The 57,671-nt window shown below is 35.5% G+C and carries 51 protein-coding genes and 1 tRNA gene (2 of these 52 cut by a window edge); 25 read left to right on the plus strand and 27 right to left on the minus strand.

Translation table 11 applies throughout. From position 1 onward, the window contains the following. The 3 genes from AABB81_RS15735 to AABB81_RS15745 all read left to right on the plus strand — a co-directional run. On the plus strand, positions 1-238 hold the 3' portion of the coding sequence (locus AABB81_RS15735; protein ID WP_342161521.1) for a heavy-metal-associated domain-containing protein. The gene continues 155 nt to the left of window position 1, outside the view; 238 of the gene's 393 nt are visible here — the last part of the coding sequence; its start codon lies off the left edge, out of view; it ends in the stop codon at positions 236-238. A gap of 281 nt (positions 239-519) precedes the next feature. Continuing rightward, positions 520-1,065 carry a hypothetical protein gene (locus tag AABB81_RS15740; protein WP_342161522.1) on the plus strand — a complete coding sequence of 182 codons (546 nt, stop codon included), beginning with the start codon at positions 520-522 and terminating at the stop codon, positions 1,063-1,065. Between the two features lie 132 nt (positions 1,066-1,197). Next, positions 1,198-1,524, plus strand: a complete 327-nt coding sequence (locus tag AABB81_RS15745; RefSeq protein ID WP_342161523.1) for a hypothetical protein — start codon at positions 1,198-1,200, stop codon at positions 1,522-1,524. 27 nt (positions 1,525-1,551) lie between these two features. Here the strand turns inward: AABB81_RS15745 and AABB81_RS15750 are convergent, their stop codons facing one another. The 5 genes from AABB81_RS15750 to mutY are packed head-to-tail and all read right to left on the minus strand — an operon-like array spanning position 1,552 to position 6,108. After that, positions 1,552-2,634 carry a COX15/CtaA family protein gene (locus tag AABB81_RS15750; protein ID WP_342161524.1) on the minus strand — a complete coding sequence of 361 codons (1,083 nt, stop codon included), beginning with the start codon at positions 2,632-2,634 and terminating at the stop codon, positions 1,552-1,554. A 23-nt stretch (positions 2,635-2,657) separates the two neighbouring features. Further along, complete coding sequence (gldD, locus tag AABB81_RS15755; RefSeq protein ID WP_342161525.1) at positions 2,658-3,227, minus strand: gliding motility lipoprotein GldD; 570 nt, start codon at positions 3,225-3,227, stop codon at positions 2,658-2,660. Positions 3,228-3,229: 2 nt separating this feature from the next. Beyond that, positions 3,230-4,531: a gliding motility-associated protein GldE gene (gldE, locus tag AABB81_RS15760; RefSeq protein WP_342161526.1), complete on the minus strand. Its 1,302-nt coding sequence runs from the start codon at positions 4,529-4,531 to the stop codon at positions 3,230-3,232. Positions 4,532-4,564: 33 nt separating this feature from the next. Then, entirely contained in the window at positions 4,565-5,002 is a 438-nt protein-coding gene (locus AABB81_RS15765) for a single-stranded DNA-binding protein (RefSeq protein WP_342161527.1), read from the minus strand. A 47-nt stretch (positions 5,003-5,049) separates the two neighbouring features. Continuing rightward, positions 5,050-6,108: an A/G-specific adenine glycosylase gene (gene mutY, locus AABB81_RS15770; protein WP_342161528.1), complete on the minus strand. Its 1,059-nt coding sequence runs from the start codon at positions 6,106-6,108 to the stop codon at positions 5,050-5,052. 121 nt (positions 6,109-6,229) lie between these two features. On the opposite strand from mutY, the gene AABB81_RS15775 reads away from it, so the two are divergent. Continuing rightward, on the plus strand, positions 6,230-6,520 hold the full coding sequence (locus AABB81_RS15775) for an HU family DNA-binding protein (protein ID WP_342161529.1): 291 nt from the start codon (positions 6,230-6,232) through the stop codon (positions 6,518-6,520). A gap of 293 nt (positions 6,521-6,813) precedes the next feature. Then, positions 6,814-8,352 carry an Rne/Rng family ribonuclease gene (locus AABB81_RS15780; RefSeq protein WP_342161530.1) on the plus strand — a complete coding sequence of 513 codons (1,539 nt, stop codon included), beginning with the start codon at positions 6,814-6,816 and terminating at the stop codon, positions 8,350-8,352. A 45-nt stretch (positions 8,353-8,397) separates the two neighbouring features. Here AABB81_RS15780 and AABB81_RS15785 read toward each other — a convergent pair whose 3' ends face one another. Further along, the gene (locus tag AABB81_RS15785; RefSeq protein ID WP_342161531.1) at positions 8,398-12,015 is read right to left on the minus strand and encodes a lamin tail domain-containing protein; all 3,618 of its coding nucleotides are present in this window, start codon (positions 12,013-12,015) and stop codon (positions 8,398-8,400) included. A gap of 69 nt (positions 12,016-12,084) precedes the next feature. Here AABB81_RS15785 and AABB81_RS15790 point away from each other — a divergent pair, with 69 nt between their 5' ends. The 8 genes from AABB81_RS15790 to AABB81_RS15825 all read left to right on the plus strand — a co-directional run bounded on the left by AABB81_RS15790 (position 12,085) and on the right by AABB81_RS15825 (position 17,494). Beyond that, positions 12,085-12,573 carry a regulatory protein RecX gene (locus AABB81_RS15790; protein WP_342161532.1) on the plus strand — a complete coding sequence of 163 codons (489 nt, stop codon included), beginning with the start codon at positions 12,085-12,087 and terminating at the stop codon, positions 12,571-12,573. A 58-nt stretch (positions 12,574-12,631) separates the two neighbouring features. Next, positions 12,632-13,078: a GatB/YqeY domain-containing protein gene (locus tag AABB81_RS15795; protein WP_342161533.1), complete on the plus strand. Its 447-nt coding sequence runs from the start codon at positions 12,632-12,634 to the stop codon at positions 13,076-13,078. Between the two features lie 11 nt (positions 13,079-13,089). Next, positions 13,090-13,163, plus strand: a tRNA-Arg gene (locus tag AABB81_RS15800). Positions 13,164-13,410: 247 nt separating this feature from the next. Then, positions 13,411-14,631, plus strand: a complete 1,221-nt coding sequence (locus AABB81_RS15805; RefSeq protein ID WP_342161534.1) for a site-specific integrase — start codon at positions 13,411-13,413, stop codon at positions 14,629-14,631. A gap of 214 nt (positions 14,632-14,845) precedes the next feature. Continuing rightward, the gene (locus AABB81_RS15810; RefSeq protein ID WP_342161535.1) at positions 14,846-15,109 is read left to right on the plus strand and encodes a helix-turn-helix domain-containing protein; all 264 of its coding nucleotides are present in this window, start codon (positions 14,846-14,848) and stop codon (positions 15,107-15,109) included. A 108-nt stretch (positions 15,110-15,217) separates the two neighbouring features. Continuing rightward, on the plus strand, positions 15,218-16,489 hold the full coding sequence (locus AABB81_RS15815; RefSeq protein ID WP_342161536.1) for a hypothetical protein: 1,272 nt from the start codon (positions 15,218-15,220) through the stop codon (positions 16,487-16,489). A gap of 50 nt (positions 16,490-16,539) precedes the next feature. Further along, complete coding sequence (locus tag AABB81_RS15820; protein WP_342161537.1) at positions 16,540-17,145, plus strand: DUF1643 domain-containing protein; 606 nt, start codon at positions 16,540-16,542, stop codon at positions 17,143-17,145. Then, positions 17,135-17,494, plus strand: a complete 360-nt coding sequence (locus AABB81_RS15825) for a hypothetical protein (RefSeq protein WP_342161538.1) — start codon at positions 17,135-17,137, stop codon at positions 17,492-17,494. The genes AABB81_RS15820 and AABB81_RS15825 overlap by 11 nt, the downstream gene beginning before the upstream one ends. A 110-nt stretch (positions 17,495-17,604) precedes the next feature. Here AABB81_RS15825 and AABB81_RS15830 read toward each other — a convergent pair whose 3' ends face one another. Both AABB81_RS15830 and AABB81_RS15835 read right to left on the minus strand, forming a co-directional pair. Further along, positions 17,605-20,130, minus strand: a complete 2,526-nt coding sequence (locus tag AABB81_RS15830) for a S8 family peptidase (RefSeq protein WP_342161539.1) — start codon at positions 20,128-20,130, stop codon at positions 17,605-17,607. 9 nt (positions 20,131-20,139) lie between these two features. Continuing rightward, positions 20,140-21,135, minus strand: a complete 996-nt coding sequence (locus AABB81_RS15835) for an AAA family ATPase (protein WP_342161540.1) — start codon at positions 21,133-21,135, stop codon at positions 20,140-20,142. A 195-nt stretch (positions 21,136-21,330) separates the two neighbouring features. Between AABB81_RS15835 and AABB81_RS15840 the strand changes: the two genes are divergently transcribed. The 4 genes from AABB81_RS15840 to AABB81_RS15855 all read left to right on the plus strand — a co-directional run bounded on the left by AABB81_RS15840 (position 21,331) and on the right by AABB81_RS15855 (position 26,062). Continuing rightward, complete coding sequence (locus tag AABB81_RS15840) at positions 21,331-22,326, plus strand: AlbA family DNA-binding domain-containing protein (protein WP_342161541.1); 996 nt, start codon at positions 21,331-21,333, stop codon at positions 22,324-22,326. A gap of 889 nt (positions 22,327-23,215) precedes the next feature. Next, positions 23,216-23,665 (plus strand): JAB domain-containing protein, encoded by a 450-nt coding sequence (locus AABB81_RS15845; RefSeq protein ID WP_342161542.1) that lies wholly within the window; start codon positions 23,216-23,218, stop codon positions 23,663-23,665. A 293-nt stretch (positions 23,666-23,958) separates the two neighbouring features. Then, positions 23,959-25,239 (plus strand): hypothetical protein, encoded by a 1,281-nt coding sequence (locus AABB81_RS15850; protein ID WP_342161543.1) that lies wholly within the window; start codon positions 23,959-23,961, stop codon positions 25,237-25,239. Positions 25,240-25,303: 64 nt separating this feature from the next. Continuing rightward, the gene (locus AABB81_RS15855; RefSeq protein ID WP_342161544.1) at positions 25,304-26,062 is read left to right on the plus strand and encodes a DUF6602 domain-containing protein; all 759 of its coding nucleotides are present in this window, start codon (positions 25,304-25,306) and stop codon (positions 26,060-26,062) included. Between the two features lie 194 nt (positions 26,063-26,256). On the opposite strand, the gene AABB81_RS15860 is transcribed toward AABB81_RS15855, so the two are convergent. Continuing rightward, positions 26,257-27,870: a toxin-antitoxin system YwqK family antitoxin gene (locus AABB81_RS15860; protein WP_342161545.1), complete on the minus strand. Its 1,614-nt coding sequence runs from the start codon at positions 27,868-27,870 to the stop codon at positions 26,257-26,259. 295 nt (positions 27,871-28,165) lie between these two features. On the opposite strand from AABB81_RS15860, the gene AABB81_RS15865 reads away from it, so the two are divergent. After that, a complete protein-coding gene (locus AABB81_RS15865) occupies positions 28,166-28,945 on the plus strand; it encodes a hypothetical protein (RefSeq protein ID WP_342161546.1) in 780 nt (259 codons plus the stop codon). 24 nt (positions 28,946-28,969) lie between these two features. Here the strand turns inward: AABB81_RS15865 and AABB81_RS15870 are convergent, their stop codons facing one another. The 4 genes from AABB81_RS15870 to AABB81_RS15885 are packed head-to-tail and all read right to left on the minus strand — an operon-like array spanning position 28,970 to position 34,831. Continuing rightward, positions 28,970-30,406 carry a DUF7017 domain-containing protein gene (locus AABB81_RS15870; RefSeq protein ID WP_342161547.1) on the minus strand — a complete coding sequence of 479 codons (1,437 nt, stop codon included), beginning with the start codon at positions 30,404-30,406 and terminating at the stop codon, positions 28,970-28,972. After that, a complete protein-coding gene (locus tag AABB81_RS15875; protein WP_342161548.1) occupies positions 30,406-33,270 on the minus strand; it encodes an NERD domain-containing protein in 2,865 nt (954 codons plus the stop codon). The genes AABB81_RS15870 and AABB81_RS15875 overlap by 1 nt, the downstream gene beginning before the upstream one ends. A 41-nt stretch (positions 33,271-33,311) precedes the next feature. Then, a complete protein-coding gene (locus AABB81_RS15880) occupies positions 33,312-33,875 on the minus strand; it encodes a hypothetical protein (protein WP_342161549.1) in 564 nt (187 codons plus the stop codon). Positions 33,876-33,931: 56 nt separating this feature from the next. Beyond that, positions 33,932-34,831, minus strand: coding sequence for a PGN_0703 family putative restriction endonuclease (locus tag AABB81_RS15885; RefSeq protein ID WP_342161550.1), 900 nt, complete (start codon positions 34,829-34,831; stop codon positions 33,932-33,934). A 979-nt stretch (positions 34,832-35,810) separates the two neighbouring features. Between AABB81_RS15885 and AABB81_RS15890 the strand changes: the two genes are divergently transcribed. From AABB81_RS15890 to AABB81_RS15915, 6 genes are all read left to right on the plus strand, one after another. Next, positions 35,811-36,965, plus strand: a complete 1,155-nt coding sequence (locus AABB81_RS15890; RefSeq protein ID WP_342161551.1) for a putative porin — start codon at positions 35,811-35,813, stop codon at positions 36,963-36,965. Between the two features lie 247 nt (positions 36,966-37,212). After that, entirely contained in the window at positions 37,213-38,886 is a 1,674-nt protein-coding gene (locus AABB81_RS15895) for an aryl-sulfate sulfotransferase (RefSeq protein WP_342161552.1), read from the plus strand. A 33-nt stretch (positions 38,887-38,919) separates the two neighbouring features. Next, positions 38,920-39,600, plus strand: coding sequence for a sulfotransferase family protein (locus tag AABB81_RS15900; RefSeq protein ID WP_342161553.1), 681 nt, complete (start codon positions 38,920-38,922; stop codon positions 39,598-39,600). A 133-nt stretch (positions 39,601-39,733) separates the two neighbouring features. After that, on the plus strand, positions 39,734-40,837 hold the full coding sequence (locus AABB81_RS15905; protein ID WP_425287351.1) for an MFS transporter: 1,104 nt from the start codon (positions 39,734-39,736) through the stop codon (positions 40,835-40,837). A gap of 196 nt (positions 40,838-41,033) precedes the next feature. Continuing rightward, entirely contained in the window at positions 41,034-42,314 is a 1,281-nt protein-coding gene (locus tag AABB81_RS15910; protein ID WP_342161555.1) for a DEAD/DEAH box helicase, read from the plus strand. A 100-nt stretch (positions 42,315-42,414) separates the two neighbouring features. Further along, entirely contained in the window at positions 42,415-42,831 is a 417-nt protein-coding gene (locus tag AABB81_RS15915) for a CBS domain-containing protein (RefSeq protein WP_342161556.1), read from the plus strand. Here AABB81_RS15915 and AABB81_RS15920 read toward each other — a convergent pair. After that, positions 42,810-43,769, minus strand: a complete 960-nt coding sequence (locus AABB81_RS15920; protein WP_342161586.1) for a 2-hydroxyacid dehydrogenase — start codon at positions 43,767-43,769, stop codon at positions 42,810-42,812. The genes AABB81_RS15915 and AABB81_RS15920 overlap by 22 nt on opposite strands. Before the next feature lie 71 nt (positions 43,770-43,840). Between AABB81_RS15920 and AABB81_RS15925 the strand changes: the two genes are divergently transcribed. Then, positions 43,841-46,411, plus strand: a complete 2,571-nt coding sequence (locus tag AABB81_RS15925; RefSeq protein WP_342161557.1) for a M14 family zinc carboxypeptidase — start codon at positions 43,841-43,843, stop codon at positions 46,409-46,411. A 66-nt stretch (positions 46,412-46,477) separates the two neighbouring features. Here AABB81_RS15925 and atpG read toward each other — a convergent pair whose 3' ends face one another. From atpG to pheS, 13 genes are all read right to left on the minus strand, one after another. Further along, a complete protein-coding gene (gene atpG / locus AABB81_RS15930; RefSeq protein WP_342161558.1) occupies positions 46,478-47,338 on the minus strand; it encodes an ATP synthase F1 subunit gamma in 861 nt (286 codons plus the stop codon). 56 nt (positions 47,339-47,394) lie between these two features. Continuing rightward, positions 47,395-48,972, minus strand: a complete 1,578-nt coding sequence (atpA, locus tag AABB81_RS15935; RefSeq protein ID WP_342161559.1) for a F0F1 ATP synthase subunit alpha — start codon at positions 48,970-48,972, stop codon at positions 47,395-47,397. 21 nt (positions 48,973-48,993) lie between these two features. Next, the gene (gene atpH / locus AABB81_RS15940) at positions 48,994-49,551 is read right to left on the minus strand and encodes an ATP synthase F1 subunit delta (protein ID WP_342161560.1); all 558 of its coding nucleotides are present in this window, start codon (positions 49,549-49,551) and stop codon (positions 48,994-48,996) included. A gap of 4 nt (positions 49,552-49,555) precedes the next feature. After that, the gene (locus AABB81_RS15945; protein ID WP_342161561.1) at positions 49,556-50,056 is read right to left on the minus strand and encodes a F0F1 ATP synthase subunit B; all 501 of its coding nucleotides are present in this window, start codon (positions 50,054-50,056) and stop codon (positions 49,556-49,558) included. A gap of 81 nt (positions 50,057-50,137) precedes the next feature. After that, a complete protein-coding gene (gene atpE, locus AABB81_RS15950; protein WP_142784445.1) occupies positions 50,138-50,329 on the minus strand; it encodes an ATP synthase F0 subunit C in 192 nt (63 codons plus the stop codon). A gap of 35 nt (positions 50,330-50,364) precedes the next feature. After that, positions 50,365-51,447: a F0F1 ATP synthase subunit A gene (gene atpB, locus AABB81_RS15955; protein WP_342161562.1), complete on the minus strand. Its 1,083-nt coding sequence runs from the start codon at positions 51,445-51,447 to the stop codon at positions 50,365-50,367. A 75-nt stretch (positions 51,448-51,522) separates the two neighbouring features. Next, complete coding sequence (locus AABB81_RS15960) at positions 51,523-51,900, minus strand: DUF6168 family protein (RefSeq protein ID WP_342161563.1); 378 nt, start codon at positions 51,898-51,900, stop codon at positions 51,523-51,525. Positions 51,901-51,906: 6 nt separating this feature from the next. Continuing rightward, positions 51,907-52,125: an AtpZ/AtpI family protein gene (locus tag AABB81_RS15965; RefSeq protein WP_342161564.1), complete on the minus strand. Its 219-nt coding sequence runs from the start codon at positions 52,123-52,125 to the stop codon at positions 51,907-51,909. Then, the gene (locus tag AABB81_RS15970) at positions 52,094-52,492 is read right to left on the minus strand and encodes a bactofilin family protein (protein ID WP_342161565.1); all 399 of its coding nucleotides are present in this window, start codon (positions 52,490-52,492) and stop codon (positions 52,094-52,096) included. Before AABB81_RS15970 ends, AABB81_RS15965 begins: the two co-directional genes overlap by 32 nt. A gap of 12 nt (positions 52,493-52,504) precedes the next feature. Further along, on the minus strand, positions 52,505-54,661 hold the full coding sequence (gene porW, locus AABB81_RS15975) for a type IX secretion system periplasmic lipoprotein PorW/SprE (protein WP_342161566.1): 2,157 nt from the start codon (positions 54,659-54,661) through the stop codon (positions 52,505-52,507). A 405-nt stretch (positions 54,662-55,066) separates the two neighbouring features. Further along, positions 55,067-56,242, minus strand: coding sequence for an AIR synthase related protein (locus AABB81_RS15980; protein ID WP_342161567.1), 1,176 nt, complete (start codon positions 56,240-56,242; stop codon positions 55,067-55,069). Beyond that, a complete protein-coding gene (locus AABB81_RS15985; protein ID WP_342161568.1) occupies positions 56,239-56,694 on the minus strand; it encodes a retropepsin-like aspartic protease family protein in 456 nt (151 codons plus the stop codon). Before AABB81_RS15985 ends, AABB81_RS15980 begins: the two co-directional genes overlap by 4 nt. Positions 56,695-56,697: 3 nt before the next feature. Then, positions 56,698-57,671 carry the 3' portion of a phenylalanine--tRNA ligase subunit alpha gene (gene pheS, locus AABB81_RS15990; RefSeq protein WP_342161569.1) on the minus strand. Its footprint extends 46 nt past the window's final position, so only the last 974 of its 1,020 coding nucleotides appear in the window; the start codon falls outside the window, past its right edge; its stop codon occupies positions 56,698-56,700.

Consider the following 57,671-nt stretch of genomic DNA (forward strand, 5'->3'; position numbering starts at 1 on the left):
CATGACCTGCGAAATTGGATGTGCCCGATTGATTCAGTCAAAATTATATAAAGCTGACGGTGTTACTTTTGCTAAAATTTCATTTGAAGATAGCTCGGGCATTATAAGTTTTGATCAGAACAGAATAAATGAAGATAGGATTAAGGCTGTTATTGAGAATACAGCCGGAGGAGATATTTACTCGGTAGCCTCTATTGAGGAAATCGATGTTGTTCCTCAGAGTGACGAAATACAATAACTTATGCATTTTGAGAATGAAATATTAGAAATTTGCGAATTATACTTAACCCTAAAGCTATTGGTGGATTAATGGTTGAAGCTTCTGTTGGAGGACAGAGTTTTAAATACAAGCCTGGAATTAATTGAGAATTTCCGGTTTAAGTATGAATCTTTTTTTGAAAGGGACTCTTCGAGCTCCTTTTTTTTATGGATGATATCCTTTATTAAGGGTTTCTAAAATTGTTTTTTAACCCAGAAAGTATTTATTTTGTTTATAACATTAACCAAATCTTATTTAAAATGAAAATTGTAAAATTATTTTTCGTATTTGCTGTAGTGAGTATGATTACTTTTTCTTGTAAGGAATCAAAAAAAGAAGAAGTTCAGGATGATGCATCGGTTGAAATGACCGAAGAAGGATCAGAAGCTGCTGGAAGTGTTGAAGCTGAATCAAAGGGTCTTGAACCTTTGGCTGTTCCTGAAGGTGTAATTGCTGAAGAGCTGGCCGATACTCCAGTTGTTTATCCTGGATGTGAAGGATCTTCTGAAGAAATCAGGGCTTGCAATAGGGAGAGTTTTATTAGTTTTTTGAAAAATGAATTTGATAAAGAGCTTGCAAAGGAAGCAAACCTAAAAACCGGGGATTATGAAATACGAAGTGTCGTTCATGTTGACAAGACCGGTAAGGTTTCTACATTGAGAATCACGGCCCCAAATAAGGCCTTAGAGACCGAAATGGAAAGAGTAATGGCAAAAGTTCCTCAGGTGGTGCCTGCCACTGAAGCCGGTGAAGCTATTGGAGTTACTTTTATGGTTCCGGTAAAATTTCAAGTTGAAAAATTGTAGAACGGATCTTATTCTTATCAAAAAAACCTGAATTCGTTCAGGTTTTTTGTGTTTTAAACTGGGATACTTCAGAATTTCTTCATATTTGTTTCTGTATATTGCGCGCTAAATATTAACTTAAAATTAACAACTATGAAATTGATCAAAGGAATTTTTGTAATTGCCTTAGTAAGTGCACTTACATTTTCATGTGACCAAACTAAAAAAGAAGCAACTGATGCTGTGGATGCAGTTGAAAATGCTGCTGACGCTACTGCTGATGCAGTAGAAGACGCTGCTGATGCTACAGCTGATGCAGTTGAAGGAGCTGCAGAAGATGTACAAAAAACTGTTGACTCTGTAGCAGCAGATGCAGAAAAAGTAATTGATTCTGCAAAAGCAATGGCTACTGCTGTAAAAAAGTGTGAAGGTAAATGTGCCAAAGACGGCAAATCATGTGACGGAAGCTGTAAAGCTTAATACGTCTTCTTCATAAAGTTTTAAAAGCTACCCCTGTGGTAGCTTTTTTTTGCTCCAGATTGAAATTTTCTTTCTTAAAGAATAATATAAAAATAAAAGGCTGATAACGTAAAGAATGCCTACTAACTGATGCAACGTCCCATATACAAGAGGGATTCCGGTTTTAATCTTCAAAAGGGTCATGATACCCAAAAAAACCTGAAATACCACCAGAAAGTAAGAAACAGTTAACCATTTGATGGCACTTGTATGAACCTTATTCCTTTTTTTATGATAGAAATAAACGGTCAGCAGTAATATGATATACGCTAATAACCTGTGAACAAACTGAACAAGAGCCGGTGCAAAAGCAAAACGATCATAATTTGTTAGATTATGTAATGTCCAGTTATTCTTGTCAAGCAATACCTCCGGAATAAACGCTCCATTCATTGAAGGCCAGCTTGCATAATATAATCCGGCCCTCATTCCGGCCATCAATCCGGCAAAGATCAATTGTAAAGTTGTGAAAGCCAGCAATATCATGACAAATCTCGTATGTCCCTTTTTAGGTTTGTTTTCCATGAGATACACATCGGCTATGCATTTGACCATGGCTCCGATGGTCAATACCGCCAACATAAAATGCAAGGTAAGTTTGTAGGCATTTACCCAGGGTCTGTCAACCAATCCGCTTAATACCATAATCCATCCTGCAGAAGCCGTCAGGGCAGTCAAAAACACAACCAAAGAAAGTCTTTTGATCAGAAAAATGTCTATTTGCCTACGAATGACAAAAATGATAAAAGGGATGAGAAAAATAATCCCAAGGGTTCTGACCCAAAGCCGGTGCATATATTCCCAGAAGTAGATGAATTTGAAATCCCTTAAAGTAAAGTCGGCATTGATCTTGTGGAACTGGGGTGTCTGCTTATAAAGTTCGAAAAGCTCCAGCCATTGTTGCTTGTTCATGGGAGGGATCACCCCTGTAATAATGTCCCAACTGGTAATTGATAAGCCTGAGCCTGTAAGCCTTGTTATTCCGCCAAGTATTACCTGTCCTATAAGCATGACAAGACCAGTAAGAAGCCAGAATCTAATCGTTTTGGTATAGAGATATTTTTTCCTCAATGTAAATTGTTAATGAATTAGTTTTAGTTTTTCCATTCCATTGATTCGATCATGCGTATGATGTCGTTCTGCAAATAATTTATGGCAGGCCTGATAGAATCATAATTGGGTTGTACATCAAAATAGACTGCACCTGTTATAAAATGATGCGTACTGTCAGTCACATGAAACTGAATGGGTGATGCGGCATTACCGGTGACTTCAAAAATTGAGCCATAGACTTTTCTCTCTTTGTTTGCGTATGGGGTAGAGCTAATACCATCTGCCTTTATCGTATGATTGAAAGTTAATTTTTCAGCTTCCAGAAAAAGCTCTTTTAAATTTTCTTCTACCGGCCGGTAAGTCATATTGATCGAAGCTTTTAAGTTGTAATAGTCTATGTTTACCCAGCATTTATTGTTGACTTTGACATCAGTAACAATTGATTTATCAAAGCTATATGGGCAATCAGTGACAATGGTTTCGTATTCCGGGGAAGGATATTCCAGTCTTAACTGGGCCTTTGGCTTGGGCAATGAGTCTTCTTTACATGAATTCATCACCGGGATGCAAAGGAAAATCATAAAAACAAGTTTAACTATAGGTATCTTCATGGTTATTTTTTCTTCATGGGCAGGGTAACTTTGACCTGCTTGATTCTTTTTTTATCTATGGCTTCAATTGTAAAAGTGTAATTTTTAAAATAAATTTTGTCATTCTTTTTAGGAAACTTACCCGTAATTTCCAAAATGAATCCAGCCAGAGTTTCAGCTTCGAGCTTATGCTCTTCAAAAATTACTTCCTGAACTTGAAGGACTTTGTAAAAATCTTTCAGGGTTATTTTGCCTTCAAAAACATAGTTGAATTCGTCCAGTTTTGAATAGGAGAGATCATTTTGGTCAAACTCATCGGAGATGTCACCTACGATTTCCTCAATAATGTCCTCAAGGGTAATCAGCCCTGAAGTTCCTCCGTATTCATCCACCACGATGGCCATGTGATTTTTCATTTCCTGGAATTCTTTCAGAAGGTCATCCAGTTTTTTGTTTTCAGGCACAAAAAATGCTTCTCGGATAATTTTTTTCCACTGAAAGTTTTTCTTGTTTAAATGTGGTATCAGGTCTTTCGTATACAGGATACCAATAATCGTGTCAATATTTTCTTTGTAAACAGGAATTCTGGAATGTCCCTTTTTTATGATTTTTTCAGTGATTACATTAAATTCCTCATCTGATGACAAGGCAAAAATATCCATTCGAGGGCACATGATCTGAGAGGTGTCTGTGTTTCCAAAATTCACAATGCCCTGTAAAATCTTTTTCTCCTCTTGTGTTGTGGCGCCTTTGGAAGTTAGTTCCAGGGCCTGGGATAATACTTCCACAGAAAAATCTGATTGCTTTTTACTCAATTTCCTCTCCACGATATTGGTAAGTGCCAATAGGGGTCTGCTCAAAAAGGATAGCATAGAGTTTAAAAACAACATGGGCTTCGCCATAAAAGCGGCAAAACCATATGGGTTTCTACTGGCATAAATTTTTGGCAAGACTTCACCAAACAAAAGGATCAGGAATGTAACAAGAACAATTTCCAAAAGAAATTTAAGGAGCTCAGATGACATGTTGCCGAAGTAATAATCACCTACATAGGTAAACAGGAGGATAAAAAGGATGTTGATGAAATTATTAGAAATCAGTATGGTCGCCAAAAGCTTTTTAGGGCCTTCAAGCAATTCCTTAACCTGATTGATATTTTTGTTGTTTTCTTTTTCCAGATCCGCCTTCGAAAGAGAAAAATAGGCTACTTCAGTACCTGATATAACGCCGGAAATTGCTAAAAGAATAACCAATGAGGCAATACCAATGGTCGCTTGCCATCCTAATTCAATAGCCATAAAAAAACTTGCGGGTTCGGGATCCAAATAATAATATTTTAATTTATACTAATTTAAAAATTAAAACGGAAGGTCATCCGCGGCGTCACTCAAAGGAGGTGCACTGGTTGTTTTGTTTTCAATTGGTTCAGTAGTGTTACTTGGAACCGGGTTATTCAGATCTTTTTTTGTTGTTAAAAAGGTCATATCCAGTGCATGGATTTCAGTAGAGTATCTTTTTACGCCCTCCTGCTCCCATTGACGCGTCTTGATTTTTCCTTCTATAAAAACCCGGTCGCCCTTGCTCAAATATTTCTCGCACAATTCAGCCAACTTATTTCTTACCACAACATTATGCCACTCAGTAGTAGTTACTTTTTCTCCGGTTTGTCTGTTGCTATATGATTCGTTCGTGGCAACGGGAAATCTTCCTATACAATTTCCCCCTTCAAAATAGTGCATTTTAACCTCGTCTCCCAAATGCCCGATAAGCATTACCTTATTTAATGAATTTGCCATATATAATTTAATTATAATCAAAGATAGAACAAATTGAAATGCAGGGCTTAATTCAGACTTTGATATTTATCAACAAAATTCTGAAGTAATACCGGTAAAGCCATCTGCTTCAAATCTTCCCATGCAACAGGGTTTTTAAATCGCCCTTTAGGTTTAATGATCCAAAAAGAAGCATAAAGTGTTTGATGCGTTAATTTATGCAAAATCGGGAATTCATTATACTTTTTGATTGAATAGGTTCCTTCAATCATCAGGTCCCTGTGAATAAAATGCTCGAGCTCAGTTTCATCTTCAAGAATTTGTTCTGTTTCATAAAGTGGAAATTCAAACAGGTTCATCCAAATATCTTTTTGATGCCGCTGTTTTAGAATTGTCGATTCACCATTGTCGTCAACCACCAGATAGTTGAAATATCGTTTTTTGACTGTTAGTTTTTTAAGCTTTACAGGGAGTTTGTCGATGGTTCTTTTTTGCAGTGCATAGCATGAATCATTAAAGATACATGAGTCGCATTTGGGGTTTTTTGGTGTACAGACCAGGGCTCCGAATTCCATAAGTGCCTGATTGTAGGTGCCCGGATCTTCGGTATGCAATAATTTTTGGGCCAAAAGTTTGAACTCTTTAATACCTTTTGACTCGTTGATTGGCGTGCTGATTCCAAAAACCCTTGACAACACCCGATAGACATTTCCATCTACTACTGCATGGGGCTGATCAAAAGCGATGGAGGCTATCGCCGAGGCAGTGTAATCTCCTACACCTTTTAATGAGATAAGTTCAGCATAAGTTTCAGGAAATTGACCCTGGTATTTATCGACAATAATTTTTGCGGTCGCGTGCAGGTTTCTGGCCCTGGAATAATAACCAAGTCCCTGCCATAATTTCAGAATATGCTTTTCATCGGCTTTGGCAAGGGCAAAAATATCAATAAATTCATTTACAAATTTCTCATAGTATGAGGTGCCTTGCGCTATTCGCGTCTGTTGTAAAATGATTTCAGACAACCAGATCAGATATGGATTCTTAGAGCTTCTCCAGGGTAAATCACGTTGATTGATTAAATACCACATTATTAATGCGTTAGAAAATTTAGAATTTACCGTCATTTTGCAATAGTACAATTTTTTTATCTAATTAAATTTTAATCATTTAGCTTTCCGAAATTGATTTATTGTATTATATTTGCCGACTCAAATAAGGAAATAAATAACGTATAAATAATTTAAAATGACAAAAGCAGAGATCGTAGCTAACATTTCAGAAAAATCTGGTATTGAAAAAGCTGATGTTTTAAGAGTGGTAGAGGATTTTATGGTAGAGGTGAAAGATTCGTTGAACCAAGGAAATAATGTTTATTTAAGAGGATTTGGCAGCTTCATCGTTAAGGAAAGAGCTGAGAAAACTGGTAGAAATATTTCAAAAAATACGACAATAAAAATACCTGCACACAACATTCCTGCGTTCAAACCTGCAAAAGTTTTTGTAGAGAGTGTTAAAAAAAGCGTTGCAGTAAAGTAATAAAAATCTTATAATTCAGTTTATTATGCCAAGTGGTAAAAAAAGAAAGCGCAGTAAAATTTCTACGCATAAGCGTAAGAAAAGAAGCAGACAAAATAGACACAAGAAGAAAAAATAACAAATAGGTGACCAATCACCTATTTGTTTTAATTTTTCAGTTTAGTAAGTTCATTGACATAAAATTTGCCTAGGCAAATACGGAGGTTATCTAGAATAACCAAAAACATTTATTAATCAATCTATTTGTAAATAGATCTGAAAGATCAATCAAATAGAACCAAAAATATAACAGAGTGAAAACAGAATTAATTATTAGATCGAATTCCTCTGATATAGATTTTGCCTTATTAAAAGATGGAAAACTTGTTGAGTTACACAATGAAACTTTGGATAATAATTTCTCAGTAGGAGACATTTTTTTATCGAAAGTCAAAAAAACTTTATCGGGACTAAATGCAGCATTTGTGAATGTTGGAAGTGATAAAGATGCTTTTTTGCACTATCACGATTTAGGACCTCAATTATCATCTTTAAAAAATTTCACACAACAAGTTAGTTCAGGAAAAAGAAAGGATTACACCTTGAAGAATTTCCGGATTGAAAAAGATATTGATAAACACGGAAAAATAGATGACGCAATAAAGTCGGGTCAGGATATGCTTGTGCAGGTTGTTAAAGAACCAATTTCCACAAAAGGCCCCCGAATAAGTTCTGAACTATCTATTGCAGGAAGATATTTGGTGTTGGTTCCTTTTTCTGATCGTGTGTCAGTGTCCCAAAAAATCACAAATAATAAAGAAAAGGAGCGATTAAAAAGACTGGCTCAGAGTATTAAACCCAAAGGGTTTGGTGTTATTTTAAGAACAGTTGCTCAAGGAATAAAAGTAGCAGAATTAGACAGAGATCTGCAGTATTCCGTTCAGCGTTGGGTGAATATGTGCAAACAGATTCCCAATGCAAAAGCTCCTCAAAAAGTATTATCCGAATTAAACAGAGCCTCTTCAATCTTAAGAGACGTTTTTGACGAATCATTTACGAGTATCATTACAAACGATTTATCATTACATCAGGAGATTGTCGACTATTTGGAAAGAATTGCACCTGAGAAAAAATCTATTGCCAAGCACTATACATCGAGAGTGCCAATTTTTGATTATTACGGAATTGAGAAGCAGATAAAATCGGCATTTGGCCGAACTGTATCAATGCGAAAGGGAGCATATCTGGTTATTGAACATACTGAAGCTTTGCACGTAATTGATGTAAATTCAGGAAACAGATCCAATAAAGCCAATTCACAGGCAGACACGGCCCTCGAAGTTAATATGATAGCAGCTTCTGAAATTGCGAGACAACTTCAGCTGCGCGACATGGGTGGGATTATTGTCATAGATTTCATTGATATGCATTTGGCAGATCACAGAAAGAAATTATATGATCATCTTAGAAAAGAGATGAGCAGTTCACGTACCAAACACAAGGTATTGCCCCCAAGTAAATTCGGACTGGTTCAGATTACACGTCAGCGTGTGAGGCCGGAGAGAAATATCAAAACTCAAGAGGATAATCCAAATAAAAATGGAGAAGTAGAGGCACCGATTATTTTGATTGAAAGGATTGAGACCCTATTGAAGAGAATCATGGAAGAAGACAGACCGGGAATTGCACTGCATGTGCATTCATTTGTCGCTTCCTATCTAACAAAAGGTTTGAATTCGATTCAAATGAAGTGGTTCCTTAAGTATAAAAAGTGGATCAAAATTGTTCCAAGAGATGCTTATCCTTACTTGAAGTATGAATTTGTCGATAAGAATGATAAAATAATAAGGTAATTATATATCATAAAGCCCCGCTTGAGCGGGGCTTTTTTTTTGGCTTTAGGGGAGTATTTTACTAATAATTGTTCGCGAGTTCTGCAGTTTGGCGCGCAATATATAAACAGACCTTTTGGGAAAGCCTGACCAACTGATCTCAATAAATCTCTTTTGAATGTTCAGGTCTTTTAATTTCCTGCCATTGAGATCAAAAATTTCCAGGCGCCTGATCAAGTCTTTATTGTTTGTGCTTACCGACAAGTTATTATCGTGAAGCTGCCATATGATCTTTGATTCTTGGGGTGTATGCCCCAAATCATCCAATCTTTGTTCGTCAAACCTCAATTCAAAGCGGTCACTGAAATTTTTTACTTCTTTTAGTTCAAATACATAGGGCGCAAGCTTTAAATTTTGACTTCGTTTTAACAACTTATCGTATAAAAAAATATCAGTATCCGGTGACCAGCTGGTCAAGGGGTCAAGGCTTATTTGTAAAGAAGTGTTTTCGGGAATTCTACTTTCAAACCCCAGCAGAATTTTTTCATTTCCCTGAAAAGGAGGTAAGCCCTGAATTGCCAGTTTATAACCTTTAATAACCGAATAAAAGCTAAGATAATTTTTAGAACCCAGGCGGGGTCCATCGTAACGTTGGTCAAATTCAAAGGTAGCACCGTCAACAAAGCCAATCAGCAACTGACTAAAAGCACCTTTGTCATTTGAAATATTTAACCAGATCTTGTTTTCCTGTTTCTTTTTTTTCGAATTTACCGGTTTGAAAAAGTTGTCATTTCCGGCCCTGGTTCGCATGGAATTATTAAATATAAGATGGCCTTCTTTCAGGACTTCTGCAAAAAAACCCTGGCAACTGCTGATAAACTGTGTAGGTTCCTTTCCGTTTTGACTTGCTTTAACGCCGCCCGTTCCAATTGTGTATATCGCATAATCATCTGCCGTATAGCTCTGGTCACCCAAAGAACCATCTGTGACAGCCGAGGTATGATGTGTCCAGAAATACAAAGTACCACCTGTCAAAGCTCTATTAGAAGGGTGGTTGAGGAGTAGTTCCCCGTCTATGGCAGATGGATAAGGATTGCCAATGAAATTCCAGTGATGTTGTTGAGGCATGGATTCAGCTTGCAACGATAAAGGTACTTCGATAGATCCATTATTTGGATCTCCGCTAAAAACAACCTCCTGAGTGCTTTTAAAAGGGGTGGCATTGGGCGCCATGGAAGTATAACCCCTCCCAACTTGCATGACCCCCGAAACGGCCACCCATGAATCATTGTTATCATCAAGACCATCGAGATCACGGTCTTCAAAGTTTGATGCAGAGAATATATAAAAGGAATTTTTTGGAGATTCATTGAATACGGTTTCCAAATATGCATTTTCAACCGGGCTCGACCAATATGTATAGTCAAATGGTTTGAGATCCATAGCTGTTTTATGTACCTGTATTAAACCGTTATTTTTAATATTTCCTTTATCACTCTTCATGATAAGCGACCCTTCGTGCTTGATTTCCAAAACACCTTCTACGGTTAAATCATTTTCGATATTGACATAGTCGGAAGGGTCAACAGATAAGGTAGCTGTCTTTAAGATTTGCAGGGAACAGGCCTCCAGGTCGCCATTTAGATCAGTGAAATAATCGCTGTCAATGATAGCATTTCTATACTGGTCCGGCTGGCCGTTTGTCCATGAGCCTTCTCTCCAAGTTGTTGGCCCCAGAGCATGAATTCCGATTCTTTTATTGACGCCGTCTGATGCCGTATCTACTTCTGGATATGGATAAACGAGCCATTCTAAAGTTTCAAAACCTGTATTTGGAGATGCCGCCTTACATCCGTATTGTCTAACCATACTGAGGTTGCTCCCCCAGTTACCTTCCCTGCCAATAATGTCGATCCTGTCGGCCCAGCAAGATTCCTCCCCTGAAGTTGAGATAACCAAGATGTCATCGCCCGTAAAGCTGCAGACTGAAGTTTTGATCTCGTTTCCGTCAAGGGCATATTGAGGGCTTGTGACATTCAGTGTTGGGCAAAATTTGATCGAAGCTCCGGCTTTTATAGACGGAATGAGTTTCTTTCTGCTCGGTTTTATTCCAATGGGATGAAAGCTGTCCTCGTTTCGAAATAAAGCAAGATAATAGGTGTTTTCGTCAATAGTCTGATCACTGATATTGGTTAGTTCTATCCATTTATTATTCCCTGCACCTTCATAGTATTGAGAGATCAATAAGGGATGTGTTACCGGTGCCGTACCCTCGGCTTGTATGACAAAGGCAAAAGGATTTTCTGAAGCGTCACTATTGTGGATTTCAACTTTGGCCGTATGAATTATTGATTGAACAGGCCTATAAGAAACATTGAATTCAAGGCTGTCGTTAGGCGGGATATTAACGGGGGCTAAATAATCAGTTGAGAAATGCAGGGCGTCTGTACCGGAGATTTTAATATTGTTCACATCGAGTCCCTTGTTCCCGGAGTTTTTAATGGTGAAATAACGATAGATAATCGTATCCTTTGCAATGGGAAAGGCCCCAAAATAGGTGTTGTTTTTTTTGGTAGAGGCCGTACTTCTGTCTAAAATAGGCTCCCCAAGCCCGTATAGCTCTATTTCCGGAAGGTCTTCTTTGCAATAACTTGAATGAAAGCCCAGGTCATTTGTCACTTCTGGTCCATAGCTATCCCATTCACTTAAGTCAAATTCATTATTGGGGCTTTTGACATAACTTTTTCGCCTGAGCGTCAGATCTTTTCCAAAATTGATGGAATCCCCGATAACTCCGATCAGATCAATGATTTTTTCATCTTTGTATAAAGCAATTTTGTCATCGCCATTGAAGTTCATCACCGAACTGTTGGTACTAAGATCAGCGGGTATGTTCAGCGTTTCCTGATCATCTTCAATAACAAATACAGACCAGGGTTCAAGCATTCCCGACAACCTGAGTGTTGCAGAATACTCGAGATTACTTCCGGTATATTTTACGAGTTGATAGGAATCAAGGTCAAGCATTGAATCACTTGGGTTGTAAATCTCAATATAGTTGTTCCTATGGGATCTGGAAGAACTCCCTTCCAAATATTCGGAAATCATCAGATCGGCACAATAATGAAGGGGTTCACCCGAAAGCTGAATATTGTCAAGCCCCGCTATATCGGATCCATTTTGCTTGACGCTGATTCGGAGTTTAACGGTAGAAATAGAGTTAGATATGCCTATCTGGATCTTTGTCCAGGCATCCGTTGAGAAATTATCTTCCCCTTCTATAAAAAAAACTTCAGGTTGCATCACCCCGTCGAGCCAAAGCTGATACTTCATATCATCGCCATTGTCATAGCCCTGGACCTGAACATCAAACGACAAAATAACCTTTCTGAAATCGGCGATATTGATTGTAGAGAATTCAATATGTTCAAAACCTGAAGAGCCGCAATTTCCATTGAGGTCTTGTATCCCCCAGAATAAATCTCCTTCACTGGGCATGATATCCCCAAGGGAAGCATGGTAATTCCATGTATCGTCCTCTATAGTGCACAGTGGAGTGGACAAATTTTCTATAGGCCAGTTATCACCCGATTTTTCAAATCCATGTTTAGAGATAAGGGCAGATTGGGCGAATGTCTGAATAAGATAGAGTAGGAGATAAAGGCATAAATAGTACTTCAGCATGATAAAGCAGATTAATCTTGGAAAAATTAAGTGATGAGAGTACATTTGGGATGCTATTTATTTTATTGCATGCAAGAAAAAAAGTTAACATATACTTTGGAGGAGGCAAAGAGATCACTTGAAAGATATTGTGTCTACCAGGATAGATGCCATCAGGAAATTGAAAGAAAATTAAAAGAGATGAGAATGATCCCCGAGGCGCGTGAACTGATATTACTGCATTTAATGGAACACGATTTTTTGAATGAAGAAAGATTTGCCAGAAGCTTTGCCCGTGGTAAGTTCAGGATAAAACAGTGGGGCAGAAGGCGCATTGAAAGAGAATTGAAGCAACGCGATATATCGGCGTATAATGTTAAGGCGGGCTTAAGTGAGATATCGCCTGAGGCATACGAGAAAACCTTTATGGAGGTCAGCAGAAAAAGGTTTAACGGCGTCCGTGAACCCGATCAGTACAAAAAAAGGAAAAAAGTGGCAGATTATCTTTTGAGAAAGGGATATGAGAGCCATAAAGTATATGAAGTACTAAAGTACCTGGAACGGGAAAATAATTCATGAATCGAACCAAAAAACCCTGAATGTTTTTAGTATATTTGTTCCCCTAAATTTTTCGATTATGAGTGTACAAAGTCAGGTAATGGAGCAGATGAAAGTAGCGATGAAGGCAAAAGATACAGTAGCCCTTGAATCATTGAGAGCATTGAAGTCAGCTTTTTTGTTGGCAAATACAAGCGGAGGTAATGTGGAACTCACTGAAGACGACGAGATAAAAATCGTGCAAAAACTGGTAAAGCAAAGAAAAGACAGTGCAGCCATTTTCGAGGAGCAGAACAGAATGGATCTTGCAGAACCTGAAATTGCACAAGCCAAAGTTTTGGAACAATTCCTTCCAGCCCAAATGGGGGAAGAAGAATTGAAATCAGCCATTGGAGCAATCATTGCCCAAACCGGTGCAAGTTCAATGAAAGACATGGGAAAAGTAATGGGTATGGCTTCAAAGCAACTAGCAGGTAAAGCCGATGGCAAAGCCATTTCAATGGTTGTGAAAGAATTGTTGAGTTAAAATATTTATCTGGCCCCGTGGCGCAACTGAATAGCGCATCAGATTTCGGCTCTGAGGGTTACAGGTTTGAATCCTGTCGGGGTCACTACTTTAGTAGTATTTTGATCAAAACACCGTAAATTAAATGTTTATGGTGTTTTTTTATGCATAAATGTATCAAAATTCACAATTTTTCTCATTCTAAAGGTGTCCAAATCGGGCGCATTATTTAAAACTTTTTATGGACACCAGAAATAATGTATCATTTGTGTGCAAATGTTTTACGCATCTTTTTATTGTCATTTATTTCGGGTAGTATAAGTATAGATTATTAATTTTTAAACAATTTTAGGATGGGTTCAATTACGATACTATTTTATCTAAAAAACAGAAAAAATAAGAAGGGAGAATGTCAAATTTATTTAAGGCTTACTGTGGATGGGAAGCGCAAAGAAACTAGCTTAAATCGCTCTATATTAAAAAGTAGATGGGATAAAGGTAAGCAGTGTGGGAAAGGACGAACTGAAGATATACTCAGTTTGAATAAGCTTTTAAACAGTGTAAAACAAAGTCTGTACCAGAAGCAACAAGAAATGATTTATAATGCTGAAGATATTACGGTTGAAAGTTTAATGAATAAATATTTAGGGATAGGTGAAAGAATCAAGCATCTAATGGTAGTTATTAAAGAAGACAACCAACGAACTAAAAACCTTGTTAAAGAAGGTACTTATAGAAAATATATTGCACTAACAAACCATGTGCAGGAGTTCTTAACTTTTCAATATAATGTACCCGATTTAAATATTAAAAAAATTGATTATCAGTTCGTGGATGATTTTGATTATTACTTAAGAACAGAAAAGTTGATAGGTAATAACACAACTGTAAGGTATGTCAAAACTTTAAAAAAAATTATCCAGTCAGCGCTAAACAAAGGGTGGATCAAAACGAATCCTTTTATAAACTATAAGGTGAAATTTGATAAAGTTACAATAGATCCACTTACGGAAGAGGAAGTTCAAATAATTAGAAATAAAGAAATTGACATTAAAAGATTGGATCAAGTACGTGACCTTTTTGTGTTTGTATGTTATACCGGTTTAAGTTATGCCGACCTTGCAAAATTGAGCAATAAATATATAGTTACTGGAATTGATGGGAATAAGTGGATAAAAATTTATCGTAGTAAAACAGGAGAACTTAGTTCTGTGCCAATTCTACCTCAAGCAGCTGTTATATTGAAAAAATATGAGAATAATCCTAGTTGTAAAAATAGAGGAATTCTTCTACCTGTATTAAGCAACGAAAGGTACAATGCTTACCTCAAAGAAATTGGAACTATATGCGGCATATCGAAGAATCTTACTACTCATTTAGCTCGTCATACTTGTGGAACCTTTCTTGCTAATAAACTTATAAGCAGAGAAACTATTGGTAAAATTCTTGGGCAATCTGATTGGAGATCAACAGCTCATTATGCTAAGACTACTGATATTAGGGTGTCACAAGAAATAACTGAATTAATGGATGTAGATGATATTTCCTCAGATCAATCTATAGAAGCTGTGTAATAATTTCTAAATAGATGAACCTAGCCTCAGGTTTTCATTCGAGGTTTTTTCATTTTTAGATTATTTTATAATATGGATATACCACATAATAATGAATCAATTTGAAATAAAAATCACTTTTTTTATCATCCAGAAACATTCTTAATTCTAGTTAGTGTATTATTTAAATAGCTCATAATAGATATGGGATTAATTAACACATAAAATAATTGAGATGAAAGTAGAATTTATAACAAAAGCAGACCTAATAGAGTTCAAGGAAGAGATATCAGAAAGTTTAACAACGTCAATCAAAGAATTTAAACCTAAGAAATGGTTGCGTTCTAAGGAGGTGCGTAAAATGCTTGGAATTAGTCCTGGCACACTGCAAAACTTTCGTATTAATGGTCTTATTCCACATACCAAGATTGGAGGGACACTCTTCTACGATTACGATGAAATTATTAAAGTGCTTAAAGAAAATAAGAGCGTCAATTGATTAATGAACTTGTATAAATAGATGAGGCTAGATTTGCAATCGAAGAGGAGAAGCTCTACTCCCTGCCTCATTAAAACTTCAAGAGCATTAATAAAAAAGAGTATTATTATGAAGGAATTAGAAATAGAATTCGAAGGTGGTTTTCGTAGAGCATCAAAGTTTTTAACTCGGAAGCACGGTGCGAATTTTGCCATCTTAATTGATGGTTTGATTTATATATATAATCAAAATTTAGATAAACTCGTCCAAACTAATGATGACCAATATTCCGTTAAAGTTTCAAATGGTTTCCTTTCTAGGGCGACAGGACTGGGACCTGATATCGTGAAGCGTCAAATGATTAAAATAGAAAAAATAGGGCTTGTTACCGCAACTAAAAAAGGTCAAGGAAATACAAAGCATTATACAATTCATGTTGAAGACATAAATATATATATAAAAGCTTTGGAATCTGAATTTAAGATCTGGTTTGAGCAGTCATTAAATTATGGTAAAAAAGAAATGTCAAGGTCAATAGAAGCAGATAAAATTAAAGAAGAAAAAAGAAGTAGAAACTTCAAAGCAACAATTGATAATCTACAGAAGAACAATGTAAAAGAACTAAACGGGTTGGTGCAAAACCAACCAACCAAACTGGTTAAAACCAACTTTCCTAAAAAGGCAACACCAACCGTAGAAGAAAGAACAGAAGAAAGAAAACAAGATAGAATTATTGAAACAACAACAGATCCAAAAAACAAAATAAAAAATATTGTTGTGAATAAAGTGTTTTCATCTGAAGACGATAAAGGAACCTATACTATTCTCAGAGACTTTAATGAGAAGAAAGTATATCAAGAAGAATATGAATATTTTGTAAAGAGATTTACCGATGAAGAACTGGAAACTAAGCTAGAAGAGCTCAGAAATCAAATAACCGAAATAGACCTAAATCATATTATTTTTGATTCTGATGAAATTGGTGGAATATGTGAAGATAGCTTTTTAGAAGATATTACTTCTGATGATATAATGATGCACATATATGATGAGATTTGTGGCTTAACAAGAACGTTTAAACGCAAACAAGAAAGAGAGAGAAAAAATACAAAAAAGCCTGCCTCTAAAGAAATTTCAATGTCAAACTGGAATAAGTTAAAGACGAAATATAATGATTTACCCTCATTGAAAAATCAGGGTAAATTTTTCACATCTCAAAAGGATCAGGAAGACTTTTATAATCTATCAGAGTATCGACAAGAATATGTAATAGAATCTGTATCAAAGATGAGGGATGCAGCAACTACGGCGTCAAGACCTGCTATTTATATTGAAGAAGCAATGAAGGATAAATTAGGCGAGGTTTATGACCCTCATGCGAGGCTAAGTGTTGCCCTATAAGTAAACAGTGAAACCATTTAATAACACGAATTTAAAATATAAAAACCAATATGAAATCTGAATTTGACATTTCTGGACTATTCTATATGATTGATGAATATAAGTTTAGAAAGTATCTCAATATTAAAAGAAAGAATTCCCTGATTAATAAGCCAGACATCATGGTTGTAATGATGAATCCTGGAGGCTCAAAACCGGTTGATGGAATTGATAATAATACAATAGAATCAGAAGCAATACCAGATCGGACCCAAAAACAAATCATGCAAGTTATGACTTCCTGTGGGCTTGAGTATGCACTGGTTTTGAACCTTTCTGATATACGAGAGCCCAAGTCAAATACGATGCTCTTAAAAGTCTTAGAAATGGATAAGAAAGGTGTAGTTCATTCCATATTCGATGATCGAAGAAAAGATGATTTTGATTCCATATTTGTTAAGGATATTCCTGTAATATTTGCCTGGGGCGTTGGTAAAGGTTTAAAAGAACTAGCTGAAAATGCCATCCATAGGGTTAACGATAAAAAGGCAAATGGAGTTGAAAAAGAAGGGGTTGAATGGGCCTATTACCATCCCTTACCTCAGGTTTATAAAAAGCAGATTGAATGGGTTGAGAAAATCACAAAATCTTTAAAGAGTAATTTGAATGAAAATTGAAGAAATCGTAGGTGAATACACAATTATTGGAAGTAACCAGGATGATAGCAAGAACACATATAAAGGAAGGTTAAGTTTATCACTCGATTCTAATAATAGAATTATAGCTGAATGGATAATAAACAATGATCAAAAACAACTTGGCTTAGGCTTTTATAAAGATAATATTCTAGTTATCAACTTCAGCTATATTGGTGGTGATGATCATGTTTTTAAAGGTGTTGCCGTTTACCGATGTATTTCTAAGGACATACTTGATGGGTTTTGGTCTGAAAAACATGGTGATCCGCTTTATTTAGGAGAAGAAAGATGTTTTAGGATTAAGGAGTTTATAGATATAATAAATTAGTGCTGAGTAACTATTTAGAGCTGATTTATAATGCTCTTATTAACCTAACACTTGTTCATAATCAGCTATTACAGGCTAACTTTAACATCGAGATTCTATTTTACATAATTTTAAACGTTGACTTGAATTTCAATTGCATTCTCAATTCTTATCTCATTATATAATTCAACATCTTTATTAATAGCTTCAAAACTAACAGCTATTGAATATGGTATTTTTCTTTTTAAATCTTTATCCCAACCAGTATGACCAACTACTCCAATGCAAAAACTTTCTGTTAATTTATTAGATTTTACAATTGCCCAATCTTTTTGTATTGCATTATTATTTAATTTGACATTCTGAATTCCTCTATTTGAACGTGAATGGATAGCCCAAGGTATTTTTTCTTGATTTATATCTTCTACTTCATCTTCATTGTTATAATCAACTGAAACTAATCTTTGTTCAAATGATTCTATACTTTCTCCTAATTTGGAAGAATGCCAATCAACCCAACCTGATAGATATGATCTAAATCCAACTCGTGTTCTTCTTGGAATAGCCTTAAAAGTTAAAGTAACTTCAACCAAAATATCAAAAGAATCACCTACTCTTCTAATACTTTCAGGTAGTTTAACTTCATAAATATCAGCTTCTTTTGGAGAAATGTTTATTGAATTAACTAAAGTAACCCTAAATTCGTTATTTGTAGAAGCACGCTCAAGGTTTGGAAAACCGTACCCAAAGAGTCTTAAAAAATTCAATCTTGGTTCTTGATTAAATATTTTATCTGGCCATCTTGCTGATTGAATAATCAGTGCTTTATAAAGTAAAGTCGATTCGTCAGGAAATAATCTTTGTAATTCTGCTAATAGACCAGATACTTTAGGAGCAGAAAAAGATGTACCAACACCATCAATACTTGTAGCAGGTCCACCAGTCAATGTACTTCGCACAAGATGTACAGAAGTGTCCTTATTTTGAGAAATTAATTTATTTGCTCCATTTTTCTCTATAACATAATCTCCTCCATACTCTACGAGTTCAGGTTTAATGGAATCCCAAATTCCCAAACCAGTCCTTGAAAATGAAGATGGAAAATCAATCTTGCCGAATGATTTAAGATCAACATCTTCATATTCTCCATGACAAATTGAACCCACTGTTAAAGAAAATAGACTTTGTGAAGGATCAGAGATTCTTGATTTTCGGAGTAGTAAATAATCAGCATAATTCGTTCCATTATTTACATAATTTGATATTTGAGTTTTTTTTAAATTTCCAGTTGGAATTACAAAAACTATGTCTCTTTCCCAAGTTTCTCTATCAATTGATTCAGCCCATTTAGACATTCTAGTGGTAATATGTCCATTATTTGAAGTTATCGACATATTAAAAATACGAGTTTTATAATTTTCATTATAATGCTCAATAATATCCCTTATTAAATCAGGAGGGTAAAGATTCGATTGCATTGTATTATTGTTATCTAATACTCTAACATTCTGAATCCACGCATTTAATTTAACAGAAATTGCAATTGGAAGATTTGGATAAAGTACAGCTCCAGCAACTCTGGTACCATGTCCTCCGCCACTAACCAGGTCGCTAACTATATTTTCTTCACCTTTTACATAGGAAATAGAATGAGTATTGTCAATAGCTTTCTCTAATAAAATATGATTCTCTTGTATTCCACTATCAATAACACAAACATTTGGATCTTCATATTCTGGTCCAATAATTTCTAGCTCAGCATGATCCTTTAATTCTTCATCAACACTTATGCTTTGTTTCAGATTATCATATTCTTCAACCTCAAATAAATAAGGGTAATTTAAGACAAGATCTTTAAGACCTAAACCCGAAACTTCTATTCTGCAAGAAAAACTATCTGCTGAATCAACATAGCTGCTAATCAGTTTACCCTGATGCTCATGAATAAATTTTTCTAGTTCGTCTTGTCTTTTAAAACAAACTTCATCCCAATCTATTTCAGCCTTTCTCTTTTTTTCTTCCCAACGAGAAACTTTTTCCTCAAATTGTTCCTCGGTTATTTCTTCCTCATTGCCTCTACTTGGATAAGCTGGAACATGAATATAGCATGCAACTGCAATATCAACTACTAAAATTTCCGCATCATTAATTTCATCCCATTTTTTTAGTAATGGTTTAGACAAAATGTGTTCAATTCTCCACTGCTTTCCAGTAACAATATCCCATAATTTAGACGCCGTATTCTTAAACTTCCCTTCTTCGTTCAAAAATTTATCAATTTTATCCTTTAAGGTGGATAAATTTAAATCTGCTGACGCGCCAATTAAAAAACCATCTTCCTCTTCCGATATTATTTCAATCCCAAAGGATCTTAAGCTATCGGGATTGAATATTTTAGGGTCAACTTGCAAAAATAGAGGAATTGATTCTGGAATATTGGGTAATCCCTGTTCTTTTCTTGAGTCAAAATCTACCTTCCACTCTTCAGTTATTATAGTAGTTTTCTCTTCAAGTGTTTCAGCGTGTTCTTTTCTGTTTTGAATATTATTTAATGTCTCCTGACTGGGGATAACAACTACTGTTTGTTTACCAGGTCCATAGGGCGAATTGTATAATCCAGTTATTCTGTGTGGAAGAGATAGGTGATCAAATGCCATAAATAGTTATTACTTATTTTCATTAAATCTTATAGTTTCATTGATAATCTTGTCAAAACTTTTTTTATCAATTTTCTCTATATTATTTATGACTGACAGTTTCTTTACATTTTGAGCTATTTTAACTATTTCAGCTGAGGAAAATCCTAAAAGTTGATTAACGTAATCTATTAAATTAACTTGATTAGAAATTTTAGTTGATGATAATGTCATTTCAAGTAACTTTAAAATTTCCTCTTCTTTGGGTTTTTTAACTTCTATGACTTCATCAAAACGTCTGAAAACAGCTTTATCTAGTGAAGTTTCTAGATTTGTAGTAGCAATAAGTAAACCAGGAGCATTATATTCTTCTAATAAAAATAACACCATATTAACTAATCTATGCATTTCTCCTACATCATGTCCATAATTTCTTGATTTTGCTATAATGTCAAATTCATCTAATAGTAAAACACAAGGAAAGGAATTTACTCCATCAAAAAGTTTTTTTAAATTAATTAAAGACTCTCCTAAATAAGAAGAAATTACAGCTTCAAATCTAACTTTATAAAAAGGTAAGCCAATATTCCAAGCTAATCTCTCTGCTCCCATGCTTTTACCACAACCAGGAGGTCCAAAAAAAAGAATTTTTTGTTTTGGTTTTAATCCATGATTGGCAAGTCTTTCTCGAGCGACAAACTCTTTTTCAATTCTAGAAAATTTATTTTCAATTTCTTCTGATAAAACCATGTGATGTCGTAATTCATCTCTCGGAATTTCAACAGCTAAGGGGAAATCTTTTTTATTATGTTTTCTACTAGTATTAGAAAAAATATCCTTTAATTCATTATTAAGTTTTTTGGAAGTAGACACATTCTGATCTAAAATAGCTTTTAGTTGTTTTGATAATAGATGATGCCCTTTGTCTTCTTCCTCTTTAACAATATCATATGCAACCTTGACAATATCATCATCAGGTTTTCCATCTATACTTCTAAATAATCTTTTTAAAATATCCTTATTCACTTCTAAATCTTTCTATATTCACAAAACTACAAATTAATACTAACGAAACATATATTAATTTCCCATTTCACAAACATTACGTTTCCCTTCTATTCCTTTTTATAAAAAGTGATCAATTAACAATATGCTAATTAGTAATCGTTGAATCCTTAATTCAATAATTTGTACTTTTATGCTGCAAAAAAACATTAAATTATGAAATATTCTCAAGTAACATTTGGAAAAGATCTATACGATTTAGTCTACAATGATATTGTTCAATTTTTTGATGTTGAAAAAGAAGAAACACTAAATTTAGAATTTAAATCTTATCCAGTTGCAGGGAATCATAATGATAAGGAAAAAGCTGTCTTAAAAGCAATTTGCGGCTTACTTAATTCAGAAGGTGGTATTGTGATTTGGGGTGCTCCGACTGAAGTAACAAATGCTCATGGTAACACTACAGCTGAAGGTGCATTGACACCATTTACTGCTGTTTTAGATCGTGACAGGTTAATAAATAAAATATCAAATTTAATAATTCCTTTACCCATAGATATAAGGGTTCAAAAATTAAATGCACCCAATGGAAATTCTATTTTTGTCATAGAAGTTGAGAAAAGCAATCAAAAACCGCATCAATATGGAAACAACTATTATATACGATTAGATGGTCAAACGAGAATAGCTCCTCACTATTTAATTGAAGCTATGATGAAAAGTATAGATTATCCAATTATAAAGGGCCACTTAAGGTTAAAAAATGTTGAGTTTATAGCTGAAGGTTTAAACTTAAGTTTTAGAAAAATAATCTTAAATACTTCAAAATTTAATAATGAGGTAAATGCTTTTTTTAAAATAGTTACTCCCAATACTATTCTTTTTGGTGAAGATTCTTTTGATGGAGAATTTTCTAATGATTTTGACATTTTTAACCATGGAAGACCAATTGCAGGTGATTTCAATGTTTTAGTTTCTTCTAATTATTTAGTTACAAACAATAATAATTTTGATATTGCGCTAAGTTTCGGGGGACAAAAATCACCTTCTAAAATATCTATTTATCAATATACTTTTGCAGGTGATATAGCTATTGGACCTGTTGCTGACGAATCAATGTTTTTGAATAACAAAGAAGAAAACACATTACCTACAATTAGTTTAAGTGATGATGAATTTATTGACAACTTCTTGAATGATAATGAACATTAATTTTTAAAATGTAGAAATATTCTTAGGAATTGAAAAAAGAGAATATTATTCATCAAAATTATTTGATCACTTGTAGAAGCAACTTTTTGAGAATCAATTTTATTGTAATTACTAAACCTTCCCAAAGCTATATTAACATAATGCGCAGTTATAATTCTAAAGAAGTTATAACGCCACTATGTCAAATAGCCGCTTCCAACCGCTTCAGCCAACACCTTCCCTCCCTTGCCGCTCAAGCTGTTAATTAACCTTTTACATGCATGTTTTACATTAGTTCTCACAAGATTGCCAACTGTATGGCATCATTCGCTTCTGATGCTTAAAGTGGATAATCAGAGCCCTCTACCTTCCATTTTAAATTCAATTTTATTTCACGGGCAGAGTTCCATACTTTAAGACTCCTTTTCCTAGTAATATTATCCAGTTATTAGATAGACCCCTAATCACTATAGAGTGAACTCCTCAAAAAAAAATCATTCGGCCAAAACCATAAAAAAAAATTGAGAATTGCATATGAAAAGTTAAAATTATATACCCCACCCGAATTTTTTTATGCTTAGCGATCCCATATACCCATATCCCCCCTTCCAATCTATAAGGGAAATTTTTTTCTGTTGTAAAGCGAAGGTAGTCAAGCTTATTAATTCTTTTTTTTAACTCATTGGTGTAGGTGTAAACCGCAATTTGGCTCTGTTTACAATCATTGAATCCAACGTGTCATGCATACAGTTCCCTATAATTGCAGATGGTAATAGTGGTTAGGGAGGGCAGCTTGCCTTTTTCTCTTTGTTATCCTGCAAGATTTGGTTCGGGATCAAACCCAATTGAATTAATTTATTAACCCAAAGGAGGTCCTGAATAAGTATCTCCTTTTTTAATTCCAATTATTATGAAAATATTAAAAAGTAGGCTAAGGGAGATTCAAGCAAAATACAAAACAGTTAAGGACGTTAACAATGCTTGTATCCATAGTTCTAAAGATGTTGCTAATTATTTTAGGCGCATATTTCCAGTGGAGTTGGACGACAGAGAATCAATGGTTGTCTTGTATTTAAATAACTCCAACACCACCGTTGGGTACTCAATAGCGGGAATTGGGGGAATCACGAGTACAGTAGTTGATGTAAGGCTAATTTTAAGAGACGGATTGCTTACGGGAAGCACATCCATGATAATTTGCCACAATCATCCATCAGGTAGTCTTAAACCAAGCCAGGCGGACCTTAATCTTACTAAGAAAGTAAAGACGGCTGCAAAGGTTATGGATATCACACTGTTGGATAGTTTGATCCTTACTGAGGATTCTTATTATAGCTTTGCTGATGAAGGCAAACTTTAACAACAGGTTCGAATCCCAAGGGTCCACAACTCCAAAACATAGAGAAGCTTTCCAAGAAATTGGGGAGTTTTTTTTGTTTGGACCTGTTTGTGGATTAGTTCCAGCCTATACCCTTAGGAGGCATATTAGTCTTAATCGGGTAATTTATTTGATATTTATGAAATGCTGTTCAAATTTATTCAGTAGCTTTAACAAAGAAAAATTGGTAATTATTCTCTCTAATTTTCGCTTTGATATGAGGCATTAATTTTCTTCAATTTCCAACATTAATCTCAAAATTTAAAAACCTTTGAATGACAAAGAATAAGAACTCAAATAAAAAGGAAAAAGATAATGATTACAATATAGCAAAAGATAATAAAAATTCAGTTGAGAAAATTCTTAAAACCTTTAAAGAAAACCTGCATGGAGTTCGTTTTTATTTTAACAAATTTGGTGTTTTAGCAGAAGGAGAGGATGATGATGCGCAAAAAAGTGCTGAAGAATTCAGTAGGGATTTTTTTGAAATTTTAGATAATATTGAAGAACCTATAAAAAATACCAAATCTGATCAATCTGATGAGAAACCCATAAAAATATCAGATGATAAAATCAAGAAGTTAGTGGAAATGATGAGAAAGAGGCCAAAATTATCTGTGCAAAATTTTGAAATTTTATCCTCAAGCTCCTTTTTAATGCTTAATAACTATTTTGAATATTTAATTGCGGATCTTTTAACTTATCACTATACAAAATTTAAAAATACTTTAAATTCTAAAGAGTTTAAAATTTCGCTTAAGGAAATAGATGAGTATGATAGCATTGCCGATTTGGAAAAGCATTTGATTTTCAGAGAGGTAGAGACCATGTTGATCGAAATGCCTTTTGATTCTTTACTTAAACATTTTGAGAAAAAATTAAATATTAGTTTAAGTAATGAAATTGTTGACTGGAAAATCATTAATGAATGTAGAGAGAGAAGACATATTATAGTTCATAATGCTTCAAAAGTTAACAAAAAATACATTTTAAGAACTAACAACCCTGATGGAAAGAAGATTGGTGATAAAATTATAGTAGATAGAAAATACTTTGAAAGCGTGTTTAGTGAAATACGTTTAGCGGGATTACTTCTTTCTTATGAATGTTGGGGGAATTGGGATAATAACAAAACCTTAAAAGCCATCAAAAGTATGTTGGATGAGTCATTTGACAGTTTATCTCAAAATGAAATTATGTTCTGTTACAAATTATCACAATACATTGGAAAAATTGAACCGAGAAACGATGAACAAGAAGATGCTTTGTTGAGAGCTAAATTTAATATGTGTATTTCACTTAAGATGCAAAATAAAACAACAGAATTAAATAAGGTTTTAAAAACAATAAAAGTAGGAACTTGTACACCATTATTTAAGCTTGCACATGCGATATTATCCAACAAAAATGATTCGATTATTATTGAGTTTGCAGAAGATTCTCTCAAACTAGAAGAAATTGACTTTGAGGATTATAAAAGTTGGCCATTGTTTCAATTTACTCGGAGTGAGAAGGTTCTTAATGAACAAATGGAACAAATATTTAATCCCGAATAGATTTTAAACTCGATCCTTAAAAATGTATGACAAAATATCCAAATTATTATAAATTCTTTAATTAATGAATACTATAGATTTTCATAAAACTACTACAAAAGAATTGTTAGCAATAAAAGATAGAGTGCGACTGCTTATAAACCATTGGGGTGAAGATGGTCGTTATCAAGAGGCTGTTCTTAAAAGTGTAATTAGTAGATTTCTTCCAGAAAAGTTTAAAATAGTTACGGGTTTTGTCATTAATCAAACACAAGAACGCGGAGTACATGAGGCTAGTAAGCAAATTGACATAATAATCTATAATTCCGAATTCCCTGTGTTATTTAAGGAAGGTGATTTTTATATAGTTACTGCTGATTCTGTTGAAGGTATAATTGAAGTCAAAGCTAACTTAAAAAATCAAGGAGTAGAAAATGTTGTTCGAAAAGCTAATGAAATAGGTCAATTTATATATAACTCTAAATCTAAAACGTATAAAAAAAAGTTATTTAATGGAATATTTTCGTTCGCTGGACACGAAAGGCTCAAAATAAACAATAGCGTTACAGTCCAAAACTCAATAAGAAATTCTGAAAATACTGTTAGAAATGATCCTAATATGAATGCTTTTAAAGTAAATCATATCAGTTTTAATAAGGATAAATTCTATAAGTACTGGAATCAGAGTGAACCAGATGATGGAGGTATTTTATATGAAATAAATGATTTATCTTTTTCGTTTTTAATATCGAATTTGATAGCACATCTGAAATCTGATTCGGTATTTTCAAATAATAAACTATGGTTTCCAGTTGAGAAAAGCCTCAAGGCTCAAAGAATATGAAAAAACTAATGAGAATTCCTTAAACTGTGCATAATTAATACATCTCAGGGGGGGTACTTGCGGATATAACTTCACTTATTTATAAACCACCGCCCACGAGATATTTTTGAGAGTTGAAACATATGATAGATTAAGTTTACAGACAATAAGATAACTACTTCAAAAGTTACAACCGAATTGATGCTAGAATGATATTATTTTATAACACCTTGAATATTGCCATTAATATAATTTTGCTTGATATGAAGCTTTCCAGACCAAAATTGTTCAGATATTCCTTCACGCAGGCCATTCTTATAAAAGCATCGTCGATGTAATTGTCCATATCCGTCATACTCTTCGTAAACTCCTTCCAGCAGCCCATTCTTATAAAAGCATCGTCGATCTAATCCCCCATACGCGTTATATTCTTCGAAAACTCCTTCGAGAAGACCATTCTTGTAAAAACACTTCTTAGATAATTTTCCATCCTGAAAATAGCTTTCAAAAGGTCCGTCGCACATTTCATCACAATCAAAAGAGCCTTTTTCAATTAACTCACCTGACCTGTCATAAATCTCATAAGGACCATGTTTCCTTCTACTTTCGTCCAAAGTAATTCGATAATGCAATTTTTCATTATCATGATATTTATAAAATGTATCATTACTATACTGTTCGGTAATTTGACCATTTTTGGAAAACCTATCAAATGAGCTGTCGTAAAGATCCCCTCTCTCTTTTAATTGTGCATTGTTGTAGTATACTTGATAGTCTCCTCTGAATCCATAAATCTCATCATTTTCATATCTAAATCTAAACTTTGGTTGACAATTCCTATAAAAGAGTTCGAAGGTTTTGATTCTCTTATCTATTTTATAGCCTTCATCGATATTGAGTGTATAATCAAACTTCAACCGACCGTTATCAAAGTATGATTTACAATTTACATGGTTGCCATCACTTGAAATTTCCAATATTAATCCATCATCATTGAGTAGTTCTTTAAAACCTAATTTAGATAATAATTTTTTCTGTCTTTTGAAGTGGTCATTTAATTTCAACAGTAAATCCGGCTCCCATTTATGATCACAAATTATAAAATAGAAATTGTCATAAGTAGAGTCTGGTTTTTCTAATTCAGGTTTTACTTTATTACCATCTTTAAAAGATAACTGTCCATTTTTATAATAGGATATATAAGGCCCATGGATAAATCCATTTATATAACTACATTTTTCTCTTAGCTGGCCATTTTCATGATAAGCTATATAAGGCCCATCTATTAGATCCTGTTTATAAGTACATTTTTTTCTTAGCTGGCCATTTTCATGATAAGCTATATAAGGCCCATCTAATAGGTATTGTTTATAAAAACACTTTACTTCAAGTTGACCGTTTTCATAATAAGTTACATAAGGCCCGTTTAAATCTCCATTAACATAACTGCATTTTTCCTTTTGTTGACCACTTTGAAAATAAGATTCATTGGGTCCGTTTATATCTCCATTAGCATAAACACATTGTTTACTTAGCTGACCGTTTTCATGATAACATTTATAAGGCCCGTTTATATTTCCATTAGCATAACTGCATTTTTTCTTTAGTTGACCGTTTTTATAATAAGATTCATAAAGACCCTCAAATTCATACGGCCCATCTATTAGTAGACTTTTATAACAACATTTTTCTTTTAGTTGCCCATTTGGATAATATTCTTCGAAAGGACCGCAATAATATCCGTAATCACGACTGCCTTTTCGCTTTAAAGAGCCATCTTTAAAATATTCCTCAAATGGACCTTCGTCCATGGATTCTTTTGGAGCCATACTTATTCAATTATTATGAAGAAACAATATTAATTTTTGGACACTATTCCTAGTGATGTAAAGTTAATAAGTGAAATATTAATTATCGGTTTTGATTAGATTTATTGTATACCCTCATCAGGGTATTTTTGCATAAGACTAATATTTATCATGAATATTGTAGTACATTCATGATACCTTTCAAGGGAATAATATTAAAAATTTGCCTGAAATCATACGAGATAATTGTTTTTCCCTTTTTATAATCCTGGTTCTATATTTTTCCAGCAACATTTATGCGGAACAAATCAGAGAGGTGAAGGATTGTATTGAATTTCAAGACGAGGATATACTTGTGTCAGAATTTCATAGGTTCTTAGTCCAAGAGACTGATATGGGTTGGTTTAAACAATATGTTACAATTACATATAAAAATAAGATAGAGAATTTTAATGTTAGAATTCTTTGGCTTCCGACCAATAACCCTGCTCCTATCCATAAAATATCTGGACCAGGTATAATTGAATTTACTGATCCAATAAAATCTACTCGATTTACAATTACACGTGGAGATCTTGTTTTTACTCCTGAAAGAATGGGAATAGATTCGTTAGAACAAAGATGGAGTCTATTGGATAAAACTTTTGAGTTGCAATTTGAAACACGGGCAATTAAAGATCGAATCACTGTTGGCAGTGTTACAGAACCTTTCTTTTTTTACGATGTTGATTTTGATAATGACCCGGAACTTTTAATCACTGAAGTCGCAGCTGGGCAACAACTAAGTAATACTTATAAAGTATATAACCTCGATGAATCTAGTTTTGCTAGTGATTCTGATCAGATAACGAACTTAAAACCATTTTCATTACTTAATGATTTTACAGAGTTTAATAAAATGGATAAGACAATTCATATTGACAATTATTTAGGAGGTGGAAATACGGAAACTTCTATTTATAAAAAAGTCAATCCAAGTGAATTTAAATTGATTTCAATAATCAAATATTCCTGGGAGGAGAAAGTAACGTTTGAGTTTGTTGATGATGAAATGATTGAGGTGAAAAGTGAGCAAATTAATGAATACAATAATTGAGCATAACTTTATCATAAAGGATCACTATAACAGTTTGAGTATTCTTGCCTGTTCCTTTTTTCCTTCTCTAGAAGGAAGAACATTGAAAACAACTTTACTTCCTACATCAACTTTAGGTGTCAAATGGGAATTAGCTGAAAGATTAAAATAGTATCTATCATTATCACATGTAAGAAAACCATCCTTCCCACGATCATTATCATGTAGTATTTTTACTATCTCACCTTCAAGTTTACTTTCTCTTGTTTTAAATTTGGAGGTATGAACTCTTTTGGAACTTAGATTACTCCAATATTTTTTCAATTCAATCTTTAAGTTTTTAATATTTGATAATTGTATTTCACTTTCTGAGAATTGGCCTAACTCATTAAATATTTTTTGAGGGACTCTCCATTCTGCCTCTTGCCTTATAAGTTTAGAAAGAGAAATGTGCTTAAAGGCTAAATCTGATTGTCCCTTCTTGATAAGAATTTTACCTATTAGAAATAACAAATCAACCTTGAATTCAATAGGGCCAAAATTATTAATGGCATCCATAGAAAGTTTATATGCTCGCTCATAATCTTTTTTCTCCAAGTAGAGCTCTGCCAACTCCTTTTGAATAAACCACTCTCTTTTCTTTTTGAGAATATTCTCAAACTCTTCAATTGTATCATCAGTATTGCCAAGATTTTTCTTTGAGAGTGCAATTCGTCGAGACAACCAAATATCATTGGAATAATGAAAGATCTTAATATTTTCAAGAGCCTTTTTTGATATTTCAAAACACTCTTGCCATTCTCCTAATTTCATTAATGCCTTAGTTTTGTATGCATACCAGTTCTCAAAGTCTGAAGCAAGCTCCATTTTCTTTAACTGACCTTTTCTTTGAACCTCGATTGTCGAACATTCTTTACAAAGCTCGTTTGGTTTGATGCTATTACAGAACTCATTTACTAGTTTCCAATTAGGAGCAGGCTTTTTCTTTTCCGTTTTTAAAACAATTGAAAACAAGTTGGAAACTACAGTTTTAGAATAGTCAGTCTTTAAAGGTAATAAAATGGGTATAAGGCTCTCTATTCTATCAATTAACTCACTTTTGTCATAATGAAAATTGTGATTTATATTTTCTTCTTCATCTTCATCTTCATCAAATAAATAGATTTCATCTTCATCTTCATGCGAGTTGTCATTCTCAGCTTTGTAATTTGACCAAAGTAACCAACCATAAGCAGTCAAAACTCTTTCTTTAGTCTTGCTGTTTATGGTAACATCATATATTTCTAAAAATTGATAACTTGCTTCAAAATGGTTAGTAAACCTTAAACTAGATATGATATCCGAAATGAGATATTCATTATTAGATATTTGCTCTTTGGAAAAATCACCCTTATGCTCTTTAAAAAAAGTAAGTGCTTCATTAAATTTCTTTCCCCTTTTTAAGTCTGATATATGTCTACTAAAATCAAAAAGTGATGCCATTATTCATTTTTTAGATTATTGAGTATTTTTTGGAAATCAGTCCACAGCCCTAATTCAGAATATGCAGAAGCCGAAACCACTGAGAAAAAACCATCCCCGTCATAGAAAATGTCTACAATAAGATTTTCATCATCTCTAATGAGCTGAATAGAGTCTTTATATGGGGTTTGAATTATATAGGCAATTGATAAATTTGCTGGCTTGATTTTATTTCTTAAATGTTCATAGGCAGTAATTCTCCAACTATCTTTTATAAATCCAAAATCAACTATTTCATTTTTAGACTTTAAAAGGTTTAAAACTTCATTACCAAATTCACTTGGTTGTGAATTCATTAGAGCTGGCATTTTGAATTGCCCCTTTTTGTTATAGTAGATTAAAACAGTTGCCGATTCACCATCATTCCCTTTAAATTCATACAGTTCCTGATAATTAGAATGTATTATTGATGATATTCTGAATCTTTCTTTTTCTATCTTAATATTTATGAATTGAAAGAGTTGCAGTAAAGATGATGTAGTTTCAGATTCTGGAAACTTAAATTTATCGCTTATAACTGGATCAAATCTTGATAAATCTGCTGTTGTATCTGCTATGTAAAAAAAATGTTTCCCACCGGAATTCACATCACTTGTTGACCTGATATTAAGCTTAATAAAAGGTGTAATAGACTCATAATTAATTAAGTTAACTTTTTGTGAAGCTCTTATTAAGCCTGTATAAATCCATTTAAAATAGTTTTCATTGGTTTTGCCTCTTCCTGTTTCCACATTGAAAAATATTTCATCCCATTTGTTGCTCATAGCCTTGTGAACAGTTAATGCCCATCCAAAACGCAATTGAGCAGAATTCTTGATTCTATAGTATTCTGAAGCAGGCATGTTCCCTAAAAGTCGTTGAATTTTGGTAAGTACCTTCATCTTTACCCTTTTTCCTTCATCAAGTTGCACAAACAATTCCTTTAATTCTTCATCTGCGTAAAGATTCCCTTTTTTAAAATTTTCTAATTCCTTTTCTGCGAGTTGATTTAGCAAAATTTTAAATGATACTATTTCTTCTTTGGAAAGTTCTCCCTTATCACTTAAGCGATAGTTTTCTAAGCTCAAAAACCTTAAGACGTGATTGGATTCTTTTAATTTAATTACAACTTCGCGAAATGTCAATGGGGTTAATAGATTGGTTTTTTTTACTAAACTTTCGGAAACATCTATTATAGTTCCAAATTGACCATTAAATATTTTCTTTGGTTCGGCAAAGGGATCATTTGCATCTTCAACGCGAATATTATTTCCAAAGACTATTAAATCATCCTTTGTTAAGTCAAAACCATTTTTTAATATGGAACTCTTTATCCAAAAGTTTACTTTTTGAGCGTCATAGTTAGAATAACATAGTATCTGTGAGTTTATATCTGAATTTAGCGAGTTTTCAATTGCAGAACGTGATATGTCTTTGGAAACCTTATTTAGTCTTTCGGAAAACTCAAATGAAAGATTATTAAATGATTGCTGACGAATGCTTTTGACAGCTTTCAAAGCTTCTAAAACTAAAGGAGATTTATCCTCCTTATCTATTAGTTGAAAAGCTCTTACATTGCCTTTATACTTCTCTTTTAGATAATCTGGGTTTAGAGTTGATTCTTCCTTTTTCCCAATCGAAAGTTGATAGCTATCACCAATAAAAATGATTTTCCTTTTAGTGTTTTTACAGTCAGTAAATTTTATAAAATCTTCAAGTAATCTTCCTGAGCCAAATCGCAAATCAATTGATTGATGGTAATTATCTGAAACTAATTGTGATTCATCAATGATGTAAATGCATTCTTCTGTATCATCTGATTTTTTTAGCGGAACTATTTCCAATTTTAATTCTTTATTCATTTCATCGTTATCCTCTAATGCGTCTTCGCGCTTTTCATTTTGAGTATTACCACCATATATGTAGGAATAAATGCTTTTGAAATCCAGGTTGCTATTTTTGAGTAGATTATTTGATACTCGACCCGAAGATGCAAAAAGCTTTACCTCAGGAATTTTATTTTTAAACGCGATGTCTTGAATAAATGGGATCAGATGAGTTTTTCCACTTAAAGAAGTTCCCTGCAGCACAAAATATTTCTCATCATCTGATTTAATGAAGTTCTCAATTTCAACAAGTGAAGACTTTTGGTCTTGGTATAAGTTATCAAAGTCTAGCTCAGATTCATATGAAGTAAAATCTGTTGTTTTTTCATAGTTCTCTGAAATATCATATAAGTCGGCTCTAAATACTTCTTTGAATAAATCAAATGATTTTTTTGGAATGGACACTTCTTTGTCCGTAATATCAATAATATCTCTAATTTTCTCAAGATAGTTGCTTCTGTCAATTATGAAAAAGTTCAATTCTTCTTTGGGAGGAATTGTTCCTTTTAGTTCAATTGATTTTTGGAAACAAACTGTTCTTATAGTATGATAAGGGTTAAAACAATATGGTTTTTTGAGCCTGTTTGAGATGTGTGATTCAGTTACTTTGATAAATCGTTCCTTTTGATTCTTAAGTTGAATGAAAGGATTTATTGAGTTTCCTCCTTTAATAATTTCTCCTTTTCCATTAGTCCAGCGACCATATTCGAATTCAGACCTAGCATTTTTTGGTAAGGTAATCTTACCTCCAAAATTTTTAAAGTCTATAATACAAACAACGTTCCTAGTTACTAACAGAGCGTCAATTTGAAGCCTATTTTCTTCTTCGCATTCAGAATTGGCTATCAATAAGCCATCAATTGAATACTTTTTGAATAAGTTGCCAAGGTTTTCCGCAAATTCCCTAAAAAAAGTATTTTCATAGTTTCTTGCGGCCGTTCCTTTTCTTATTTCTAGCATAATAATTTTTTAATTCAAATAAGAATTGCACATAAACATTCTTAATTCTTCCAAAATCTCCAGTTACATTTCTTGTTATTTATATTCTTCTCAATTTTATCAACTCTTAACTGAATCAAATTAACTTTTTCACTTATTATTTTGACATTGTTTTCTATGGATTTTGTATCATTAATCTTTTGAAGAAGTGTACTATTTGATTGTTGCAATTTTTCAATTGAATTTAATTCATCTAACTCATCTTTATATTCAAAGTATTTTTTATTATCTAAATCCGCCTTCATATACTTAAGAAGTATTTTTTCATATTCCAAATCAGAATTTTTTAACTCATTAAGCATTCTTAGTAAATACAGATAGTTATTAGGTCCACTATGAGAAAATCTATATCTCTTTTTATAAATAAATGTTAATTTATTTGTGCCGTAATAAGCCACAGGTTCGGAAGATATTTTTAACTGAAATTGTGGAAAAAATTCACTCCTATGGCAACGCTTTTGAAGAGATGATGTGTTAAAACTAATTTCATATAGTAGTGAATTTAGGGGTAAATCTTCATTCTCTTCTAATCTATGGAATCCGCATTCATTCTCGTAAAATTTCATTTGTCAGGTTATATCGGTTATGCCTTTTTAGAGTGCATAATTTTTGCTTTCTTTTTTCAATCTTTGATTATATATCTATCATCTAGGTATTTCAACCATTTCTCGGTCCTTGTATTTGATTTGTGTTTGTTACAAATTGAAAGAAAGTTCTCGTAAGTTACAGGCACAAATCTGTCCTTATTATTGGTTAACATGTTAATGTACTCATTACTTGTTTCTATAAAATGAACGTTTCCTTTAGGAAACATGGTTATTGAGGTAAAATGCTTAAACTTGTCAAAGTCCTCAAGAACAATACTTTCTCCAAGTAGTTGGTTACGCCAAACTTGTCTAAATTTATCCGAAACTAGTAGATCAATTGTATTCGACTTGTAAAGCCCACATCGCTCAGAAATTAAATAGTATTTTGAGTTTTTGTTATTGATATCCATTTCTTGTTTTGAGTTCTTCTTCAGTTTGTAATCATGCTCCGTGTATTTGACCTCAATTCCAATAATTCCTTTTTGATTATCTATATGAGTGTATTCAATATATGTGTCAAATGAGGTCTTGTCTTTGAGATATTTTTCAGAAGGCTTAGGGGCATATTCTATTTCTAGTCTGTCAAGGGATTGGATTTGACCACTTAACAGGTCATTAAGTACTTTTTTACCAAATTCAAGATCTGTTTTAAAAGGCGCGAACAAATTGAACCCTATATGTTCACTGCGAAGCATATTAGAATAAAGAGGTCTGTTATATCTAGGGTATCGCTTTTTGACTTCTTGAAAGATTTTAAAATCATCATAGAAATTCAATCCAGCAGAAGCGTCCTTTTCAGTCAAGTAATTGCCATATCCATCGAACGGGACTTCTAATTGGAAAGCACGATATTTTGATTGATGAAGACGAGCCTTTTCAAGAAATCCTGTGGTATCAGTTAATCTGTCTTTAGAATATTGAGGTCCAATTTTCATTCTATATACTATTTAAATCCGTCTCCACTTTCTTTTAAGAGATAAGAGTTCAATATATCTAAATCATATGTTTTAATTCATGACTTAAGTCAGACTGTTGCAAAATACCTTGATAAGGGTATTTCAAATATATGGCTTTGTCAAAATTGATTATACGGCTAACCGTATTTCTTCGAGCCTTATCTACATATAAGGGTCGAACTAAACTTATAAAATCCTGTATTTATTTAGCGTTTTAGAAAAGTTACCTATTCGGTTGTCTCAAACATTTACAGAAAGGATTTAAATCTGAATTCTGTATATTTAATGAAAGTTTAACAATGGTGCCCAATTCGAGACCATGAAAGAATTTGGATATTTAATTTACTGGTAATAAGTCAGATACTCTATAAGCTATAACCCTGTCGGGGTCACAGATGAAAGAAAACCCTTCGCGTTGCGAAGGGTTTTTTATTTGGAAAAATCGTCACCAGTTTACTGGTGTAAGATTTTGACAAATAAAAAACACCATCAGGCCTAAGCCTGATGTGGTTTTCTTTCTCGACATGGAGCCTATTCAGGATCAACGGAGTTAATCCTGGTATTTTGTAAAAGCGATCGAAAAATAAAAACACGTCACGAGTTAATGTGACGGATGTTTTTTCTCGAGATGGATCTTATTCAGGATCAACGGAGTTAATCCTGGTATTCTGTGAAATAGATCGAAAAATAAAAACACGTCACGAGTTAATGTGACGGATGTTTTTTCTCAAGATGGATCTTATTCAGGATCAACGGAGTTAATCCTTAAAATTCATTTACATAAGTCTTCAACAGGTAAAATGCACCTCACAGTAGGGGCCTGATATCTGCCTGGCATATCTAATCAATGGTCTGTATTTTAATTAATTCTTTAGCACCTCTCGCTATGATATATATCATTAACCTCGTACTTTTATTCACTTAAGTTTGTTTGAAGAAGATACACTCACTCCAGTATATGAAAATCTCCTTAAAGTCATTATCAGCTTCTTTGTTGTTTTCGCTTTTGGTTTACAGCACCTTGATATCACAGGAGCATTCGGGGCAAAAAAAAATAAAGTTTTCGGGGGATGCCAAATTTAGATTCGAACAGGACTGGAATTCGAAAAAATCGGATGGGTCTTACCGTGAAGACAGGTTTAGGATGCGATTTCGGGTTAGAGCAGGACTTAATTATTCACCCAATCACTGGGCATCATTTGGTATTAGGTTCAGGACAGGGTATTACCAAAAACAGCAGGATCCGAATTTAACTATTGGTGACGGATATCATGAATTTGAGTCTGTACCGATAGGTATGGATAAATTGTATTTTAGGGTCAGACTGAAGTCCTTCGATGGATGGTTAGGCAGAAATACCTTCCCCTTTGAAAAGCAAAACGAATTGTTCTGGAGCGATCATGTGGCCATAGACGGACTGTACCTGAGTTCATGGCAAGCGATAGATGCCAATTGGATCGATGATATCGCATATTCGGGAGGAATCTTTACCATGTTAAATAGTTACGGAACTTTTAATGATAAAAGCTTAATCGGGATAGTTCAGGTCACTACTTACCATTGGAATAAGAGGTTAAGTATATTTCCGACTTTTTATTTTTTTAATCATATGCCGGATATTCCGGACGGAAATGAATCATATCGTTTTAACTATTCAATATTTCAATTGGGATCAAAAGCCCTGGTTCTTGAACATCCAAGAATCACCCTTGGATTGGACTTATACCGAAACCTGCAAAATTATGATGACAATACTTACATACCCGACGCCTTAAAGAATCAAAAATCAGGTTTGGTCACAAGCGTTGTTTATGGTGATTTTTCTAAAAAAGGAGATTTTGTACTTGGAGCTTTTTTTACCTATCTGGAACGTTATTCAGCCGTAGATTTTATAGCCCAGAATGATTGGGTCAGATGGGACTATAGCGCACAAGGGAATACAAGGGATGGGCGTTTAACAAATTTTAAGGGGCTTGAAATAATGTCCGGATACAAGATCACGAAAAGGCTTCAGCTCAAGATTCGATATTTTATGGTTGAGCAGCTTGTCCCATATGGCGCATCTTTGGAAAATGGAAACAGGATAAGGCTGGATATAGATTTCAAAATATAGATTTTATGATCAATAGCTCTTGAGTCAAAGGAAGAAATCACAACTTAATTTCTTCCTGGCAAAAGGATAAATGACAAATTCCCGAAATCATTCAGAAAGATCGGTTATACTTATTCTCAACTTCTGTATTTTACTTTGATAACTAAAAGTATCCCTTGGGAAACTAATAAGGTAGTTTCGTCACTGATTTGTTGCATTTGACGGAAAATAAATGTCTATTTAAGTTCTCGTTTATCAAACTTAATTTATGACATATCGACTGATATTCGCTCTTGCACTTTTCTTCCTGATTTTTTCCTGCTCAAAGGATCAACCCCTTAAAAATAACGATCAACCAACTGAAATTATTCAGGGGGATAATGATGTAAAAAGGAGTATAACCGGCTTGTCAGCGAAAAGAGGGTTGATTTTAAATACAGAATCCGCAACGACAGGGATGGTGTTGTTTCAGCCGTCGGCTAGCACAAAGACTTATCTCATGAATTCCAATGGTGAGATTGTTCATCAATGGAGCTGTGAATTAAATTCAATGCAGTCTTATTTACTTGAAAATGGCCATCTTATAAGGCTTGAGCGTGACATTGATTTTCCAACCTTTGCCGCTGGTGGCCAGTCGGGAAGAATCAGGGAATATGATTGGGAAGGTAATCAAATTTGGGATTTTGAACTTGCCAATGAAAAAGAATTAATCCATCATGACATAGAGATCATGCCTAATGGAAATATTCTTGCCATTTCATATGATGCGAAAACCAAAGAAGAAGCTATCGAAGCAGGAATGAATCCTGAATATGTGCCAAATGCCGGAGTTTGGCCGGATAAAATCATAGAGATTAAACCAACCGGTGCCGAAGGTGGAAAAATCGTCTGGGAATGGTCCATATGGGATCATCTTGTGCAGGATTTTGATGAGGCAAAAAACAATTTTGGAGTTATAGCAGATCATCCGAGAAAAATTAATATCAATATACACGATGAATCTCAACCCCCTTTGACTGATGAACAACTGGTACATATGAAAAAGCTGGGTTTTGTTACTTCAAACGCAACGCTAGACAATCGAGGATCTGATATCACACATTGCAATGCCGTAGCCTATAATGCAGATCTGGATCAGATTGTTATCAGCTCCCCTCATTACAGTGAGATATTTATTATTGATCACAGCACCTCAACTGAGCAGGCAAAAGGAAGTACCGGAGGAAGATGGGGTCATGGAGGAGATCTGTTATATCGCTATGGAAATTCACAAAATTATGCCAGGGGTCAAAAGGAAGATCGCAAATTATTCGGTCAGCACGATGTAAAGTGGATTCCAAAAGGCTTTCCCGGAGAGGGCCATTTAACAGTGTTCAACAATGATATTGAAAACCCGGATAATAAAATGCCCTCCATTTTTCCCGAATTAATGAACCCCTATCAGCAGGACCCTCAAATTTCAGTTGAAAATTTTGGTAATTACAGTGCCATTTTTGAACTGGCTCCCGAAACTGATGAAAACGGATCCTATGTTTTGCCTGAAACAGGTTCATTTGGACCATCCGAGCCCGTATGGAGCTATATGGCACCTGATAAATACTCATTTTATTCTCCATTTGTTTCCGGGGCACATCGACTAAAAAATGGAAATACATATATTACATCCGGAGCAAAGGGGCGATTTTTTGAAATTACTTCCAGTGGGGAAATTGTTTGGGAATATTGGAATCCTTATATGGATAATTATAAATTGCCTGATGGTTCCCCTGCACAGCCAGTGGGATCATTTATGTATGCTCAATTCAGAAGTACGCATTTTATGCCGGATTATCCTGCATTTGAAGGAAAAGATTTATCCCCGATTTCTCCTCAGCCCGAACCATTTGTATATGTACCCCCGCCACCGCCACCCCCGCAGTCTGCTCAAGACACGACACATTAATTCATGATAAATAACAATTAAATAATTTTAAATATGCCTATAAAAGTAATTGGTGCGGGCTTTCCCAGAACGGGAACAACCACACTTAAAAGATCATTGGAAATTCTGGGATATTCCAAAACCTATCACATGAAAGAACTTCTTGTAAATCCGGATATGTTGCATTATTGGTTGAAACTTGAAGAAACACATGACACAGATTGGGAAGGACTGTATGAGGGTTACGAGGCTACTGTTGATTTCCCCAGCTATCCTTGGTATGTGGAGCACATGAATCATTATCCCGATGCCAAGGTTATACTTACCGTAAGAGATTTTGAAGATTGGTACAAAAGTGCCTATTCAACGGTTTGGCAGGCTGGCCCTCAGACTGCAGGAGAAAAAATCAAAATGTTGATAAGGATACTTACCAATCCAAGGATCAGAAAAGTAGTTCAATGCATCAAATTCGTAAAAAGACAAGTTTGGGATATTCAGTTTCAGGGCCGGTTTTTAGATAAGGAATTTGCCGAAAAAGTATGGTATGAACACATTGAAGAAGTAAAATCGAAAGTTCCTGCAGACCGTCTTTTGGTATACGATGTTCGCGAAGGTTGGGAGCCTTTGTGTAAATTTTTGGATAAACCGGTTCCCAAGGACCCATTACCACATTTAAATAAAAAAGAAAATTTTAAAACCATGCTGGCAGAACTGATGAAGGGGAATATGGTTTAGAGAATCATTCTGACAAGCTATTGGAGTTGGTTTTGAAGTATATTATTAATGAATAAGAGTTTAGAGTATGGATGTGGAAAGCAGGCAGGTCAAAGTGGTTTTACTTTTGGTAAGTAGCTTAACAATTATGTCAATGATTACGATTTCCGCTTCCTTGCCGGATATGACCAAGGCCTTTTCTGACGTGCCAAACGGACCTAAACTTGTAAAACTTGTTTTGTCTTTTCCTGGTTTGTTCATTGCCTTAAGCGCGATTGTAGCCGGAATGTTCATCGACAAATTTGGAAGGCTCAGATTATTGGGCATTTCATTGGTTTTATACGCCTTAGGCGGTGTTTCAGGATACTGGCTCGACAACCTGTATCTCATCCTTGCAGGAAGGGCCGTTTTAGGAGTGTCTGTTGGAATTTCCATGACAATCGTTACAACGCTGGTCGCCGATTATTATCAGGGCAAGTCAAGGCAAAAATTTGCCGGATTACAGATTGCAGTCATGTCGATTGGCGGAATTGTTTTTATCACATTGGGTGGAATCCTGGCAGATATAAGCTGGCGCGCTCCCTTTCTGATTTACTTCTTCTCTCTCTTGATATTGCCTTTTTGTTACCTGTACTTAAAGGAGCCAAAGCGAGATTTAAAAGCACAAGAGTCACAAACAGGTATTAAGTCTCCTGCAATTATTTGGTTTGTGTTTATCAATGTCATGTTGATGTGGATATTGTTTTTTATTATACCCATACAGATACCCTTCTATTTAAAAGATCTTGGTGTCGAGAAGAATTCGATGATTGGATTAGCGATTGCCTCCAGTACCTTTTTCTCGGCGGTTGCAGCATTTTCATACTCCAGGATAAAGGATAAATTTTCTTTCCACCAAATATTTGCTTTGGGGTATTTTTTAATGGCTGTAGCCTTTGCTTTTATTGCTGCCGGCCATTCTTATTTTATGGTTATGTTAGGCATGTTGTTCGCCGGGCTTGGAATGGGAATTATGATTCCAAATGCCAATATATGGGTTATGCAGCTCGCACCTCCTGAAATCCGAGGGCGGGAAATAGGGCGTTTGACCACATTTTGGTTTTTGGGACAGTTTTTATCCCCTCTCTTGCTTTTGCCATTTTTGGATTATTTTAGCCAATCACAATTGTATTTTGTGATATCCGGGATTCTCATTGCTTTAAGCCTTGTCTTTATGGGTGTTTATTATATGAATTCCCGGAAGGCACAGTTGGAATAAGCCGCACATGCTGAATATTTAACCAGAATGTTTCCTTTGAAAGAAACAGGCCCTTTGTTTATAATAGAGAGAAGCAAGGAAATCAAGATATTGATGATTTGAAAAATCTCCAGTTGATATGCAATAAATGCACTAAAAAAAGGAAAATCCATATTATCCAAGAAAAGGAGGTATCTTTGCAACTTTTATAAAATATATGACTTTCAAAGAATTAGGGCTTATTCCTGCTATCCTCCGGACTCTGGAGGAACAAGGATACGAAAAGCCAACCCCGATACAACAACAATCGATCCCCATTTTATTAAAAGGAAGAGACCTTTTAGGATGTGCGCAAACCGGTACAGGCAAAACTGCAGCATTTGCAATTCCTATACTTCAGCATTTGAGCAGGCCTCATCATGAGCCCAAGGGAAGGCGAAGAATAAAGGCATTGATTGTAACCCCAACCCGGGAACTGGCAACCCAAATAGGAGAAAGTTTTAAAGTATACGGAAAATACACAAATTTAAAGAACACCGTGATTTTTGGCGGGGTCAAGCAAAGGGCGCAGGTAGATGCTTTACGAAAAGGGATAGATATATTGGTGGCAACACCCGGCCGTCTTTTAGACCTTATCAATCAGAAACAGATTAGTTTAAGAGATGTGGAATATTTTGTTTTAGATGAGGCTGACCAGATGCTTGATATGGGCTTTATTCATGACATTAAAAAGGTTATAGCCTTATTGCCCAAACAAAGGCAGTCGTTGTTTTTCTCAGCTACAATGCACCCAAAGATTGTGGCCTTGTCAAAACAGATATTGGGAAACCCTGAAAGAGTAACCGTACAGCCTGAACAGACAACGGCTGAAAAGGTTGAGCAATCCTTGTATTTTGTTACAAAAGGGAACAAGATCAATCTCTTGATTCATTTATTGCAAGAGCATGAAATGGATTCGGTTTTGGTTTTTTCCAGAACCAAACACGGTGCAAATAAAATCGTTAAATTATTATTGAGAGATGGGTTTGAATGCGCTGCAATTCACGGTAACAAATCACAGAAAGCACGTGAACTTGCACTTGATACTTTTAAAAAAGGGAAGATTAAAATCTTAGTGGCTACAGATATAGCGGCGAGGGGCATAGATATTGATGAACTGTCATTTGTCGTAAACTATGATCTGCCGAATGTGCCAGAATCATATGTGCATAGAATTGGAAGAACCGGAAGAGCGGGTTCGAGCGGTATGGCTATTTCCTTTTGCGATGCTTCTGAAAGACCCTATTTAAAGGATATTGAAAAATTGATAGATACCAGGGTCTCTGTAATTCACGATCATCCTTTTATTAATGATAACCTCGAAAATGAATCTTTCCAACCTGAACGCAAACACGGTCACAAAAGAAAACCCAAACCTGCTTCAAAGTCAAAGGGTAGTGGTGGAAAGAATAATTATTGGAGAAAGAGAAAGACAGGCGGACCTAGAAAGGCCTCTTAAAGCTTCAGCTTAGGATTGAAATTCAGTTGACCATGATTTAAATCATTTTATTTCTGGGATATTTATGTGTACTTTATAATAGTTTTAAAGGCCATGTTGTATGAAAAAAAATGAACCTATATCAAGTATCATGACGAAAGAGCTTGTTACTCTGACATTGGATGATACGCTTTATTCAGCAGAAAAGAGAATGAAAAAGAACCATATTAGGCATATGCCAGTTGTACAGGGCGATAAACTTATTGGACTTATTAGTTTGTCCGATCTTCAACGTGTAAGTTTTATCGATGCCTATGGCAAGGAAGGCACTGAAGATACGCCCATATATAATATGCTAGACATCAAAGACTTGATGATTAAAAAACCTTTAACAGCAAGCCCTCAAACCACTATTCTGGAGGTTTCAAAGTTACTGGCCAGTAAAGAATTTCATTCCTTACCGGTTGTAGAAAATGACAAACTGGTGGGGATCATTACCACTACGGATCTCCTGCACTATTTTATTGAATTGTGCTGATCTAACATGGCGGCAACTTTGTGGACAATGGTTTCTGCCAGTTTAAGTTTTGATTCTACAGTCCATCCGGCCACATGAGGACTTAAAATTACCTTATCTGAACTGATCAAATATTGAAAATCTTCAGGTAAGGTATTTTCTTTGGAGAAAAAGTTTTCAAAAGAAGCTTTTTCATATTCCAGTACATCCAGGCAGGCACCAAGAACTTTTCCTGATGCTAATGAACTTACCAAGTCTTTCGTAACCACCGCCGAGCCTCTGGCTGTATTGATCAAATATATATTGTGCTCAAATTTTTTCAGGAACCCTTCGTTGACCATGCCGTTTGTTAACTCAGTTTGAGGGGTATGCAAGCTCAGTACTTCTGTTTTCTCGAAAAGTTCCTTAAGGCTTACCTGTCGGGCGTTTGCATCCCCAACATCAGGTTTGATATCATAACAAATAACTTCACTGTCAAAACCCTTTAACTTTTTAGCAAAGGCTTTTCCCATATTGCCATAGCCAATAAGTCCTATCGTCTTGCCTTCCAGCTCAATTCCCCGATTGTCTTCTCTTAGCCAGACTCCTCTCCTGATCTCACTGTCAGCTTTTATCAATTTGTTGAAAAGCGCCAGTATCATGCCCAGGGCATGTTCTCCCACAGCATTTTTGTTTCCTTCCGGAGCTGCAATAAGATGAATCCCTTGCTGTTCAGCAAAATCAACATCAATATTTTCCAGACCGGCACCGACCCTGCCAATAAATTTAAGCTTGCTTGCTTTTTTTATAAATTCCCTGTCAATGGTAAATCGGCTTCTGATGATCAGTCCGTCATACAAATGAATCTTGCCTTCAACCTCCGACCTGGATGAAGTATAATCTTCATCGCACTCGAAATTCAAATTCATTAGTCCTTCCAATAAATAAGGGTGATTTGTATCTAAAAACAGAACTTTCATCATTTCACGTATTTTTTACAAAAATATGGGAACTGAATTATTAAAAGATCCTTAATTTTAAAAAAAACTAAATGAAACAAATATACTGCAGGCTTATCATTTGGCTATTGGTTCTGGTCCATATACCGGCATTGGCTCAGGATTACTATTTCGAATCGTATAAACCTTTTAACCAATCAATTCCCAGTCCGGAAGAATTTTTAGGTTATCCAATTGGGGAATATCATACGCGCCATGATTTGGTTGTGGCTTATATGTATACTCTCGCGGAGTTTTCAGACAGGGCATCCGTTCAGGTTTATGGTAAAACACATGAAAACAGGAAGTTGTTAATGCTTCAAATTGCCAGTCCGTCAAATCTTGAAAATTTGGAGAAAATTAAAAGCAAACACCTTGAAGTTGTCAATCCTGAAATTCAGGTTAGTGATTTTAAAGAGCTGCCCTTGTTCATTAACCTTGCTTACGGGGTTCATGGCAACGAACCCTCAAGTACCGAAGCAGCGATGCTGATCGCCTATACTTTAGTGGCTTCAGAATGTGAGGAAGTAAAAAAATATCTTGATGAAGTTATTGTTTTTCTTGATCCAACTATTAACCCTGACGGAAGAGACCGGCACAGCAATTGGGCAAATAGTTACAGGGGACAACCTTTGATTGCCGACAAGTTTGATATCGAGCACAACGAAGGCTGGCCAGGAGGCAGGACAAATCATTACTGGTTTGATTTAAACAGGGATCTCCTGCTGGGGGTAAACCCTGAATCAAGGGGAAGGTTAAAATGGTATCACAACTGGTATCCGAATGTCGTGACCGATTTTCATGAAATGGGATCCGGCAGCACATATTTCTTTGAACCAAAGAATAAATCAGCTTCCTTAAACCCCATTACGCCCTCTGAAAACAGAGATGTGCTCAATAAGGTCTTCGCAGATCAGTTTGCTGCCGACCTTGATCAAATAGGCTCATTTTACTTCACAGACGAAGTGTATGATTCAACCTATCCGGGCTACGGATCCACGTATATGGACCTTCAGGGTTCTTTGGCCCTGTTGTTTGAGCAGGCAAGTTCGAGAGGTCATTTACAGGAAACACCAACAGGTGAAATTTCATTTGCATTTACAATCAGGAACCATTACGTGTCAAGTATAGCAACACTTAAGGCGGCCATTGCGAATAAGGAACTCCTGTATAAGTATCAAAACGATTTTTTCAGGAATTCACTAAAAAAAGCAAATGCCTCCAGCATCAAAGGTTATGTCTTTGGCGACCCATACGACAGGAACCGCAATAAGGAATTTCTCGATGTATTACTTCAGCATCAAATTGAAGCTTACCCTGTTTCCAGAGACCTGAAAGTGAACAACACCAGCTTTAAGAAGGGATTTTCTTATGTGGTTCCTACCAGTCAAAAACAGTATTATTTGGTTCAGTCATTATTTGAGACTTTTAAGTCGTATAAAGACAGTGTATTCTACGATACTTCTGCCTGGTCATTGGTTAATTTCTACAATATGAAATACCAACCGGTTTCAAAATTACCTGAAAGGGGAAAAAAAGTTACAGCAGATACAAATCTTGTTCATCTGTATAAGCTTGAAAAAAGTGATTATGCCTACCTCATTCCTTATGATGATTATTACGCTCCCGGCCTTCTGTATGATCTGCAGGATCATGGCCTGGTTGTTAAGGTTGCCAACAAGGCCTTTTCTGTCAATATAGACGGTAAAGAGATGGATTTTCGAAGAGGGACCTTAATGGTGCCGGTACAAGATCAGTTTGATGTCGATAAGGAAAGTGTTTACGAACGGGTCAAGGAAGCGAGCCATGAATTCGGGATACAGGCCTACCCTGCAGCAGGTGGAATGACCAGCAGGGGAAACGGGTTGGGAAGCCACAGTTTTCAAACGTTGAAGAAACCCAATGCCATGATGCTGGTTGAAGGAACTGTGAGTTCTTATGAAGCAGGAGAAGTATGGCATTTATTTGAGAACAGAATGAAAATCCCATTGGTTAAAGTTCCTGAAAGGAGACTTTACCTCACGGATATTTACAGGTATAATGTTATCATCATGGTCTCCGGAAATTATGGGCTTCTCGACAAAATTCAAAAAGAGCGGCTTGCCCAGTGGGTGGGAGATGGAAACACGCTGATTGCAACTGCCAAGGGAAGCAGCTGGGTAATTAATCAAAAAATTGCAGAGGAAACACTTATTTCATCGAACACGGATACCCTTTCTCATGCCGGTCGGAGTAATTATAACAAAGCTATAGGCAGTATTGAAAAGCACAATATCGGAGGTGCTATTTTTGGGATTGACCTCGATATTACCCATCCGATTGCCTATGGCTATCACAGCAGAAAGGTTCCCGTTTATAAGAATAACCGAGTTTGGTTAGCCCCGAGCAAGAACCCTTATTCGACAGTTGGAAAGTATCTGGAGGAACCTCATATAGACGGATACATCAGTAAGGAGAATCTCGAGATTATGAAGGGGGCAGCATCCATAGTGGTGAGTAAAAGAGGCAAGGGGAGGATTATACTTTTTGCTGATAACCCTAACTTTAGAGGAGCCTGGTACGGAACCAATAAATTATTTATGAATGCAATTCATTTTGGTTCCTTGGTAAAAGTTCCTCAATAGCAATAAATCCAGGGATAAAAAAAACTCCAAAGATGTCTTTGGAGTTTTTTTTATGGTCTTTTTTGTTTAATTATTCAGCGCTTCGGCACCACCAACGATCTCAAGAATCTCATTAGTGATCGATGCCTGACGTGCTTTGTTGTATACAAGCAATAAGTCGTCTCTAAGCTCAGTCGCATTATCAGTGGCCTTATGCATTGCAGTCATCCTGGCTCCGTGTTCTGAGGCATATGAGTCTCTTATGGCCTTGTACAATTGCATTTTCAAAGACTTTGGGATCAATCCTTTTACGATATCTGCTTTATTAGGTTCAAAAATATAATCAGCATCAGCCTGGTCAGTCTCTTCTCCCGCAACAATCGGTAAATATTGCTCCTGGGTAACAATCTGAGTGGCAGCATTTTTAAACCTGTTGTATACCAGGTCAATGCGGTCAAAATTTCCTTTGGCAAATTGATCCATGAGATCCTCCGCAAAAGGTGCTGTATTTTCAAAACTCAGATCGTCAAAAAGATGACTTTCAAAGCTATAAATGGTGAAAGTTTTTGATAGTATATCATTTCCTTTCTTACCAATAGTAAGTATCGAAACATCTTTACCGGCATATTTGTTTTTGGCCAAACGAGCCGTCTCTTTGATGACTGCTGAGTTAAAACCACCGCATAAACCCCTGTTAGAGGTTATCGCTACAATCAATACCTTTTGAATATCTCTCTTCTCGGTGAATTCCCCGCCGTCATCACTGTCGAGCGTGGCACTTAGGTTTTGCAATAACTCGGTTAATTTATTAGAATAAGGACGCATTTGCACAATCGCATCCTGGGCTTTTTTCAACTTTGCAGCAGATACCATTTTCATGGCACTGGTGATCTTCATGGTTGACCCAATAGACGAGATTCTGTTACGTATTTCTTTTAAATTTGCCATTCTCTATATAATTGTACATTTAGAACTCCGTGTGCTGAATTCAAAACTTTAATCTTTTACTCGTATTTTGCAGATATTTCTTTAGCTACTTTTTCTAATGTATCAGTAACTTCATCGGTTAATTTACCTGCTTTTAATGTTTCAAGTATTTCGCTGTACTTAGCACGTAAGAATTCAAGGTAATCTTTTTCAAATTCTTTTACTTTTTCAACAGGAACTTTTCTCAATAAATCCTTGGAACCTGCATAAATGATAGCAATCTGATCTTCGACTGCAAAAGGATCATTTTGAGCTTGTTTCAATATCTCAACATTTCTTTTTCCTTTTTCAATCACGTTAAGCGTGGCAGCATCAAGGTCTGAACCAAATTTTGCGAAAGCTTCAAGTTCACGGTACTGAGCTTGGTCAAGTTTTAAAGTACCTGCAACCTTTTTCATTGATTTGATCTGGGCGTTACCACCTACACGCGATACAGAAATACCCACATCAATCGCCGGTCTAACACCAGAGTTAAACAAATCTGATGTAAGGAATATCTGACCATCGGTAATAGAAATTACGTTGGTTGGAATATAAGCAGATACGTCACCAGCCTGAGTTTCAATAATAGGAAGAGCTGTTAATGAACCACCACCTTTTACTTTTCCTTGTAAAGAAGGAGGTACGTCATTCATTTGAGAAGCAATTGCATCATCATTGATCACTTTTGCAGCTCTTTCAAGAAGTCTTGAGTGTAAATAGAATACGTCACCCGGATATGCCTCACGTCCCGGAGGTCTTCTTAATAACAAAGAAACCTCACGATAGGCTACAGCTTGTTTTGAAAGGTCATCATAGATGATAAGAGCAGGTCTGCCTGTATCTCTGAAGTATTCTCCGATAGCTGCTCCTGCAAATGGTGCGTAAAACTGCATTGGAGCGACATCAGATGCGTTGGCTGCAACAATAGTAGTATAAGCCATAGCTCCTTTTTCTTCAAGGTTTTTAGCAATTCCTGCTACTGTAGAACCTTTTTGACCAATGGCCACATAGATACAATATACCGGTTCACCCGCATCATAAAATTTTTTCTGATTTAGAATGGTATCAATTGCAACCGTAGACTTACCTGTTTGACGGTCACCGATGATCAATTCACGTTGCCCTCGACCGATAGGAATCATGGCATCCACCGATTTCAATCCTGTCTGTAAAGGCTCGGTTACCGGTTCCCTGAAAATTACCCCTGGTGCTTTTCTCTCTAATGGCATTTCAAAAGTTTCTCCTTCAATAGGTCCTTTACCATCAATGGGTTCACCCAAAGTATTTACAACCCTTCCAAGGATTCCTTCACCTACATTGATCGAAGCAATTCTTTCGGTACGTTTTACCGTTGCACCTTCTCGGATAGCAGTTGACTCACCTAATAATACTACTCCGACATTATCTTCTTCCAGGTTAAGAACGATACCTTCAAGTCCGCCTTCAAAAACCACAAGTTCTCCATACTGCACATTAGATAATCCATAGATTCTGGCAATACCATCACCTATTTGCAATACAGTTCCTATTTCAGTCAGGGAAGCTTTACCTTCAAATCCCGTTAGTTGTTCTTTTAAAATTGCTGATACTTCAGCCGGTTTTATTGTTGCCATTTTTACTAGTTATTATCTTAATTAGATTTTAGGTACATATTGATTATCTTCAAATTGAGAAAGCAGGTCTTTTAATCTAGATGATACACTTGAATCATACTGTTTATCTCCAATTCTCAAGATGAATCCCCCAATTATGGAAGGGTCTATTATATTATTCATAGAAATTTCCTTGCCGATGGATTCTTCAATTTTTTTAAGAATTTCGGTTTCAAGTTCTTTCGTTAAAGGAACTGCGGATGTGATCTGAGCTACTTCAATTCCCTTCAGGAAATCATATATGATGATGTATTCTTTCGCTACTAAAATTAAAAGGGCAGGTCTCTTGTTTTCAATCAAAAGGTTTAAAAGACCCATGGTGATCCCGTTTACTTTTTTTTCGAAGATCTCAGTAAGGACTGCTTTTTTTGCTTTTGCTTTGATCACAGGGCTTTTTAACATTACTTCCAGGTCGTGATTCTCTTCAATCGTTGACTGGATTAATATCATGTCGTCATTTACCTCTTTTGCAAACCCTTTTTCTTTTGCGAGGTTTAATGTTGCCTTAGCGTATCTTAATGCTGCTCTAGTTCCTACCATGTTGCTATTTTAACTTAGCTTCTTCTAACATTTTTTCAATCAACTTCACCTGTTTGCCTTTGTTTGACAATTCGTCCTGCATGATGTTTTCGGCGATTCCAATTGATAACTCAGCCACTTGGTTTTTTAATTCAGTGATGGCGGCAAGTTTTTCGTTTTCTATGGTTTGCCTGGCTTGTTCAATAATATAATTCGATTGTGTTTTTGCCTCATCTTTTGCCTCAGTGATCATTTTCTCTTTAATCATTCTGGCATCTTTTAACATACCATCTCTTTCAGCTCTTGCTTCTTTTAAGATTTGTTCGTTGCTGGATTTGAGATCAACCATTTCCTGACGAGCTTTATCAGCTTCGTCTAAAGCGTTTTGTATTCCTTCTTCTCTGCTGTTTAATGCATCCAAAATTGGCTTCCAGGCATATTTTTTCAGTAAAAAAAGCAAAAGAACAAAAAGAATCATTTGCCAGAAAAAAAGTCCAAATGAAAAATCGTTGATTAATTTCTCCATGTGTTTATTTTGTAAATATTAATATTGTTTTTGAAAACAATAGCTATAACCAACCGTTATAGCTATTGTTAATGATTAAGATTAAACTGCGAATAAAGCAGCAAATCCAATACCTTCAATAAGCGCCGCTGCAATCAACATCGCTGTTTGAATTTTACCTGTAGCTTCAGGTTGACGAGCAATAGCGTCCATTGCTGAACCGCCAATTCTACCGATACCGATACCGGCACCAATTACAACCAATCCTGCACCTACAATAGCTGGAATCTCCATAATATATATATAATTAAAAATTAAACATTCAATACTTAATGTGCTTCATCATGCTCGTGTTCTTCAACAGCAAATCCAAAATATAAGGCAGAAAGCATGGTGAAGATATAAGCCTGTAACAAGGCAACTAATAATTCAATCATGGAAATCGCAAAAGCAAGTACAAATGAAAGACTGCTTCCTATCCAATTTCGAAATACAAAGATCAAACCTACCAAACTCATCAATACGATGTGTCCGGCCATAATGTTCGCATACAAACGAATCATCAGGGCAAAAGGTTTAATAAATACTCCCAACAATTCTATAGGAGCTAATATGATTTTCATCGGAACCGGTACTCCGGGCATCCAGAATATGTGTTTCCAATAGTTTTTATTTCCTGAAAATTGAGTGATCAAAAAGGTTAACATGGCAAGAGCAAAAGTCACGGCAATATTACCTGTTACATTGATACCCAAAGGGGTAAGTCCGAAGAGGTTCAAAAACCATACAAAAAAGAATACGGTCAATAAGAAACTCATGTATTTTTTATAATGTTTTTCACCAATGTTAGGAATGGCGATCTCATCTCTGATATAAACAACGATAGGTTCAAAAAACCTTCCTGCTCCCTTGGCTATCGGACCTTTGCCAAAAGATCTGGCCAATCCGGTAAAAAGAAGCAACATCAAGATACCGGTAACCATGATCATCAATACACTTTTTGTAATTGAAAAATCAAGAGGTTTGATATTCGTTGGATGATGGTCGTCGTCAAAATTTAAAGTACCTTCAGCATCCGTCTTGTAAATTTTATTATGGTATAATCTGTAGAAATTCCCATTGCTTTCGGCAACCGATTCTCCATGATGAAACTTAGAAGATGAAAACAAGTGAAAGCCTTCGTCAATAAGGATAACGGGAAGAGAAAAACCATACTGCTTGTTTTTCTCAGTATCACTAAAGAGTATAAAATCGTGGGAATCTTGAATGTGATGATTAATACTTTCCTTGATTTCTGTTTTTCTATCAATTTGTTCCGGTGTACCTTCGTGCTCTTCGTGCTGTGCATTAAGGTGAAAGCTAAATACTAAAACTGTGATTGTAAGGAATTTTACTAAAAACTTACTTTGCATCTTTAACAAATTATATTGGCTTAAAAAATCGGTGCAAATGTAATATATTTATTTGGATAGATTATAAATAAAACCTTATTTTTTCAGAAATTTGATGACTCCGAAAGTTTCGAAAATCAGACTGATAACATAAGGTATAAAAAATGCTGCGAATTCATATGAGTCAAGCCTTCCATCAAGTTTATAGTAAGGGTAAAAAAAGATGAAAAAGAAGAGAAATTTCACAAAGCTTCCGGCCATGTATAGAAAACCTAATTGCTCTGACATTTTTGTTTTTAAAAGTAAAAGTGCAAGGTATATGCCTATGGCTAAAGCACAATTTACAAGATACGCTGCTATGATTCGATTATCAAAAACAGGCACATTGAGTTGATGCAGTACAAAAACATGGATCAAAAAGACAAGCAGCAGAGCAATGATGAGAAACAAAGTAAATTTCAAAAATGAACTCATGCTCACTTAGTTATCAAGGTTTTTGATTTGTCTTAAAAGGCTGTAAAATGATATGGTAATTCCAAGTAATGTCAATACAATAGTGTAGGCATTATTCTCAGTATATCTTGCGTCCAGCCATTTGCCCAAATGCGCAAAAAGGTATATAGTTATACCCATTTGCAGGCCTATACCTGTAAGGACAATATATTTGTTAAGCTGTTTTTTTGGTTTTTTCTGAGTCATTTGGCATCACTTTGACAGAACCTTTCATGGCGCAGGTGGCATTGAATGCTGCCCCCGGTTCTACGGATAATTTACCCATTACAACGTCTCCGCTAATGTCTGCAGTATTTTTTAAAGAAAGGACCTGATCTACAATAAGTTTTCCAGAAAATGAACCTTCAATATCGGCATTTGTACATTCGATGGTTCCTGAAACGAACCCTTCTTTACCAATAACAACCCTTCCACTGGTTTTAATGGTGCCTTCTATTTTTCCATCTACCCTAAAATCCCCGTCGGATTTTATATCTCCCACAAGTGAAGTGTTTTTAGCGATAATGTTACGTTCTCCAACTGGATTCGGACTTTCTTTTTTTTCGTTGAACATAATAATATAGTTTTAGTTTTGTTGTAATTTTTCTTTCAATCCTGATAATTTAACAAGCGCTTCCTCTGCATGATCACTTTCTTCGGTATTGGGGTAATTCAATATGATTTCATTTAATTTTTCTCTAAATTCCTCTTCTCCTATAGTCTTATATATGACATAAGCCTTAAGCAGCTCGAATTTCGCTTCAATTTCAAGCCCTTTGAAAAGCTCAAGCCCTTCATTAACGGTTCTAAGTGCATAATCAAAATCTTCTTCTTCATAGCAAACGAAGGCGGTTCGGTACATAAATTCCGGACTGTTGTCGTCATTGGCATCATCTAAAACATTATTCGGGTTTTTGATCATTTCGGCATAACGAGAATCCGGATAATCAGTAACGATTTCATCACGGTATTTATTGCTCATATCTGTGTTAAAAAAGGCATAGGTTTTGTACAAATGATATTTTACAGGCAAAACCAGGTTCTCTTTAGGTTCATTTTCCAGAAATCTTTCAAAATCCAAAGCGGCGATTTCATATTCACTGAATTGTTCTTTGTATATCAATCCAAGATTGTAATAAGCATCGTTCCTCACATCATGCAGGCTGTCTATAACCTTTTCACTTTTTGGAATCTGATCTGTATAGTATGCCGTCTTAAAGAGAAGGCTTGTGTCCAGCTCCACCTTGGTTTCCTTGACAAAAATATCAGAGCTCAGACCAACGTTTTGAGCGACTAACCAAAAATCCCCTAAAGGAATATTGCCGTATTTATTTTTGAACTGTTGTTTGCCGATCCCTACTACTTGCGGGTTATAAAAATAAAATGTACCCCCATCATTTGAGCTGGTATTTGTCAAAGCCATATCTCCCAGCCCGATATTGGCATTGTTCTGTTCATTAAGTATCCTCTCGGTTTCATACCGGGCCTTGAGCTCCTCGATATATGCCTTAAAATAGAGATCTCTTTCTCCTTCAGACATAGTGACAAGACTAAGGATACTATCACTTTTCCTGGCAATGTTTTCATAGAAGATCACGTCGTTGAGACTTTCCCTTTTTCTGATGAGCCTTCTGATGCGCTTTGTATTCTGGTCTATTGGAATTTGCAATACACTGTCGTAATAGGCTCCTGCCATTTCAAAACTGGTTTTGTCAAAATAAAAATTTCCCAGGCTTTCGTAAGAAAGGCTTTTTTGATAGGGCTTTGAGGTGTTGTGGACAACAGACAATTCAAATAAGCCGCGGGCCTGCTCGAAATTTTCATTTTTCAGTGCAATCAGGCCTGCCTGATAATACAATTCATCTAAATAGGCTCTGTTATCCCTGTTCTTGATAAGATCCTCAAGGGTATACAAAACAATGCTGGTACTATCGGCCTCTGAATAATTCTTGGCCCGTTCAATAGCTCCGTGTACTTTATATTTTTGAGGTACATGTTTGAGATAACCGAGCGATTCAAAAACCATGTTGGATGAATCGATCTTTTGCTGTTCCCTGTAGATTTGCCCGAGGATAAACAAATTTCTCGGACCTTGGTTGGGGTCCGTCATATAAAAAGTAGCCTTTTTTAAATGATCCACCACCAGATGTGTGCTATCTAACTGTGTATAGGCCATGGCCATGGCAGTATGTGCTTTCTCGTATTCTTCTTCGGTTAGCTCAATATTCCGCAATACTAAACTAAGCGTTTCAAGGGCAAGTTTTTCATTCTGCAGCCTGATATGAGTCTTGGCTTTCCATATTTTGGTTTCCCTGTAAAGGTCTGCATTTGGATAATTTTCAATGCTAAAAGTAAAAGCCTCAAGAGCCGGAATAAACCTCTGTAAATAATACCTTGATTTTCCCAAGAGTAAATAGGCTTCATCGATCTGATTATTTTTTTCAAATCCATCTATGACCATCGAATGCTTTTGAATGGTTTTTACAGCTTTTTCTTCTGCTTTATCAAAACCTTGAGCCTCGCTGTTGTCATCGACAGTTTGACCAGGTAAGGGAATAAAATCTTCTTCTATTTTCAGGGGTTCTATAGGAAGTCTTTCCCAAAAATTGTCTTCATAGGAGGCATCAAGCTCTTTTTTTGCTTCCTCGAATGCAATATTGCCATTATGTAGAATATTGAATTTAGCCGACATCGCGTGATTAGTTCGATGGATAAAACTGTCCTTTTTTGTGGAACAGCTCATCACGAATGCTATCGATGTGAAATAAAATATAAAACGTTTAATGCCTTTTTTCAAAATTTTAGCCTGGGCCTGTCTTTTATAGTTTGATAAATGATGGGGTGGGGTAAAAGTACAAATTAATCATAAATTTTATATGATTGCAGCCAGGATTCTCATGATAGCAAGGGGATAAATATCGAATTTTTAAATCATGAGCGTATTCCGGACCCAAAAATTGACGAATTCACTTTATCACGGTTGGGCGGAACTTCTTCAATTCCTGTAAAGTTTCTTCAGAAACAGGAAGCGCGTTGATCACTTCTCTATTCCGGAGCACTGATATTCTTTCGTACAGCTCTGAGAGGCGGCCCGTATTATGCCTAAAATACAGGGATAACCAACTCAAAATATATAACCGTAAAATCCTTAAGAATATTCAAAATCCCCGTAAGGGCCTTTGATGGTAAGTTTTTTTGATGGTGACTTTTTAACCCGGCCCACAATCTGGGCCTCTACACCAAATGAACGTGAAATTTCAATCAGGTCATTCGCGATGTCTTCAGGTACATACAATTCCATTCGATGGCCGCAGTTAAAAACCTGATACATTTCCCTCCAACTGGTTTGGGATTGTTCCTGAATTAATTTGAACAATGGTGGTACTTCGAATAAATTATCTTTTATGATGTGGAGGTCATCAATAAAATGAAGAATTTTGGTCTGTGCCCCACCGCTGCAATGCACCATACCATGAATCTTTTGCCTGTGTTTTTCAAGCATTTTAATAATGATCGGGGCATAGGTTCTCGTAGGAGAGAGCACCAATTTCCCGGCATCAATTGATACGCCTTCCACCCGTTCTGTAAGTTTTATATTTCCTGAATAGACAAGGTCTGACGGAACCGCATGGTCAAAACTTTCAGGATACTTTTCGGCAAGATATTTCGAGAAAACGTCATGACGCGCACTTGTTAGCCCGTTACTTCCCATTCCCCCGTTGTACTCTTTTTCGTAAGTGGCCTGTCCAAATGAAGCAAGCCCTACAATGACGTCACCATCAACTATATTTGCATTGTCAATTACGTCTTTCCTTTTAAGCCTGGCCGTAACTGTGGAGTCAACAATGATGGTCCTTACCAAATCCCCGACATCAGCAGTTTCACCACCTGTCGAATAAATTTTTACCCCAAATTCATTGAGTTCCTTGAGCAATTCTTCGGTGCCATTTATAATGGCAGAAATTACCTCACCAGGAATGAGGTTCTTATTTCTTCCTATCGTAGAAGAAAGGATAATGTTTTGAGTGGCGCCAACGCATAAAAGGTCATCTATATTCATGATCAAGGCATCCTGGGCAATTCCTTTCCACACAGAGATGTCTCCCGTTTCCTTCCAGTACATATAGGCGAGGGATGATTTTGTTCCTGCTCCGTCAGCGTGCATCACAAGGCAATAATCATCGTCATGAGTTAAATGGTCCGGTACGATTTTACAAAAAGCCTTTGGAAAAAGACCCTTGTTTACATTTTTGATCGCTTTGTGTACATCCTCTTTTTGAGCCGAAACCCCTCTTAAACCATATCTGTTATCTTGGCTGCTCATGATCCTTTCTTTTTGTTCAATAAATATAGGTACTTTTTATTGTAGTCAATGATGGCCTTTCCCTTGTGAAGAATATCAGCACCTATAATTCCTTTGACCGGGCCGGCCTCTTGATTTTCAAGGGCCTTATTGATGTGGCTTAAATCGATTAAAATCAATGAAATCTTTTTCAGTTTGAATTTGCCAATAGCAATGCTGTTTTTGGTTGATATCAAGGTGTCTATTTCACTGGGTCCGGCTCCGCTTGCTTTGTGTTCAGAGTCTTTCGTTTCAAGATTAAAAAAAGCGATGTCATCAGTTCCTACGCATGATTTGGAGGCTCCAGTATCAAGAATAAAAGTGCCCTTGATGCCATTGATCCTGGCATTTATTTCAAAATGATTTGTGATGGTTTTTTTTAGTTTGATCCTCACATATCCCTTGTCGAGTAAAAATTCTTTCAGGTCATGCATAGTTTAAATTACTGATTTAAACTGTTTCAGGAATCTTATGTCATTTTCATAAAACATTCTGATATCAGGAATTTGATACAACAGCATGGCTATCCTTTCAATGCCCATGCCAAAAGCATATCCCGTATAAATCTCAGGATCAATATTGGCATTTTTAAGTACGTTCGGATCAACCATTCCACAGCCCATGATCTCGAGCCACCCCGTTCCTTTTGTGATCTTATAGTCAGTTTCAGTTTCGAGACCCCAGTATATGTCTACCTCTGCACTGGGCTCGGTGAACGGAAAATAAGAAGGCCTAAGCCTGATTTTTGATTTACCGAACATTTCTTTTGTAAAATACAACAAGGTTTGTTTTAAATCAGCAAATGACACATCAGTATCAATATACAAGCCTTCTATCTGATGGAATATACAATGTGACCTTGCCGAAATATCTTCGTTTCTAAAAACCCTTCCCGGGGAAACGGTTCTGATGGGGGGTTTATGACTTTCCATATACCGTACCTGTACGGAGGAAGTATGGGTTCGCAATAAAATGTCTGGATCTTTTTCGATAAAAAAGGTATCCTGCATATCTCTTGCAGGATGGTATTCAGGCAGATTAAGAGCCGTGAAATTATGCCAGTCATCTTCTATTTCCGGGCCTTCAGACACTGTAAAGCCAATTCTTGAGAATACATCGATGATCTGATTCTTTACTATTGAAATTGGATGCCTGGCTCCAAGTGCTATTGGTTCTCCCGGGCGCGTAAGATCTCCGTACAACTTTTGGCCGGATTCACTATTTTCAATAGAATTTTTAAGTTCATTAACCTTTTCGGTCGCGGCATTTCTCAACTCATTTAAAGACTGGCCTATTTCTTTCTTCATAGAGGGTTCCACCTCTTTAAATTCAGCGAATAGTTGTTTAAGAAGGCCTTTACTCCCTAAATACTTAATTCTAAAAGCCTCAATCTGTTCCAAACTTTCGGTTC

Source organism: Lutimonas vermicola, from assembly GCF_038433205.1.
Lineage (GTDB): Bacteria > Bacteroidota > Bacteroidia > Flavobacteriales > Flavobacteriaceae > Lutimonas > Lutimonas vermicola.

Excerpts from the sequence above, each read along its gene's own strand:
- AABB81_RS15740 (WP_342161522.1), top strand. The coding sequence starts at position 520 with ATGAAAATTGTAAAATTATTTTTCGTATTTGCTGTAGTGAGTATGATT.
- AABB81_RS15745 (WP_342161523.1), top strand. The coding sequence starts at position 1,198 with ATGAAATTGATCAAAGGAATTTTTGTAATTGCCTTAGTAAGTGCACTT.
- gldD (WP_342161525.1), bottom strand. The coding sequence starts at position 3,227 with ATGAAGATACCTATAGTTAAACTTGTTTTTATGATTTTCCTTTGCATC.
- AABB81_RS15765 (WP_342161527.1), bottom strand. The coding sequence starts at position 5,002 with ATGGCAAATTCATTAAATAAGGTAATGCTTATCGGGCATTTGGGAGAC.
- mutY (WP_342161528.1), bottom strand. The coding sequence starts at position 6,108 with ATGACGGTAAATTCTAAATTTTCTAACGCATTAATAATGTGGTATTTA.
- AABB81_RS15775 (WP_342161529.1), top strand. The coding sequence starts at position 6,230 with ATGACAAAAGCAGAGATCGTAGCTAACATTTCAGAAAAATCTGGTATT.
- AABB81_RS15785 (WP_342161531.1), bottom strand. The coding sequence starts at position 12,015 with ATGCTGAAGTACTATTTATGCCTTTATCTCCTACTCTATCTTATTCAG.
- AABB81_RS15790 (WP_342161532.1), top strand. The coding sequence starts at position 12,085 with ATGCAAGAAAAAAAGTTAACATATACTTTGGAGGAGGCAAAGAGATCA.
- AABB81_RS15795 (WP_342161533.1), top strand. The coding sequence starts at position 12,632 with ATGAGTGTACAAAGTCAGGTAATGGAGCAGATGAAAGTAGCGATGAAG.
- AABB81_RS15805 (WP_342161534.1), top strand. The coding sequence starts at position 13,411 with ATGGGTTCAATTACGATACTATTTTATCTAAAAAACAGAAAAAATAAG.
- AABB81_RS15810 (WP_342161535.1), top strand. The coding sequence starts at position 14,846 with ATGAAAGTAGAATTTATAACAAAAGCAGACCTAATAGAGTTCAAGGAA.
- AABB81_RS15815 (WP_342161536.1), top strand. The coding sequence starts at position 15,218 with ATGAAGGAATTAGAAATAGAATTCGAAGGTGGTTTTCGTAGAGCATCA.
- AABB81_RS15820 (WP_342161537.1), top strand. The coding sequence starts at position 16,540 with ATGAAATCTGAATTTGACATTTCTGGACTATTCTATATGATTGATGAA.
- AABB81_RS15825 (WP_342161538.1), top strand. The coding sequence starts at position 17,135 with ATGAAAATTGAAGAAATCGTAGGTGAATACACAATTATTGGAAGTAAC.
- AABB81_RS15830 (WP_342161539.1), bottom strand. The coding sequence starts at position 20,130 with ATGGCATTTGATCACCTATCTCTTCCACACAGAATAACTGGATTATAC.
- AABB81_RS15840 (WP_342161541.1), top strand. The coding sequence starts at position 21,331 with ATGAAATATTCTCAAGTAACATTTGGAAAAGATCTATACGATTTAGTC.
- AABB81_RS15845 (WP_342161542.1), top strand. The coding sequence starts at position 23,216 with ATGAAAATATTAAAAAGTAGGCTAAGGGAGATTCAAGCAAAATACAAA.
- AABB81_RS15850 (WP_342161543.1), top strand. The coding sequence starts at position 23,959 with ATGACAAAGAATAAGAACTCAAATAAAAAGGAAAAAGATAATGATTAC.
- AABB81_RS15855 (WP_342161544.1), top strand. The coding sequence starts at position 25,304 with ATGAATACTATAGATTTTCATAAAACTACTACAAAAGAATTGTTAGCA.
- AABB81_RS15860 (WP_342161545.1), bottom strand. The coding sequence starts at position 27,870 with ATGGCTCCAAAAGAATCCATGGACGAAGGTCCATTTGAGGAATATTTT.
- AABB81_RS15870 (WP_342161547.1), bottom strand. The coding sequence starts at position 30,406 with ATGGCATCACTTTTTGATTTTAGTAGACATATATCAGACTTAAAAAGG.
- AABB81_RS15875 (WP_342161548.1), bottom strand. The coding sequence starts at position 33,270 with ATGCTAGAAATAAGAAAAGGAACGGCCGCAAGAAACTATGAAAATACT.
- AABB81_RS15880 (WP_342161549.1), bottom strand. The coding sequence starts at position 33,875 with ATGAAATTTTACGAGAATGAATGCGGATTCCATAGATTAGAAGAGAAT.
- AABB81_RS15885 (WP_342161550.1), bottom strand. The coding sequence starts at position 34,831 with ATGAAAATTGGACCTCAATATTCTAAAGACAGATTAACTGATACCACA.
- AABB81_RS15890 (WP_342161551.1), top strand. The coding sequence starts at position 35,811 with ATGAAAATCTCCTTAAAGTCATTATCAGCTTCTTTGTTGTTTTCGCTT.
- AABB81_RS15895 (WP_342161552.1), top strand. The coding sequence starts at position 37,213 with ATGACATATCGACTGATATTCGCTCTTGCACTTTTCTTCCTGATTTTT.
- AABB81_RS15900 (WP_342161553.1), top strand. The coding sequence starts at position 38,920 with ATGCCTATAAAAGTAATTGGTGCGGGCTTTCCCAGAACGGGAACAACC.
- AABB81_RS15905 (WP_425287351.1), top strand. The coding sequence starts at position 39,734 with ATGATTACGATTTCCGCTTCCTTGCCGGATATGACCAAGGCCTTTTCT.
- AABB81_RS15910 (WP_342161555.1), top strand. The coding sequence starts at position 41,034 with ATGACTTTCAAAGAATTAGGGCTTATTCCTGCTATCCTCCGGACTCTG.
- AABB81_RS15915 (WP_342161556.1), top strand. The coding sequence starts at position 42,415 with ATGAAAAAAAATGAACCTATATCAAGTATCATGACGAAAGAGCTTGTT.
- AABB81_RS15920 (WP_342161586.1), bottom strand. The coding sequence starts at position 43,769 with ATGAAAGTTCTGTTTTTAGATACAAATCACCCTTATTTATTGGAAGGA.
- AABB81_RS15925 (WP_342161557.1), top strand. The coding sequence starts at position 43,841 with ATGAAACAAATATACTGCAGGCTTATCATTTGGCTATTGGTTCTGGTC.
- atpG (WP_342161558.1), bottom strand. The coding sequence starts at position 47,338 with ATGGCAAATTTAAAAGAAATACGTAACAGAATCTCGTCTATTGGGTCA.
- atpA (WP_342161559.1), bottom strand. The coding sequence starts at position 48,972 with ATGGCAACAATAAAACCGGCTGAAGTATCAGCAATTTTAAAAGAACAA.
- atpH (WP_342161560.1), bottom strand. The coding sequence starts at position 49,551 with ATGGTAGGAACTAGAGCAGCATTAAGATACGCTAAGGCAACATTAAAC.
- AABB81_RS15945 (WP_342161561.1), bottom strand. The coding sequence starts at position 50,056 with ATGGAGAAATTAATCAACGATTTTTCATTTGGACTTTTTTTCTGGCAA.
- atpE (WP_142784445.1), bottom strand. The coding sequence starts at position 50,329 with ATGGAGATTCCAGCTATTGTAGGTGCAGGATTGGTTGTAATTGGTGCC.
- atpB (WP_342161562.1), bottom strand. The coding sequence starts at position 51,447 with ATGCAAAGTAAGTTTTTAGTAAAATTCCTTACAATCACAGTTTTAGTA.
- AABB81_RS15960 (WP_342161563.1), bottom strand. The coding sequence starts at position 51,900 with ATGAGTTCATTTTTGAAATTTACTTTGTTTCTCATCATTGCTCTGCTG.
- AABB81_RS15965 (WP_342161564.1), bottom strand. The coding sequence starts at position 52,125 with ATGACTCAGAAAAAACCAAAAAAACAGCTTAACAAATATATTGTCCTT.
- AABB81_RS15970 (WP_342161565.1), bottom strand. The coding sequence starts at position 52,492 with ATGTTCAACGAAAAAAAAGAAAGTCCGAATCCAGTTGGAGAACGTAAC.
- porW (WP_342161566.1), bottom strand. The coding sequence starts at position 54,661 with ATGAGCTGTTCCACAAAAAAGGACAGTTTTATCCATCGAACTAATCAC.
- AABB81_RS15980 (WP_342161567.1), bottom strand. The coding sequence starts at position 56,242 with ATGAGCAGCCAAGATAACAGATATGGTTTAAGAGGGGTTTCGGCTCAA.
- AABB81_RS15985 (WP_342161568.1), bottom strand. The coding sequence starts at position 56,694 with ATGCATGACCTGAAAGAATTTTTACTCGACAAGGGATATGTGAGGATC.